General features: G+C 36.6%; 39 protein-coding genes and 1 tRNA gene (2 of these 40 only partly in view). 13 read left to right on the top strand and 27 right to left on the bottom strand.

Annotation, left to right across the window (positions count from 1 at the left end; all coding sequences use genetic code 11):
• From BHE19_RS21240 to gwsS, 4 genes are all read left to right on the top strand, one after another.
• Nucleotides 1-251, top strand: the 3' portion of a protein-coding gene (locus BHE19_RS21240; protein WP_070908759.1) for a hypothetical protein. It extends 16 nt beyond the left edge of the window; 251 of the gene's 267 nt are visible here — the last part of the coding sequence; its start codon lies beyond the left edge, outside the window; the stop codon is at nt 249-251.
• A 109-nt stretch (nt 252-360) separates the two neighbouring features.
• Nucleotides 361-2,106 carry a hypothetical protein gene (locus BHE19_RS21245; RefSeq protein ID WP_083342617.1) on the top strand — a complete coding sequence of 582 codons (1,746 nt, stop codon included), beginning with the start codon at nt 361-363 and terminating at the stop codon, nt 2,104-2,106.
• 7 nt (nt 2,107-2,113) lie between these two features.
• Entirely contained in the window at nt 2,114-3,040 is a 927-nt protein-coding gene (locus BHE19_RS21250; RefSeq protein ID WP_123923448.1) for an ATP-grasp domain-containing protein, read from the top strand.
• Nucleotides 3,041-3,198: 158 nt separating this feature from the next.
• Nucleotides 3,199-4,272, top strand: coding sequence for a grasp-with-spasm system SPASM domain peptide maturase (gene gwsS / locus BHE19_RS21255; RefSeq protein WP_070908762.1), 1,074 nt, complete (start codon nt 3,199-3,201; stop codon nt 4,270-4,272).
• An 88-nt stretch (nt 4,273-4,360) separates the two neighbouring features.
• Here gwsS and BHE19_RS21260 read toward each other — a convergent pair whose 3' ends face one another.
• The gene (locus tag BHE19_RS21260; protein WP_070908763.1) at nt 4,361-6,751 is read right to left on the bottom strand and encodes an outer membrane beta-barrel family protein; all 2,391 of its coding nucleotides are present in this window, start codon (nt 6,749-6,751) and stop codon (nt 4,361-4,363) included.
• A gap of 138 nt (nt 6,752-6,889) precedes the next feature.
• On the opposite strand from BHE19_RS21260, the gene BHE19_RS21265 reads away from it, so the two are divergent.
• The 6 genes from BHE19_RS21265 (at nt 6,890) to BHE19_RS21290 (ending at nt 16,047) form a co-directional block, all read left to right on the top strand.
• Nucleotides 6,890-7,912, top strand: coding sequence for a sensor histidine kinase (locus tag BHE19_RS21265; RefSeq protein ID WP_070908809.1), 1,023 nt, complete (start codon nt 6,890-6,892; stop codon nt 7,910-7,912).
• Nucleotides 7,909-8,598, top strand: a complete 690-nt coding sequence (locus tag BHE19_RS21270) for a LytR/AlgR family response regulator transcription factor (protein ID WP_017497840.1) — start codon at nt 7,909-7,911, stop codon at nt 8,596-8,598. Before BHE19_RS21265 ends, BHE19_RS21270 begins: the two co-directional genes overlap by 4 nt.
• 499 nt (nt 8,599-9,097) lie before the next feature.
• On the top strand, nt 9,098-12,187 hold the full coding sequence (locus tag BHE19_RS21275; protein ID WP_233431407.1) for a SusC/RagA family TonB-linked outer membrane protein: 3,090 nt from the start codon (nt 9,098-9,100) through the stop codon (nt 12,185-12,187).
• A gap of 98 nt (nt 12,188-12,285) precedes the next feature.
• The gene (locus tag BHE19_RS21280) at nt 12,286-13,686 is read left to right on the top strand and encodes a RagB/SusD family nutrient uptake outer membrane protein (protein WP_233431408.1); all 1,401 of its coding nucleotides are present in this window, start codon (nt 12,286-12,288) and stop codon (nt 13,684-13,686) included.
• A gap of 32 nt (nt 13,687-13,718) precedes the next feature.
• Entirely contained in the window at nt 13,719-14,960 is a 1,242-nt protein-coding gene (locus BHE19_RS21285) for an amidohydrolase family protein (protein ID WP_070908766.1), read from the top strand.
• A gap of 55 nt (nt 14,961-15,015) precedes the next feature.
• Entirely contained in the window at nt 15,016-16,047 is a 1,032-nt protein-coding gene (locus BHE19_RS21290; RefSeq protein WP_070908767.1) for a redoxin domain-containing protein, read from the top strand.
• Between the two features lie 27 nt (nt 16,048-16,074).
• Here the strand turns inward: BHE19_RS21290 and BHE19_RS21295 are convergent, their stop codons facing one another.
• The 22 genes from BHE19_RS21295 to BHE19_RS21395 all read right to left on the bottom strand — a co-directional run bounded on the left by BHE19_RS21295 (nt 16,075) and on the right by BHE19_RS21395 (nt 48,599).
• Nucleotides 16,075-17,379 (bottom strand): ATP-binding protein, encoded by a 1,305-nt coding sequence (locus BHE19_RS21295; protein ID WP_070908768.1) that lies wholly within the window; start codon nt 17,377-17,379, stop codon nt 16,075-16,077.
• A gap of 53 nt (nt 17,380-17,432) precedes the next feature.
• On the bottom strand, nt 17,433-18,659 hold the full coding sequence (locus BHE19_RS21300; protein ID WP_070908769.1) for a hypothetical protein: 1,227 nt from the start codon (nt 18,657-18,659) through the stop codon (nt 17,433-17,435).
• A 2-nt stretch (nt 18,660-18,661) separates the two neighbouring features.
• Entirely contained in the window at nt 18,662-22,882 is a 4,221-nt protein-coding gene (locus tag BHE19_RS23010; protein ID WP_070908770.1) for an eCIS core domain-containing protein, read from the bottom strand.
• A gap of 18 nt (nt 22,883-22,900) precedes the next feature.
• Nucleotides 22,901-24,067 (bottom strand): hypothetical protein, encoded by a 1,167-nt coding sequence (locus BHE19_RS21310; protein WP_123923446.1) that lies wholly within the window; start codon nt 24,065-24,067, stop codon nt 22,901-22,903.
• A 22-nt stretch (nt 24,068-24,089) separates the two neighbouring features.
• On the bottom strand, nt 24,090-26,336 hold the full coding sequence (locus BHE19_RS21315; protein ID WP_070908772.1) for an eCIS core domain-containing protein: 2,247 nt from the start codon (nt 26,334-26,336) through the stop codon (nt 24,090-24,092).
• A 25-nt stretch (nt 26,337-26,361) separates the two neighbouring features.
• A complete protein-coding gene (locus BHE19_RS21320) occupies nt 26,362-27,909 on the bottom strand; it encodes an eCIS core domain-containing protein (RefSeq protein WP_070908773.1) in 1,548 nt (515 codons plus the stop codon).
• Nucleotides 27,910-27,986: 77 nt separating this feature from the next.
• On the bottom strand, nt 27,987-28,862 hold the full coding sequence (locus tag BHE19_RS21325; RefSeq protein ID WP_070908774.1) for a DUF6734 family protein: 876 nt from the start codon (nt 28,860-28,862) through the stop codon (nt 27,987-27,989).
• The gene (locus BHE19_RS21330) at nt 28,844-29,431 is read right to left on the bottom strand and encodes a hypothetical protein (protein ID WP_017497857.1); all 588 of its coding nucleotides are present in this window, start codon (nt 29,429-29,431) and stop codon (nt 28,844-28,846) included. The genes BHE19_RS21325 and BHE19_RS21330 overlap by 19 nt, the downstream gene beginning before the upstream one ends.
• 13 nt (nt 29,432-29,444) lie before the next feature.
• Nucleotides 29,445-31,262 (bottom strand): contractile injection system tape measure protein, encoded by a 1,818-nt coding sequence (locus tag BHE19_RS21335; protein WP_070908775.1) that lies wholly within the window; start codon nt 31,260-31,262, stop codon nt 29,445-29,447.
• Nucleotides 31,263-34,721 carry a PKD domain-containing protein gene (locus tag BHE19_RS21340; protein ID WP_070908776.1) on the bottom strand — a complete coding sequence of 1,153 codons (3,459 nt, stop codon included), beginning with the start codon at nt 34,719-34,721 and terminating at the stop codon, nt 31,263-31,265. It abuts the gene before it with no gap.
• A 12-nt stretch (nt 34,722-34,733) separates the two neighbouring features.
• Entirely contained in the window at nt 34,734-37,436 is a 2,703-nt protein-coding gene (locus tag BHE19_RS21345; protein WP_070908777.1) for a hypothetical protein, read from the bottom strand.
• Nucleotides 37,424-40,762: a baseplate J/gp47 family protein gene (locus BHE19_RS21350; protein WP_070908778.1), complete on the bottom strand. Its 3,339-nt coding sequence runs from the start codon at nt 40,760-40,762 to the stop codon at nt 37,424-37,426. Before BHE19_RS21350 ends, BHE19_RS21345 begins: the two co-directional genes overlap by 13 nt.
• 72 nt (nt 40,763-40,834) lie before the next feature.
• The gene (locus BHE19_RS21355) at nt 40,835-41,245 is read right to left on the bottom strand and encodes a GPW/gp25 family protein (protein ID WP_070908779.1); all 411 of its coding nucleotides are present in this window, start codon (nt 41,243-41,245) and stop codon (nt 40,835-40,837) included.
• A 2-nt stretch (nt 41,246-41,247) separates the two neighbouring features.
• Nucleotides 41,248-41,538, bottom strand: coding sequence for a PAAR domain-containing protein (locus BHE19_RS21360; protein WP_017497863.1), 291 nt, complete (start codon nt 41,536-41,538; stop codon nt 41,248-41,250).
• A 4-nt stretch (nt 41,539-41,542) separates the two neighbouring features.
• Nucleotides 41,543-43,288: a type VI secretion system tip protein VgrG gene (gene vgrG / locus BHE19_RS21365; protein ID WP_070908780.1), complete on the bottom strand. Its 1,746-nt coding sequence runs from the start codon at nt 43,286-43,288 to the stop codon at nt 41,543-41,545.
• Nucleotides 43,288-43,971 (bottom strand): CIS tube protein, encoded by a 684-nt coding sequence (locus tag BHE19_RS21370; RefSeq protein WP_017497865.1) that lies wholly within the window; start codon nt 43,969-43,971, stop codon nt 43,288-43,290. Before BHE19_RS21370 ends, vgrG begins: the two co-directional genes overlap by 1 nt.
• A 2-nt stretch (nt 43,972-43,973) precedes the next feature.
• Nucleotides 43,974-44,132 (bottom strand): DUF5908 family protein, encoded by a 159-nt coding sequence (locus BHE19_RS22855; RefSeq protein ID WP_165607941.1) that lies wholly within the window; start codon nt 44,130-44,132, stop codon nt 43,974-43,976.
• Nucleotides 44,133-44,134: 2 nt separating this feature from the next.
• Complete coding sequence (locus tag BHE19_RS21375; protein WP_017497867.1) at nt 44,135-44,581, bottom strand: phage tail protein; 447 nt, start codon at nt 44,579-44,581, stop codon at nt 44,135-44,137.
• A 2-nt stretch (nt 44,582-44,583) separates the two neighbouring features.
• Complete coding sequence (locus BHE19_RS21380) at nt 44,584-45,012, bottom strand: phage tail protein (protein ID WP_017497868.1); 429 nt, start codon at nt 45,010-45,012, stop codon at nt 44,584-44,586.
• Nucleotides 45,013-45,041: 29 nt separating this feature from the next.
• On the bottom strand, nt 45,042-47,138 hold the full coding sequence (locus tag BHE19_RS21385) for a phage tail sheath C-terminal domain-containing protein (protein WP_070908781.1): 2,097 nt from the start codon (nt 47,136-47,138) through the stop codon (nt 45,042-45,044).
• Nucleotides 47,139-47,157: 19 nt separating this feature from the next.
• Nucleotides 47,158-48,000: a hypothetical protein gene (locus BHE19_RS21390; RefSeq protein WP_070908782.1), complete on the bottom strand. Its 843-nt coding sequence runs from the start codon at nt 47,998-48,000 to the stop codon at nt 47,158-47,160.
• Nucleotides 47,997-48,599: a DUF4255 domain-containing protein gene (locus tag BHE19_RS21395; RefSeq protein ID WP_026110130.1), complete on the bottom strand. Its 603-nt coding sequence runs from the start codon at nt 48,597-48,599 to the stop codon at nt 47,997-47,999. Before BHE19_RS21395 ends, BHE19_RS21390 begins: the two co-directional genes overlap by 4 nt.
• 748 nt (nt 48,600-49,347) lie before the next feature.
• Here BHE19_RS21395 and BHE19_RS21400 point away from each other — a divergent pair.
• Complete coding sequence (locus BHE19_RS21400; RefSeq protein ID WP_070908783.1) at nt 49,348-51,066, top strand: alpha-keto acid decarboxylase family protein; 1,719 nt, start codon at nt 49,348-49,350, stop codon at nt 51,064-51,066.
• A 43-nt stretch (nt 51,067-51,109) separates the two neighbouring features.
• Nucleotides 51,110-53,104, top strand: a complete 1,995-nt coding sequence (locus tag BHE19_RS21405; protein WP_070908784.1) for a flavin monoamine oxidase family protein — start codon at nt 51,110-51,112, stop codon at nt 53,102-53,104.
• A 329-nt stretch (nt 53,105-53,433) separates the two neighbouring features.
• On the opposite strand, the gene BHE19_RS21410 is transcribed toward BHE19_RS21405, so the two are convergent.
• The 4 genes from BHE19_RS21410 to BHE19_RS21425 all read right to left on the bottom strand — a co-directional run bounded on the left by BHE19_RS21410 (nt 53,434) and on the right by BHE19_RS21425 (nt 56,877).
• The gene (locus BHE19_RS21410) at nt 53,434-54,990 is read right to left on the bottom strand and encodes a S41 family peptidase (protein WP_070908785.1); all 1,557 of its coding nucleotides are present in this window, start codon (nt 54,988-54,990) and stop codon (nt 53,434-53,436) included.
• A gap of 154 nt (nt 54,991-55,144) precedes the next feature.
• A complete protein-coding gene (locus BHE19_RS21415; RefSeq protein WP_070908786.1) occupies nt 55,145-55,594 on the bottom strand; it encodes a hypothetical protein in 450 nt (149 codons plus the stop codon).
• A gap of 350 nt (nt 55,595-55,944) precedes the next feature.
• A tRNA-Glu gene (locus tag BHE19_RS21420) sits at nt 55,945-56,016 on the bottom strand.
• Between the two features lie 408 nt (nt 56,017-56,424).
• Nucleotides 56,425-56,877: an Lrp/AsnC family transcriptional regulator gene (locus BHE19_RS21425; protein ID WP_070908787.1), complete on the bottom strand. Its 453-nt coding sequence runs from the start codon at nt 56,875-56,877 to the stop codon at nt 56,425-56,427.
• A gap of 153 nt (nt 56,878-57,030) precedes the next feature.
• On the opposite strand from BHE19_RS21425, the gene BHE19_RS21430 reads away from it, so the two are divergent.
• Nucleotides 57,031-57,671, top strand: partial view of a histidine decarboxylase gene (locus BHE19_RS21430; RefSeq protein WP_070908788.1) — the 5' portion only. The gene runs 520 nt beyond the window's last position; 641 of the gene's 1,161 nt are visible here — the first part of the coding sequence; it begins with the start codon at nt 57,031-57,033; its stop codon lies beyond the right edge, outside the window.

Consider the following 57,671-nt stretch of genomic DNA (forward strand, 5'->3'; position numbering starts at 1 on the left):
TGAAATTAGACAAGTTTAAAGACTGTACTTTAAAAAGAGAACAGTTGTTTGTGTTAGATGGAGGAGGAATAAGAACAGATTCCGGGACTATCTGTGGTCCACACGCTGGTTATCAAAAGAAGAAATACGATTATGGTTATGATATTAATAGAGGAGGAGAAGGAAATATTACATTTCATGACAGAAGTAATGTACGTGAATGTGATGCTGCTCTTACAAAGAACGCAGAGGAGTTTTATGCATTGCCATGATTTTCTTTAGATAAAATGAATTCTGTATGTAATTGATTATAAGTTGTTAAAGTGCAATTCAGGCTTGTTTTGATACGTGCAAAATGGTTTAATTTACTAAAATATTATTTTGAGAAAAGTAGTTGTAACGTCCTTAATTATTTTGATAAATATTGTTTTTATCAATGCAACATTGGGACAAAATCAGATAAAGTATAAAACGTATAATCAAGATGATTTTGAAAAAAATAAAGTGTCTGATGAGATATATAATTTATGGATTGGTAAGAGTAATTGGTTTTCAGCCTTAAAGGATAGTATATCATATTTTGTTGACGATCGAAATTATAAAGGAATTATTAATTATGGGGTAAGCTTTCGAAGCAAGAATTATAGAAATTTTAATTTTGTGGAACATTTGTCCATGTGTTTCTTAAAGGTGGAGGTGACGAAGTGTGACTATAACCCAAAAGATAATGTATTGAGTATTGAAGGTTTTGTCAGTGGGAATAACAATTGGGGTTGGAATGTGTTCCTAAAAGGGAAAAAAGAAAAAAAGTATGTCGATATATTTCTTGGCGAAAAAACAGATACTTTAAGAAACTGTTATTTAGGAAAAATTGTAAACAAGGATTCTATAGAAGTAAAATTGAACAACAAAGAAACGAATGAATTTACAGTTCTGGACAAGTTTCCCGCTTTTTATTTTAAAAAATATTCACATTATCGAACGATTCTCGGAAGCAGACTTCCTTTTAAAATAAGTGGGGAAGTTACATCCAAGACACTGCTTGTTTTTGGTTCAGGTGAAACTTATTCTGAGATTTTTGATCTGGGAGCTATGATTTTTGATCCAAAAAAGAATGAGCGAAGAAAAGCAATCAAAAAGCAGGAACTGGATTGTAGACCTATACTTAGTGGCAATAAAAGGGTTGCAGATATTGAGAAAGAAAAAGCTCAAAAGCAAGAAATTAACTATTATACTTATACACAGAATGCCGAGAATTATATTCTGGCCAGACAGTACGGTAAAGCGAAGGAACAGTACAATTTACTCGCTCAAAAATATCCCATATTATTTGCAAGAGACATTCATAATGCTATTCGTTGCGCCATACTGTCAAGAGATTATAAAAATGCCTTTTGGTGGGGTGAAAAATTAGCCTTAAAAGGTATTGAATTGTCGTATTTTAATACTAAAATTTTTAACGGTCTGCGGAAAAATCCGGAATGGACAAGTTTTAGTGTCAAATACGATTCCGTTTCTAAAAATGCGCAGCATAAATGGAACTTAAATCTAAAAAAGGAATTAACAAATTTACTTAACGAAGATCAGGCGGAGTATGGACTAGAAAACCGAAAGAGTCCAAAAGTATTATATGAAACAACAGAAAAAGTTACCGGTAAACTGATCGATTTACTGAAAAAAGAAGGTTACCCCTCCGAAGAAAAAATAGGGAGTCTCGTAGTAAGGGATACTGTTTTGATACCTTTTCCTGGTTTTAATGCTTTAATTATTCATGCTACACAAAAAAAGCCTGAAAATCTGGCTGTTTTAAATGAAATACTGGATAAGAGTAGTAAGGCTTTAGAGTATGATGATAAACGAAATTTCAATAATGCTTTAGCATATAGCTCCTGTTTTCGTATTTATAAAGGCAATTTATACAGTTCGAAATCATGCGGGCGAAACGATTTAGAGGTTCGAAAAATAAGTTTTAAATTTAGTAACCCTAATAACTTTATTATGGATTACGGGAATTTTATAATTGAAGCACATGATACCAAGTACCCTAAAGAGGTAGATGATGATTACGAACAGAATTACAATTTAATCATGAAACTCACAGATGACTGGGAGTTTTATGAAAAATAATTTTTTTATGATTTTGATATACAGTAAAGATGTAGACGATTTTGTAAACAATGTGATGGATTGTTTGGATCAGGATTTTGTAAGAATAGGAGAATCTGATAAAGCTGTAATTGAAAGCATGAATTTTAGTAATGAAAAAAGTTCTTACACTTTAAAAACATCTTATTTAGAAAATATAGAATTAGAAGAGGTTCAAAGTATCTGGTTTAATGGTGGGGGCATTAATTCAGGGGAGAGCAATTACGAAAATAAATGTTATGAAGTTCTCAATGATGCTTTTGTGTTACAAAAGCCGGTGAGAAAAATTGGAAAAAGAATAGCTGATTTTGAAACCAATCGCCTTGATATGATGCTCGAAGCAAAAGCACAAGGGCTCAAAATCCCGCATACGTTAATTAGCGGAAGCAAAGAAAAACTAAAAGATTTTTATGCTGCATTTGATACTAAAAATGGTATAATTTCAAAAAGAATCCTGGATATACTTTATTATCAGGACGAAGAGTTTTTGTATAATTTTAATGTAACTTTTCAAATAACAGCTGAAATTCTGGACAAAACGCCTGATGAATTTGCGATCTCATTTTTTCAGGAAAGGATTATAGCCGATTTCGAAATTCGAGTTATTTACATAGATGGTAACTTTTATTCTACCGCAATTCACAATTTTGACCATGCCATAGACATCAGAACTAAATTTGTAGAAATGCATAATATTAGAATGGTTCCATTTAAATTGCCTGCCGACATTGAAGAAAAACTTGCAAAGGTTTTTGAAAAATTTAATCTAAATTATGGTTCGGCAGATCTGATGTATTGTATAGACGAATACTACTTTCTTGAAATAAACCCAACAGGCCAGATAAGTTTTATTAATAATGCCTGTAACTATTACTTAGAGAACAAACTAGCAGATATTTTGAAGAATGAAAAATAAAATGCCTATCAATATTTTTAACGGTTTAAAATCGAAAGTGGAGAGAGAAACTCAACCTCAAACGGGGTTTAAAAATAATCTGATTACTATTCAGGCTTACCAAAACTCCAAAAATATCTCTAAACCTTTCGTCAAACCTATCTCTAAAATAATCTAATTTGAAACCCACTAATTTTGTACTTTTTGCAGATTGTATTCCTGTCAAAGGAAGTAGCAGAAGCATTATTTGTGACACTAAGAATAATAATTTTTATTTTATTCCAAATGGTTTATATGATATTTTGGAAGCCTATAATGGTAAAACGATTGAAGAGATAAAAAACGATTTTAAACATCAATATGATGAAATAATTGACGACTATTTTGATTTTTTGATTGCTAACAAACTTATCTTTTTTAGCTCAAATCCGGACTTATTTCCTAAAATGAGTACCCATTGGGATTCTCCTTCTCTTATAACCAATATCATTATAGATTATGATGACATTATTCATGACTTTAATACTCTGGTTCCTCAATTTGAAACCTTAAAATGTTCTTATATTCAGCTGCGATTTTATAAACATGTGAGTCTTGCCTGTATAAAAAGTATCGTTGAAACCTTAAGGAAGGAAAAATCCCGAATTGTTTCAATTGACTTTATAGTACCCTATAGTGAAAGTTTTGATTTCGATGAAGTAAACAGAATACTTTTAGATAATAAAAGAATACATTCTATTATCATTTTTAATTCACCATATGACAAAAGTTACAATTCCCTGAATCAAAAAATGGGTTATTTAACGCTGGTAAAAAGAAATGTAATGAATGAAAAACATTGCGGAATAATAAATAACGAATATTTCTATTCAAACATTAAACTTTTTAGCGAATCACAGCACTATAACACCTGCTTAAACAAAAAACTCTCTATCGATAAAGAGGGCAATATAAAAAATTGTCCCTCAATGTCATTAAGTTTTGGTAATATAAAAGACACAACCTTGGAGAAGGTATTGCATCACAAAAACTTTAAAAAATACTGGAATATTACCAAAGACCAAATAGCGATTTGCAAAGATTGTGAGTTTAGACATATTTGTACAGATTGTCGTGCCTATATCGAAGAGCCTGATGATATGTACTCAAAACCTTTAAAGTGCGGTTATGATCCTTACAACAATAAATGGTCGGAGTGGAGTACTAATCCTTTAAAACAAAAAGGTATTGAATTTTATGGTATGAAAGTATAGTCTGTTAAGCGGAATATTTTTTTAGTTTAAAAACTAACATACAAAGCTTCAGAGAAATCTGAAGCTTTGTATTCAATTAGAATGACGATTAGTTTGCTCTACTTCTTTCTTCTTCATTACCGAAATCGCGTTGTTTTGATTTGATACTTTGGTTTCCGAATTTATAACTCAATGAAATTCTGAAACCTCTTGTGTCTGAATAGCTTTTTACATTGGTTTTAATCTGGTTGGAATCATAAGAAATCAATGGTTTTTGTGCGTTCAGTAAATCTTCGCCAATGATGGTAACCGAAAGATTTTTATTGAACGTTAACAGCTTAACAGAGATGTCAAGAATATTCAAAGTCGAGATATTAAAGATCTGATAACGGCCAGGCAGCTGTAAACCATAATTTAAGCCAAGAAATAAGGTTTTGTTGCTGTTGATGGTAAAATCATTATTGCTGTAAAGGTATCCGTTATAACCATCGATTGACTGAATAAAAGCGGTTTTTGATTTTACATTCTGATAGTTTAAATTGAATCCGGTAAAGCTGTTCCACCATGACCATTTGTTGAAATTATAAGAAGTCGAAAGTCCAATTTGGTAAGTATTAGCATAGTTTAAAGGTGTGTTTCTGGTAACATTTGTACTCGGATCGATGATCGATAATTCCTGTCCAAAATCGGAAACCTGAGAGAAATAAACGGAACTTACCCATTTTTGATTTCGGATAAACGAAAACTCAAAATTATCAATTAATGAAGGCTTTAAATATGGATTGCCTTCGGAGTAATAATACGGACTTGTTTTAATGACAAAAGGATTCAAATAATCAAAATCAGGTCTGCGGATTCTTCGGCTGTAGTTTAAGGAAAAAGAATTGTTTTCGTTTGGAACATAAGTCAGGTAAGCTGTTGGAAATAATTTGATGTAATTGTTAGTGTTCGTTTGATTCAAATTTTCAGAATACCCTTTGGTTTGAGTTGCTTCGATTCGTAAACCAATTTGAGTTTCCCATTTTGAATTTATTTTTTTACTTCCGGAGAAATACAAAGCCTGATTGTACTCTTTATAATTGAAAACATTGGACTGATTGGTGTTGAAAACCGGAGTTCCGGTTTCGTTATCGTATACGATCAGATTGTTGTTTGTATTGGTATGGAACGTTTTCGCGCCAAAACTAAGATTTGCCCAGTCGTACGGTAAAGAAACGTCAATATTGGCCGAATAATTTTTGATGGCATTGACATTTGAATTTGTCGAAGAAAAGAAACCTCCGGGGATATTATTTTGATTGCGGTCCAGTTCATTTCCTGAAAAGAAACGATGATCTTTTTTGTTGTAATCAAAATAATCCAAATCCATCGAAATGTTTTTTCCTAAACTGTCTAATGCAATCGAATTATGAAAGTTAACGGCATTCATTTTCGGATTATTTTTAGCATTGGCATTCGAAGCGATATAGGAATCCGTCATTCCGTTTGCATTATCATAAATAGTAGTAAAAGGATTGTTTGCATTTACTTTATCCGTAAAACTGCCCAGATATTTAAGTCCGGTACCCCATTTTTCGGTTACTTTATAATCAAGACCAAGGCCTAAACTTAAAACATCGGCTGTCGATTTGTTTTTAACTTCCTGTTTCCAAGTTTCGTCTTTGTAAAAAATAGTACTTTCAGAAGTTGTCAGTAATTTTTGTTTTCCTTTGCTTACCGAAGCCTGAGCAGAGAGTTTATCATGATTGTACGTAAACAACCCGTTCATATTACCACTTGCGTATGTTTTTTGGGTGTAAGAAGTTCCAAGATTAGCATTCCACGAATTGGCTTTTGCCGTTTTCAATTTGATATTAATAAGACCACTATTGCCTTCCGCATCATATTTTGCTGGCGGAGTTGTAATCACTTCAATACTTTTAATATTATCAGACGGAATTGATTTCAGAAATGCCGCCAGATCTTCCTGAGGCATTCTTTGCAAACGATCGTCAATCATTACTAAAATTTCTCCTTTACCCACAATCGAAACAACCTCGTTTTGAACCCTTACGGTAGGCGTCGCTTTTAAAGCATCTAAAGCGGTTCCTCCGGTAGCTGTTACAGAATTTTCGACGTTAAAAACAAGTCGGTCCACTTTTTGTTCGATTAGTTTTTTTCTTGATTTCAGCGTTACACCTTCCAGCTGTACTGATTCTTTAATTTCAATGATACCCAGGTCCGTATTGTGATCAATTGTAATTTCGCGATTCATATATTCTGTGCCAAATTGTTCCAATATCAAACGGTAATTTCCTTTTGGAACCTTCACAACAAAACTCCCCAAACTGTCGGTTGAGGCCTGAGCAGTTAAAGTTTTTTGAGGATTGAATAAACTGCCGATGATGAATTCAACAGCTGCTTTATTTTGATTGATCACTTTTCCCTTAAGTTCATATTGCTGAGCAAAAGAATACGTTTGAAATAAAAAGGCAAGTATTAAAAGACTACTATTTTTCATGGTTTTTAGATTAATTACGCTGCAAAACTGCGCTGAAAAAATGCCTAAAACTACTTTTATCGACAAACCCCCGCGATTAATCTACAAACCCTGTTTTGGACTTTTTTATGAATGCATATCTTTGAAAAAAACAAAAAGATGTATAAAGGAACATTGTCAAAAAAAGTAGAAGTATTCACTCACATCATATATTGGCTTTTGATGGGGTATTTCACCTTTGTTAAAAATCTAATCCAGGCCAAAAATTACACTCCGGATCTGTTCCTGTGTACGTATATGATTGTGTTTGTACTAACCTTTTATTTTCATTATTTCGTGGTGATGAGACTGGTTTTTAAATCCTTTCAATGGAAAAGATTTTTTGCCGGAGTATTGGTTTCGTACTTGTTTTTTACAGCCTTACGATGGCTGTTGGAGCAGGAGATAAGTCAAGTTTTATTTCATAGAATCAATTACATTAATCCAACTTTTTTTAATTATATGGAAGACAATCTGCATTACAGCAGCATGACTGTTATTCTTAGTTCATTGCTTTGGTTTGTAATTTATTTTATTCGTTTGCTGGAGTATAATCAGGTTATTCTGGAAGAAAGTAAAAACACCGAAATCAAATTTTTGAAAGCACAGATCAATCCGCATTTTATCTTTAATACCCTGAATAATATCTATTCGATGGTGTATTTTCAATCCGATAAATCGTTGATGGCAATCGAAAAATTAAGCCAGATCATGCGTTTTACCACCTATGAATCTCAAAAAGAAAAGATAAAACTGGCAGATGAAATAGATTATATAAAAGCCTATATCGAACTCGAACAATTAAGACATCAGGACAGTGCTTTTATTGATTTCAGAATTGAAACTCAAAATAGTTCCGAAGAAATTCCGCCTTATATCTTGTCGCCTTTAATTGAAAATGCTTTAAAACATGGCGTAACATCCAACGAAAAACCAATTTTAATCGAGTTACGCTTAGAAGATAAGAAGCTTAATTTTAAAGTAGTCAACGATATTGCTGTGCAAAAGAAAGACAAGTTAGGAGGTATTGGATTAAATAATTTGAGAAAGAGGCTGGAAATTCATTATCCGCAGAAACATCAAATAAAAGTAGTCAATCAAAACAACCAGTTTACAGCTGAACTTGAAATAGAATTAAAATGAAAAAAATAAATTGTATTATATTAGACGACGAACCTTTTGCAGTAAAACTAATGGCCGACTATGCTTCTAAGGTCCCGAGATTAAATGTTTTATATGCTGATTCAGATGTTTTTAAAGCCATTGAAATCTTAAATAATGAAGTTGTTGATCTGGTGTTTATCGACATTCAGATGCCACAATTAACCGGAATAGAATTGATGCAGATGTTCAATCAGAAGCACAATTTCATCATCACCTCTGCGTATCCGGATTATGCTTTAGATGTTTTTCAGTTTCATGTTATAGATTATTTACTCAAACCAATCGTTTTTAATCGTTTTTATCAGAGTGTTGAGAAATTTATCCGCTGGCAGGAAACCATGCAAAACCAGCAAACCGATGATTTTCTGTTTGTAAAAGCCGATAGAAAGCACCATAAAATAGCCACCGAAAATATTCTTTATATTGAAGGACTCAAAGACTACATCAGAATTCACACCAAAGGCGAAAAAATTATGGTTTTGGAAAACATGAAAGATATCCTTGAAAAACTTCCCCTAAATCAATTTGTTCGTATTCATCGATCGTACATTATTCCAAAAAGTAAAATAAAAGTAATCGAAGGCAATCAGATACAATTGACCAGTGGGGAACAGCTTCCTATTGGGGAAACTTATCGGAAACTGGTGAGTGACTGGCTGAGTTAATGGTCTGAAAACTACAATTGAGGCACTTTATATAAACGAACAACAATTAATCTTAAAACCTGTGAACCAAATTCACAGGTTTTTTTATGCTTTTATTTGTAAGAATACACCGATTGTTTCTTGGGAGATACCAGTTGTTTCTTTTGAAATTAATCTCGGGATTTTATCCTATACATTTGGCACAATTACGAAGAGAAAAAGTCATAAAAACAAAATTTTTGTACGCCATCAATTTTTTTTCTTTGTGAAGAATAGTAATTGTTGCCACAACACCCTGAAAATACCACTTTAGCAGGAAACTATACCCCAATTTTTTGTTGATACATTAGAAACCAAAATGCAATTTATTTACAGTATTTGTTCGAATTGTATAATGGCATTTGCTATTTAAATACCACAACTTTTGTTTTAAGATAATAAGAAGAAAGAACTTAAATGATTCTTTTATTCTTATACGATCAATTTCCCTGGCTAACCAAAACCATTAATTGTATATAGTATGAAGAAAATGACTATAATGAAAGCCCGAACGGCATCTCTATTTTATTTAAAACAAACTTTGAAGGTTAAACTAACCGCATTTTTAATTATTGCTTCAATATGCGATGCTCAATCCGGAAACTATGATCGGAATATTAAAATTTTAAAAAAGCTTCCCCTTTATGGCCTTATGGGAAAAAGTACAGACCAGAAGAAGGTTCAGGGTGTCGTAAAAGACAATAAAGGCATGCCTTTGACCGGAGTTACAGTTTCAGTAAATGGCAGTAAACAGGGAACAGTTACTAATTTTGATGGTAAATATGAAATTGCTGTAAATGAAGGTGATGTAGTAAGTTTTAGTTTTGTAGGTTTTGAAACTAAAACGATTAAGATTACCAATCAGGTTTTACTTAATGTTATTCTTGAACCCAGTACCAATAAACTGGATGAGCTTGTTCTGGTAGGTTATGGCAAGATGTCTCGCGACAAAATTACAGGAGCTGTAACAAAATTGGATACCAAAGTATTAAAGAATACGCAAAATGTATCTTTTGCAGATGCTCTTATTGGAGTCGTTCCGGGCTTGTTTGTTCAGGAGAGTTTTATGTCGCCGGATGCACCACCTTCGATTTTGCTAAGAGGTATTGGTTCGATAAGCGCCAGCACAGACCCTCTGATAGTTGTAGATGGTGTGCAGATGCCCAGATCAGGATTAGGTGCTTTTGCCTTAAATGCTGCAGATATACAGGAGATTAGTGTTTTAAAAGATGCGGCATCAACCTCTATTTACGGATCTAAAGGAACCAATGGAGTGATAATGATAACTACAAAAAGAGGAAATAGAAACAGCAAATTACAGGTGACTTTTAACACAAGACTTGGTATTAAAACAGCTGACCAATCCTTTACGAACAGTTTAATGAATGGATCCCAAAAATTAGATTTTGAAGAATCAATGGGTTATTACAAAGCAAATCCGGCATTACTTCAAAGCAGAAGAGCATTAGGTAATAACGTAAATTGGGCAGATTTACTTTTAAAGAATGAAATAAATAGGGAAAATGATATCTCTTTTTCCGGAGGTTCAGATAAAGCCAATTATTATACTTCTGTAACGTATAATAATGTCAATAATATTTTTGGCGGTCATTATAAGAGATATACCGCATCAACTCGTGTTGATCTTGATTTGGGAAAGAAATTAAAAGTAGGATTTTCAGGAAACTTTAGTAATGTAAATGAGCAGGACGGACGCACCGTTGGATCTCCTTTTTCAAATTCATTCTTACTAAATCCTTGGTTAACTGTCCGTGATGATAAAGGAAATCCGTTAAGACTTCTGGATATTGCCAGTTCTTCCGGAGTTTCATACAATCCATTATTTATCAGAGAGAATACAAATACAAATGCCATTCGAAAAAATATTGGAGGAAGCGTAAATTTAACTTATACACCTTTCAAATGGCTGATTCTGAATGGGGTTTTAGGGGCTAACTATAACAACTCAAAAAACAGTAATTATGAAAATGTAATTGTAAAAGGGGGAACATTAAGTATTACTAATGGTGATAATAATAATTATACGGGAACACTAACGGCTACTATAGCAAAGAAGTTTCTAAAACATAGTTTTGATTTGGTACTGGGCAATGAAGTTAATGAATACGAAACCAATAGTCTTAATATTTTGGCTAATACTTTTAACTCCGATGCCATACAAATAGTGAGTGCGGCAAAAAACGTCACTTCAGTTACACAACAAAAATCACAAGCGGGTTCGTTGTCCTATTTTTCACGACTAAATTATAACTTTGATAACACTTATAACCTGTCATTATCTTTTAGAAGAGATGGTTCTTCCCGTTTTGGAGCGAACAACAAATATGCAAATTTCTGGTCTTTAGGTACTTCATGGAATGCTCATAAAGATTTATTTCAAGATAATAAAACGATTAGTTCTTTAAAATTACGAGCCAGTATTGGTACTTCCGGAAATGACTTTATTGGAGATTTTGCTTCCCAATCCTTATATAGTTACTCTAGTCAAAACATTTATGCAGGTAGTACCGTGCCATATCTGTCACGGGGAGAAAATCCAAATTTAACTTGGGAAAAGAATTATAATAAGAACTTTGGTATCGATTACGGATTGTTTAATAATCGTATTTCCGGAACTGTTGATTATTATATCAGAGATACCAGAGATCTATTAAATAATAAGCCAATTCCGTTAACTTCAGGTTTTAAAGAGTTGATCTCTAATATCGGAAATTTTAGAAATGAAGGCGTTGAGATTAGTCTTCACACGGTAAATTTAAAAGGCAAAGATTTTAACTGGACTACTGATTTTAATATTGCATTGAACAAGGGAACCGTTTTGGCCTTGTCAGACAAAAAGGATATTCTTTCTAATTCGGGATCTACCGTATTCCAGGAAGGAAGTGCTATACGATCTTTTTATATTGCAGATTGGGCTGGTGTTAATCCGGTCACAGGTTTTAATCAGTACAGAACTCAGGATGGAACGCTAGTGGATTACAATACCAATAAAACAACAAGCAACCTAACAGCAATTACTACTATGAGACAGGTTAGCAACAAAACTGCTATGCCTAAATATTATGGAGGTCTAACCAATACGTTCAGATACAAACAACTTGACCTGTCGGTTTTGATCTCTTATGCAGGAGGTCATTATGTTTTGAATGAAGGAATCTATAACTTATATAACAATCCGGGGTATAATCAAAGTACAGCTGTGCTTAATGCATGGAAAAGCCCTGGTGATCAGTCAAATTTAGCTGTCAGACAGGTAAATACTGCCAACCCTAATGCATTACTGGAATCAGATTACAGATATTCTACTCAGTTTTTAGAGAATGCCAGTTATATTAAATTGAAAAACGTTGCTCTGGGATATACACTTCAGAAAAGTGTTTTAGAGAAAACGGGGATTGAAAATCTTAGAATTTATGTTCAGGGACAAAATCTTTTTACCAAAACGGCTGTAACCTATATTGATCCGGAATATGCCACTGCGGCTGGAGGCATTGGACTTTCTTCATCCATTGTGAGAGCATATTCTCTGGGACTTAATGCTAGTTTCTAATAAAAACAACACACAAAATATATTGTTATAAAAGCTTATCCGCTAACAATAATGATAAAAGAATATTTATTCAACAGAAAAAAAATGAAGAACAACATATGAAGACAAATATAAAATTATTTTTTTCGGCAGTGATAGTTACTTTTTTTAGCAGCTGCTCTAATGATATTATCAACAAAGAACCTCTGGATCAATTGGCTCCGGAAACACTTTTTCAGACAGAAGGCGGTTTCAGAAGTGCCTTAGACGGCGTTTACGCCGTTATGAAACAAGATTTCTACGGGTATTATTTTGGAATTTATACTATTCCGGAAGCTATTAGTGACGATCTTTTAGGTTCTTCAAATTCAAAAGACTTCAGTTTTGATAATAGTTCAGGGAACATCTATCCACTGGCATACAATAGTACAACCGGTAATGTGGAGGGATTTTGGAGAATTTCCTATCAGGCCATTAATAGTGTGAATACGATTATAAAAATGGCAAGAGCCAGTTCGCTACCTAATAAAAATGCTTTTTTGGGAGAAGCGTTAGGTATTAGAGCCCTATTGTATTACAATTTATACCGCTTTTATTCTCCTGCTTATTCTATTGATAAAAAGGCTTTGTCAGTACCTTATCGATTTGAAACAGATAAATTATTAGATGTAAAACCCAGAAACACTACAGCTGAAGTAATTCAGTTTATTCAGGCTGATCTGAATGAAGCAGCAGCTTTAGCTACCAATACAGTTAACTCCTATAGAATCTCTAAAACAGCTATTTATGCATTGTTGGCCCGTGTAAGTCACGAGACAGCCGATTACAAAAATGCAATCGTATATAGTAATTTGGCATTAGCAGATGCCAGATATAAATTGGATAACACGCTGGCTGCTTTGCAAAAGGAATGGGATAAGGATGATTCCGGTGAAATTATTTTCAGAATACGTTTTGAAAATACTGAAATGGGACAAAATGCGGCACTTTTTGCCATACCGGTTCTTTCAAGTTATCCCTATTTAGTATCGACCGATTTAATCAATCTTTACGACAAAACTAAAGATTTACGATTTACAGTATATTTTAAAAATCATCCTACTATTGCAAACAGTTATTATCCTAAAAAACAAGCTGGAACCCGAACAACAAATGCCTCGGCATCAGATCCCGGTAATATAGATTTAAAACTAATGAGAGTACCTGAACTATACTTAATATTGGCAGAATCGTACTTACGGGGCAGTGACAATGCATCAGCATTAAATAACCTCAATAAATTGAGAAATGCCAGAGGGTTAGGAGATTACTCTGGAGCCGATCTGGGTAAAGAAGTTCTAAATGAGAGAAGAAGAGAATTAGCCTTTGAAGGCTTTAGATTTACCGATCTTAAAAGACTTGGGTTAGGTTTTAAAAGAGCAGACGGTACCGGTTTATCAGTGAATGCTAATCGATTTGCATTGCCTATCCCACAGACTGAAATTGATCGTTCCGGCATTGCACAAAATCCGGGATACTAAATCTGTTTTCTAATATTATAAAACTCTCTTATATGAAAAAAAAATTGACCCTAATCTTTTTGTTTTCGTTATTTAACCTAATAACTGGATACTCACAAAAGAAGGTAGACATAAAAGTAACAATACTAAAGAACGGGTTTATTTTTGACGATAAATTTGACTTAAAGACAGGCAGTATCATCATTAAGGGGAATCAAATTGCTGATATCTTGTATACGGATAATTTTAGTGTATATCCGGAAGCAACAATAATTGACATCACCAGGAAATATGTTATGCCCGGATTAATAGATACACACGTTCATCTGGCAACAGCTCCTAATCTCACTAGAGAAAAGAGTAATAAATACATGGAGGATCAGCTTTCTAAAATGATTTATGCCGGTATAACAACGGTTAGGGATATGACAGGAAATGCAATTATTCTTGCCGATTACAAACAAGTGAGTACCCTGAATCAACTGCCGGCGCCTTCCATTTTTTATGCAGCTCAGTTTGCAGGACCAGATTATTTTAATTCGATGAGAAAGTATACTACAGAAAAAGATACCCCATGGCAACGTACTATTACTGATACCACAAATATTAAAATGGTCGTGGCAGAAGCAAAAGGGGCAGGTGTAACCGGAATAAAGATATATAATGATTTAAGTGCCCGCATGATTAGAAAGATTGTAAAAAAAGCAAAAAAACAGGGATTACAGAGTTGGAGCCATGCAGCAGTATTCCCTGCCACACCAACAGATGTTGCTGCTGCCAAAGTAAATTCGATGTCGCATGCCTTTGATATACCCTATGGATTTTCTTCAGGGAAAATGGATCACTCGAAAAAAATACCAGCCATCGATACTACAAAAATGGACAAGTTGTTACTCCTGATGAAAGCAAACAATGTGATACTGGATGCAACCAATTACATGGGAAACAACAATAAACTTTTTGATGGGATGAAAATAACTAAAAGAGCTCATGAACTTGGAGTTAAGGTTTCTACAGGAACAGATTGGCCTTATTTATTCGAAAAAGATAATATTGTTCCGTTATTCAAAGAGATAAAGATATTGACAGACAGCTGTGGTTTTACAAATAAAGATGTTCTGATAAGTGCTACTAAAATTGGAGCAGAGAGCATTGGGGTAGAAGACAGAGGTGTCATAGCTGTTGGTAAACGCGCAGATCTTTATATAACCAATTCTGATCCTGTACAAAATATTGAAAATCTAAAAGACGGTTTTATGACCGTGAAGTCCGGAATTATTTATAAGAAAGAATAATTTTCCGGAACTCCTTAAAAAAGAAATGTATAATAAAGTTTAAAAGAAAAATCTAATGAAGAAATGGTATTGTTTAAGAATTATAGTTCTTATTCTTAGTTTAAATTGTTTTGCACAGAAAAGCACAAAAGACTATGTGACTTTGTCCGGAAAAATTACAGATAAAAATTCAGATTCTTTACTTGTTTTTAAGAACAGAACTCCACTTAAAAAAATTAACGTTAAGAAAGACGGGACTTTTTCTGATACACTTAGCGTAAAAGAAGGTTACTATGGATTATTTGATGGTAAAGAACAAGGTTTCTTTTATCTTAAAAATGGTTACAATCTGAAAATTACTTTTGACACCAAACAATGGGATGAAACAATGACTTGCAAAGGGGAGGGAGCTATACCTAACAATTATTTATTTAAGAAAGCCCTGTATACTGAAAAAGCGACTGCTGATAAATCTATTTTTAAATTAGAGAAAGATGAATTTATCACCAAAATAGATGAAATTGTGGCGGGTTATCAAAAACTTATTGCGGAGACCAAAGGACTGGATGCTTCTTTCATTGCGTTTGAAAAAAAGGATTTTGAAGAATTCAGAAAAAGTTGTGTCGCCAGATATAACAAAACTACCAACCTAAAAAAACATCAGGAGGAAATTCTTCCAAAAGGAAAAGTTTCGCCAAAATTCTTCAATTATGAGAATTTTGACGGCTCCAAAACTTCTCTGGACGATTTTAAAGGTAAGTTTGTTTATATTGATCTATGGGCCACCTGGTGTGGGCCGTGTAAAAAAGAAATTCCTTTTCTTAAAACTGTTGAAAAAGAATTTCATAATCAGAATATTGTATTTGTCAGTATTTCTACCGATCGCGTAAAAGATCATGACAAATGGAAAAAAATGGTGGGAGATCTTCAATTAACGGGTGTACAATTGTTTGCTAATGGTGATACTTCTTTTGAGGCTGCCTATGAAGTAAGTGGTATCCCAAGATTCATCCTGATAGATCCGCAAGGCAATATTGTAGATCCAAATGCCCCAAGACCATCAGATGAAGGATTAAAAAAATGGTTAAAAGAAGCTGGTGTTCACTAGTTTATTTCGTAAGTAGAAAAGGTTAGCTTACATCATTTTGCCTTCTTTGACATATTCTTTTTTAATCCCTTGAAGAAGATGATGTAGATTAATATTTTCGTTTTGATCTTCTAATGTTCGCAGACAGGCATATTGAATAATGTTTACAATATTAGCACCGGTAATCTCGTATTTTTTTGAAATCTCACTAAGGTTTACATCTTCAGCAATTTTGATTCCTTTAGGCAGGTTGTTCTCCCAAAGTTGTAAACGTTCACGGGAAGAAGGTACCTCGAATTCGATTATGGATTGAAATCTTCGGGTAAAGGCTGTGTCAATATTGGTTTTAAAATTAGAAGCCAGAATAACTAAACCCGGATGATTCTCGATACGCTGCAGCAGGTACGACACTTCCTGATTGGCGTATTTATCATGAGCATCTCTTACATTAGTTCTTTTTCCGAAAACGGCATCGGCTTCGTCAAAAAAGAGAATCCAGTCTTTATCGGCTGCTTTGTCAAAAAGGGAGGACAGATTTTTTTCGGTTTCGCCAATGTATTTCGAAATCACCATAGACAAGTCAATTCGGTAGACATCTCTCTGTGTATATTTTCCAAGAAGTGAGGCCGTAAGGGTTTTCCCGGTTCCCGGTGCACCATAAAACATGACTCTGAAACCTGGTTTAATTGTGGCTTTCATGTTCCATTCGTGGAGCAGAATCTCATTAAATTTAAGCCAGGTTTCTATTTCTTTAATTTGATTTAAAGTCGAAGAATTGAGGACAAGATCATCCCAATCTAATGCGGTTTCAATTAGCTGAGCAGGGAAGATGCTGCTAAGCTGAGGTTTTAGGATTTTTCCGGTGATGAATTTTTCGATGTATTCGTCTTCAAGAATCAGTAAACCACTCAGTTTAGGTTCTCCATTTGGAACAGATTCTATTTTAATGATTCTTTTTTGATAAAGAAAGGATTGATTGTGCAGGTAATTATAGAAAGAAATTCGGGCGTCAAGATCATTTCCGGCTATTAGAAACTGAGCCGTCTCGCCTGTTGGTAAAATACCGCGGTGGTTTTTTGATTTTACACCTCCAAATTCGGGTAGTTCTCCTCCGTTGGGTAAATATTCCGCAATAATCGAACTTAAAAAGTCAGGTTTGATATGATGTACGAGAGCTAATCCCAATAAGAGTGTATCTGTTTGGGTGAGGTTATTTTCAATGATAAAATCGTTGATAAACCCGTTGGAATCCAGTTGAATTAAAACAGGTTTTCCGGTTGGGTTTTCGGCTTGAAAAAGTGTATCAAGCTGAAATTGAAATTGGGTTTTAAGAAACTGAAGTATAAGTTCCATGATCTTTTTGTTTTGACTATTGTTATTGAATTTATAATCGGGACTTTATTTTTTTAATTTTTAAGAAAATCTATTAGATTAAGAGCAGGAAAACAGTGTTCAATTCCCTTTAAAATATCTTTATACAAGGGATTTTTTTCAGTGTATTCATCAATAAACAGGTTTTGCCATCCGCTAATTCCTCCACAACTATATAGTTTTTCTATGAATGTCTCGAAAGAAAGGTTTATTTTTTGAGGCTCAAAAGAGGAAGAAATAATATAAAGACTAATTTTTTCATTTTCAATAGAAAAAACAGTATCTCCGGACTCTTCAATTATTAAAGGATAAAACTTGCTCAGTTTTTTTTCAAAACTTTTATCCGCATTAATGAACTTAAAGTAGTTATTATCCCAAATTCTTTCCTGAGCATGAAGAACTCCTCCAAAAATGGTTTCAATTGACAGCATTTGAAAATTGGCGAAGTAGATTTCTGATTTCCAGCTGATTTCCAGTCCATTTCTTCGATAATGATACAAAACAAAATTGGTGTTTAGTTTGCCTTTTATTGCGATTTCGGCTCTTCTAATTTCAATGTTGGAGCACCCAAGGTTTTCTTTATGTACCGTAATTTTATGATTTTCCGGTATTTTAAATTTAGCACCTCCAATAGAGGGAAATGATTTTGTTTTGGTGTCTGAATCACTAAAGAACGACTCAAGTATTTCAGGTTTCAACTTTGTGTTGACTAAGTAGTAAAAGAAATCGTTATTGTATTTGGTGAAGTGATTGAAAACCTCCTCTGAGATATAATTCTGCCAATGGTAAAGTCCACCTGTCTTAATTCCTAAATTCAAGTAAGATTCTAAAGTACAATTTAATGTAACTTCGTTAAAATCGGGGCTCATTCTTATGATTTCGTAATTTTCCTTTATTGGCTTTATGAAAGTTACAAATTTGTTAATGATGTCGACATCAAAAGGGATGTATCCTTTTTGTATGAAGGCTGAATATTCTTTAAGGTCTGTCTTCTCTACTTTTGTCAAATAATCTGACAATGTTTCTAATTTGGGAATATTAAGTTTACCAAAGCATAAAATATCAACATCAGAAAACCATGATATAAAAAGTCCATTTGTAGTTTTATAAAATGACAATAAAGAGTCGTTTAGATTTAATTCAGCAGTCAGTTTTTTTAATTTACTGCCGGCCACCGGAGGACTTAGTTTTACAGTATGAGAATGATCCTTCTTTAGCATTAAATCTGAAAGTTCTTTTATTTCAAGAAGTATATTTTCCATAGTTAGAATTTTAATACGTTAGCATTGACCATAATTGGGATGATGTTTTTTACTTCATTTAATCTGGTTATGGTTTCTGGTGTTCTGCGGCCTGACGGAGTTGATGGAGCACTTACTTCAGCTGTTATAGCATTTCTAAAATCAGTAACATTACTGTATGTTCTACTTCTTATGATATCCATTACGGTATCAGTTAGAATACTTTCAAATGATGAGCTAAGCTGTGAGTCAACTCTATATTTATCTCTTGGTTGAAGCGAGTTGTAGGCTCGTACAATTTCACTTCTGGTACCCACTCCAATTACAGGAGGATTAACCGAATTCCAGTCGGGCAAATCAATATCCAGACCGGCATCCACAAATTTATTTCCTAATTCCCAGCTTCTATTGACGTAATTGTACTCCCAGGCTTCAAATTTTATATGCTGAGCGTAGTTATCTCTTGTGACTCTGTTAGTAGGATCCTTGACGTCTAAAGGTCCTCCTAAGGGAGCACTAACATTAGCCGGGAAAGGTCCGCTGTAATAACTGTCTACTTCAGCAACAATTTTCACTACACCTTGTTTTGTTGGATCATTGGGGCGACTTCCAATTAAGTTTTTTACAGGATCATCAAACCTGTTATCATAAGAAGAATTGTTTGATGTTGTTCCCGGTGTTAGATTTTCAGGAACTCCAAATCCTCCAAAACCCTGATTGATAAGATGGAGTCTTTTCCAATGACCGGCACCTCTTGTCAGACCTCCGGTTTGAATGGCTTCCCAGCCTTGTACAAATGAACCTCCGGGCTCCGTACCACCCGATCTGTTTGCCGATAGTAAAGTTACCTCTGCCTTATGTGCTTTGTTGCCTTGTGGCTGATAATTATATACCGGATTTGCAGGTAAATATCGTCTGAGATTACCTCTGATATGACTCATCATCTCACTGAGTTCTCTCATTTTTGAGTTTAAATTAGGGATGACCCCGCTGGTATTTGCAGCATTATTAGCCATAGTTCTTATTTCTGTAGCCAACCTTATCGCATCTCTTACGGTACTATCGTTTTGGTCGACTTCATCGGAATGCAAATATTCAAAGATGTCTTTAGGATCACTATGAACCATAAGCTGAATCGCATTATGATTATCCCTGAAGCGTAAAGTATGTCTGTCTCCATCCGTCTCATCAAAAGGTCTTTCTATTTGTAGTATTTCACCTTTTACAGCATTAGTTTCTCCATTCACCTCTCCATTTTCTTCTTCACCAACTCCTCTTACTCCTTTTACTAAAATTGGAGTGTTGTGATTGTTGATATTTGGCATTTCCGCATCAATATTCCAATTTTCACCGTTTCTTCTTGCTGTTAAATGGGTGAAATGATGTCTGGTTCTGATTGGGTTTAATTCGGCTGTAACTTGAGCTTGTGTTAAAGGGTGGTTTTCGGATGTTGTAGCCAAGGCTCGTAATGCTTGTAATCCATCACCCCAATGTGCCAGAACTTCGGGTGTTGGTGGGTTTGGCGGAGCATCTGCACCTGGTGGTGTTCCGGTTGTCCCGGCATTAGGATTTCCGGTTGAGTCTGTGACCTGAGGAGTCGCACTTCCTTCTCCTCCGGTTGCTCCTTCCTGAAATTCTGCCGGGTGCTCTGCATCTGTAGATTGGGCAGGAGGGACATGGTCATTCATTAAATCGGTCATGAATTTATCTGAGTTAAAATCAACAGGCGCAAATTCAACTTCAGGTAATTCGTCAGAACCTAAAACGTAATCTACATCAGCACCAATACCAAATTCTCCCGGCAAAGGATATTCTAATTCACCTAAAGGCCAGGTCCATTTATCATCAGGTGCAGGAGACCACCACGGACTGTCTAGTTCAACAAACAAATCACCACCTAATGCTAAGAAAGGCTGTGCAGCCATTTCGGCATGCCCGTGTATGTAAAACTCTCCTTGTCTTCCGGCTTCAGGAGATGCAGTTTCTCTGTAACCTATCGTTGGGGTGGCATCAACATATCCTCTAATTCCGGCTAATGCATTAACACCAACACCTACTTTTATATCATGTCCCAGTAATTCAACACCTAATCCTCCTTCTGCTCGTAGTCGCAGTCCTGCAAACATTGACATATTGAAAGAGGCGGAAAGACTAAAATCATTAAATACTGCCGGATCTGTAGAATAAGTTCCCACTGCCCTGATGTTATAAATTTTCGCCGGACCTATTTTCGCCAGAGCTTCTAAGCCAATATTAGCAAATAAGAAAACGTTACCGACCAATGGAACTCCATACATGGTACGGACCTCAACAGTAAAAATTTCTCTTATATAATCTCGTTGAGCAAATAATTCTACTTCTGCAGGTGGCGTTATTTCTCCATGAATAGTGACATGGCCTTCATTATCAATAATAACCATCGCTCTGCCTGTCATCCATTCGGTAAAGCTAAAATCGACTTCACCCCAGCCTGCCATAGCTCTGGGGCCTGGCGTTGGTCCACTGTTTGCTTCAGGAATTCCATTTGTTTCCCTCGCACTTTCATCAATTTGAGTAGGATCGAGCTGGCTTAAAGCAGCATTTCTGGCTGTTGCAGTATCGGTCACCAACAAAGTTACCTGACCACTTATTTTTTCGGTTTGATAGCCTACAGTACCTCTGATGTCAAAAGTTCCATTTAAAAAAGCAGCATGAATGCTACCGTTAAAATTAGCCATATTGACAGCCAAATCAATTTCGCCGGTTATGTTTCCTTCGGCATTACGCTCAATTGTAATTTGAGTAGGACTTAGGTTAGGAACTTCAATACTTCCACTGGCTCTGAATGTGATAGCCTCACCCTGAATTCCAAAGTCAAGAGTTGCATTTACAAATCCTCCCAATTGAACAGGAATTCCATTTGCTGTTAAGGTCAGATTTCCGCCTTCAATGCTGTTTTGCACGTTTGGAACACTTGTAACGTCAATTCCAATCCAACCAAAAGTTTCGCTATTGTCTTTAATGGCATTAATAAGTCCGGCCGGATTTCCAACTAACCGATCTCCTGTTTTTACTGTAATATAACCATTTATATTATTGTTTTCTATTTGAATGGCTAAAACCGGGGTAATATTTATACTTGTAAGCGGACTTAAATAACTAATATTAAGATTTATGCTTTGTCTATTGTCTTTTGTATTGTAGGTCCCGTCTGTATTTTTTTTCATTTTGATTACACCTGATGCCCATTGACCAAAGGTCACATTAACCTCAGCGCCTCTGTTTCCAGCTGCCTCAATCTGAGTGGCAATTGCTTCCGGTGGCGTAAATGTTGGTGTCTGTAAAGAAATACGTTCACTACTGGCTGATGCTGTAGTAACAGGAGTTGCAGCAGTTGGCGTTTTCTGAATCATTTTAGGCTGGACGGCACTGGCGCCTTGCTGCAAGGTGTGTGTCAATTCGTGTGCTAAAAGATGCTTTCCGGCTGTTGAATTTGTATTGTATTTGCCTTCGTTAAAGTAAATGTCATTTCCGTTCGCAAATGCCTGTGATCCTAATTCTTTGTTCATTTGAACGGCATTTGAATCGTTGTGGACTTTTACTTTGCCGAAGTCAGCCCCGAAACCGGATTCCATCTCTGTTCTGGTGTTTCCAGAAAGTGGTGAACCACTGCCTTTACTACGATTTAAATTGTTTTCGAGATTAGAATCATCGGAAGGACTTGCATCGGTACCGGCGCTCATTTGAAGCTCTTTTTCGTCTTCTTTGGATTGAATTTCCTCTTCTTCTTTAGTTTGAACCTCTTCTTCGGCTTTCTTTTGCTGAACAATTGGTTTTGGAACAGAAATGGTTTCGGTGGTTTTAGCCGTTTCGTTTTGAGGAACTTCGGTTTTATGCTGAGGGGTTTCTTCGACAGTTGCTTTTTCAGGAACAACGGTTTCCTTTTCTTCTTTTTCTGATTTTAACTGAACAACGGGAGAGAGGTTTTCGGCTATTGATTTTTGAGGAGCGGTTTCCTCCTTTTTCTGTACTTCATCTGATTTATTTTGAACTATGGGTGATGGGCTGAAAAACGGTTCAGGATTATTTTTAGTCGTTTTAGAGACTATCTGATCTGCGGCTTTATCGGCTTCCGCTTCATATTTATCATTTGATTTGCCGATGCTGAGTTTTGCCTGTACACCAAAAAATGCATCATTACCTTTCTCATTTACTGAAGCAGCATGATTCTGGGAATGAGCAGATTTTTTAGTAAAAGCAGTCATAATTATTGAGATGTTTAACTATTTCAAAACAGCATTGTCAATTTCAATCAGAACAATTTCTTTGGGACCCGTTAAGGATACCCGCAATGTGTTGTAATCAGGAATGTTAAAATAACGGCTCTGCCCAATTTTCCATCGATAAGGCAATATGGTTTTTTCATAGACCTTTTCATCAATATGGTTTGTTTCTTGTGCCTTTTTATCTTTTTTACTGAATTCACCACAGCTGTTCAAATGATAACCGAAGTAGGAATCTCCTTTTTCGAAAACAATGGGAAGAATGTAACTTTTAGAATCTTCGGGAACCTCCCATTCTTTGGATATGGTATTGGTTTTTAAGTAGGTTTTTTTATTTTCGGTATAAGAAATAAATACTTCACCATTATTTAAAATACCGGCAGACTGAAGGGCTATTTTTCTTTTCAGAACGGCTTCTTCATACCATCTGAAAGTAGCACCTTCAAGGGTAATATATTTATTGCCCCAGAAGCCGGCGAGCTTTTCAAAGGGGCCGAAGTTTTGTACTGTTTTCTCATTGGTAATCATACCTTTTGTATCTAAAGAAACAATTGTGCTTTTAGAATTATCGATGCAATAGAGCGCATTTTGATAAGAAACGGTATGAATACCGCCGAACCATTCAAGGACTTTGACTTTTGTATAATCACCTTCAATCAGCCACGCATTACTGATCCCAATTACCCAAATGTCTTTGTTTTCTGAGAGGATGATTTTCATTCCTTTTAAAGGATGCTGAATTTTGACATTATCTTTTTTTACGATATACAGGAAGTCAGAAGTTAACTTTAGAAAATCTCCATTTGCAGTAATAGCTACATCAATAACATCAGAATCGGAATGGTAGTTAAAAGAATCATTGAGGACAGAGAAAAAATGATTATCCCGTGTACCATTCTCAGAAACATATCGACCAATTAATGCCTCTGAAGTTCCATACAATTCCATATATTTTCTGGGAAATGAAAGTTCAGGGTTTGGGATGTCTATACGAGAATATTCGTGTCCGTTTTTACCGATTGTAGGATATTTTGATAAAGCGGGTACGGAATCTATCAATTGTTTATAGACAATTTTAAAAGTAAGGTCATGTTTGTTTTCCGGATTCATTTTAGAAACGTTTTGACAATTGGTAAATACTAAAATTAATAATAAAGATAAAGCCATTTTCATAATTTGATTAAACAATTTACCAAGGTGGATTAGAAATTTGAATTACTCCTGAAAATACGGTAATGTCGACCCGTTGTATAAAATAATTATTATGAGGCTCTGACCATAAACTGATGACGTGGGTTCCATCGATTGCCATTGCCACGTGTCCCGGGTAAGGGTCGCCGGATGTAGTATAAAAAATTAACTGCCCGACAGTTGGCGTCGTACCCGGATAGGTAGGCAGACCACTGTTCCAACCTAATTGACTCCATATCAAAACATTTGGATCTCCGCCGGAACTAAATGCATTATTATAGAAGGTCTGAATCCAGGAAGCATTAATTCGGTTAGACAGATAAGCAGCATACATGATGCTTTCCCAACAGTTCATAGTGGCAGCAGCCGGAAGTGTTCCTGAACCGCCATTAGTCACAAAATAGGCAAAGAAATCATTATTAGGAGGGTTTCTCCAATACATTGAACCCAATAACAGATGAGAGAAAACGGCAACAGAAACCGGAGCTGTCAGTCTTGAATTGATTAAGCTTCTGATGCTGGTATCTGCCAATGCAGCCTGTCTGTCGCCGGGAGAGGCATTTAATATTTCATTTCTAATGACATCATAATCGGTACTGTGATTAAGAAGCCAGGTAAGTTTCGGAATGAAATCGGAACCTTCGAAGTTAATCCAGTCTAATTGTGTTACAATGTCAAAATTGAGATCGGTTACAGCTTCAACCATTGTGGTATTATCACAAACGGCGCTAAAAAAATCTTTCCAAAGAGGTGTTTTTAAAGCGTCTTTTTGTGCCTGATCTGTACTGGAATGTATGATCCATGGTTTTATAGTAGTATAATTGAGTTCGAATCTCGTTATGAACATTTCGGCGTTCAGCCAGGTCAGTTTGGTAACCAGGTCATATTGCAAATCGTTTAAGGCTTCAATCATAGTGACATTGTCGCAAACGTCTACAAAGAAATTCATACCCACATCGGTATGTGTTTTTAAGGCATCTCTTTCGGTTTGGTTAGTCGTGGTACTGGTGACCCAAGGTTTTATGTTTGAATAGTCGATGGACCAACTGGCTGAAAAGACCTCCGCTTTAAGCCATACTAATTTTGTTATTAAATCAAATTGTAAGTCATCGAGAGCTTCTATCATATTGGCATTAGTACAAACGCCAACAAAAAAGCTTTTCCAGACATCGGTTTTTAAAACATCTCTTTGCGGTTGATCGGCAGCGGTTACCATTCCTTTGATTTCACTGTAGTCCATAAAAAATGTTCCAAAGGTAGCGGCGGCATTTACCCATTCCAGTTTTGTATTCAGAGGAGCTCCTAAATTATTAACTGCTCTGATCATTTGGGCTACATCAAGTGCTGCAGCCATTCTGGTTTTGTAACTACTATTGCCTAATACAGTTGCTTTTTCGGTATCGTTAAGTTGAGAACACATTGTAATAACGTCATCTTCAGGAACATTGAAGCTGTCCAGCATTTCGTTTAGACTGTCTAAATTGCTTGGAGGATTCTGTTTTTGAATGTTGGGCTTATTGCCTTGCTGTATCGTGTGCGTAAGCTCGTGTGCTAACAGGTGCTTCCCTTCCTGAGAATCGGGGTTGTATTTTCCTTCGTTAAAATAAACATCGTTTCCGTTGGCAAAAGCCTGCGAGCCTAATTCCTTGTTCATTTGAACAGCATTTGAATCGTTGTGGATTCTCACCTTGCTGAAATTGGCTCCAAAGCCGGATTCCATTTGGTTTTGAGTGGTATCGGCCATGGGAGAACCACCGCCTTTACTGCTCTGAAGTTTGCTTTCCAGCGATGCCGTATTTGTTGGACTTGTTTCAGTTTCTGCACTTTTCTGAATTTCCTGTTCTTCTTCTTTGGGCTGAACTTCTTCTTCTGTTTTTTTCTGCTGAATCAGTGGTTTTGAAATCGGAGTTTTTTCGGCGGCTTTGGGAATTTCAGGGGTAACAGTTTCGGTTTTGCTTTGAAGTGTTTCTTCCTGTTCGGGTTTTAATTGCGTAACAGGTGTACATTGTTCTGCTAAGGATTTTTTTTGAACTAGAGGAGATGAACTAAAAAAAGTTTCCGGCTTCGTATTTTGTTTTTTGGAGACAATTTGATCGGCAGCTTTGTCGGCTTCAACTTCATATTTGTCATTCGATTTTCCGATACTGAGCTTGGTCTGTACGCCAAAAAAATCCTCACCCTGCCTTGAATTAAAGGCGGATGGTCCGGAAGGACTGGATTTTGATTTTTGGTTAAAAGCTCCCATGTGTCATTAACGGTACTTGATTTTATTAATGTCTGTGTTTTGATCCCACACCTTTAAAAGCATTCTCTCCACAGGAAGCAGGAGTTCCAATGATCATGCTGAACTTGCCTGCTGTTGGGGCGGTGAAATTAATCGGAACTGTACCGCCAATTTTGAACGAGGTTGGTTTCATTAAACTTTTCCCTGTGGAATCGATAATTTCGACGCTGTAACTCGAACAGGGGTTCTCATTTTTATTTCTTGTCGTTGTTAATGAGATAGAAAATGATTTACAATCACCATCTGTTTGTAATGTTTCAATATGAACCGGATCTGAGGAGAAGTGAAATATATTCGTTATATCGCAGGTCTTTTTGTCTTTTTTCTTTGGTGGTTTTTTCTTTTTGTCTTTGCCCGGGCCTGAGCCTTTTCCAACATAAATATCATCTAAACGGCCAATGGTTTGTACGCCAACAACTCCATCGTAGCTCAGTCCATTATCGGATTGAAATTGGAATACAGCTGCTCGTGTTTCACTGCCAAAATCACCATCAGCACCGAATTTAGGAAGCTGATAACCTAAATCCATTAAACCCGATTGTACTTTTTGTACAGGTTCTCCCTTACATCCGGTAGCGAGATAATCTAAATCATCGTGTGTTTGCTCTAACTTGTAATCTCCTTTAAACCGAGGAGATTCTAAATCTTCAGCTGCAGTTGCAGAAGGTTCGACGGATTTTTGTACAGCTCCGGTTTGCTGAATGGTATGGGTTAATTCATGTGCCAGCAAATGTTTTCCTTCCCGGGAATCGGGGTTGTATTTTCCTTTGTTAAAATAGACATCGTTACCATTGGTGAAAGCCTGAGCTCCCAATTCCTGACTCATTTGGACAGCATTAGTATCAGTGTGAATTTTTACATCACTGAAATCAGCTCCAAAACCGGATTCCATTTCTTTTTTAGTTTTTTTGTCTAAGTCGTTTCCACTGCCTTTTGAGTGGTCCAGTTTTCCTTCGAGTTCGTTATTCTCGATTTCGGCATCGGGATTTTGTTCTTTCTTTTGTACAGCCTTGTCTTCTTCTTTTTGCTCTTTAGACTGTACTTTTTCTTCGTTTTCACAATCGGCACATTTCTTTTGTACCGGTTTTTCTTCTTCCTTCTTGTCGGATTTCTTCTGTACCGGCTTTTCCTCTTCTTTTTTATCTGATTTTTTTTGTACCGGTTTTTCTTCTTCTTTTTTGTCGGATTTTTTCTGAACAGGTTTCTCTTCCTCTTTCTTATCGGATTTCTTTTGTACTGGTTTTTCTTCTTCTTTCTTATCGGATTTTTTCTGTACAGGTTCCTCTTGTTTGATTTCCTTACTCTGAACAGAAGAGATGGTCTCTGCAATTGGTTTTTGCTGTACGTTTTCTTTCGACTGCAGAAGACTTCCTCCGGACGAATTATTATTCACTACTTTATCGGCAACCCGGTCTGCCTCAACCTCAAACTGGTCACCGACTGTTCCGGTTTTCAGTTTTTTCTGGATTTTAGGTCCAAAAAAAGCAGAAGAGGAGGATTGAGCAATTGGCTTTTTATTTTCTAGCGTTCTCATCACTTCATTGTTTTGTTATTTGAAATAAAAAAATATTTCTTACCCTTTACGGGATCAATTTTCCGGAATAAAGGGTGCTACGATGCGAGCATCGTTGGAGAGCTGATTTCTTCTTTTGGTATGATCTGATGTTTTTCCAGTTCGATCTTTATTTGTGCGTACCAGTATGGAAATATTTTAAACAATCGATATTCAATTTCTTCTGTAATGTCTTTTTTGTACTTTTTAATACCAAAGAGGTGACTGTAGCTTATTTCACTGGCATATTTACTCTGTTCGGTTATATTTCTTCCTTTAAGAAGCAGGGTAGGCGTAATATTGTTATAGTCTAATACAGAAGCCAGATTGTATTGTTCTATAACAATACAAGGCTCAAAACCTTGTTGCTTTAATGGTTCAAATTCCTTACGGTTGGTGGTATAGATTTTTTCCAGATCATAATAGGCACTTATAAATTTATCGCGCAGTGTAAGGTCATTAAATCCCAGTATGCCACAGCTGTAGGAAAGTCCTAAATCAGGATGCCAGTAAGGTAAATTTTGTGTGTATTGGTTAAAAAAATCGATTTGCTTTTTATAGTGCGCTTCATAACCGCATTCTCTGCGTTCGAGAATAATGGAGTCGAAATTGAAATTGATTTTCTTTTTTATAAATACATCCGTATCGAGGTGAACAAACGGTTTGGTTTGCTTTTCGATGGCATGAATTTTTGATTTCATCCACAATTCTTTATTGTGTTCCTTATCCATTTTTGTGATTCTGCAGGGCAGCATATACAAAAAATTATAGGCAGTTTCGTCTGCATAAAGCTCAATGTCCTTGTACCAAAGATGACTGTACAAAATACTCAGAGCAGTCATGTAAACGGTTTCTTTAAGTTTATTGCCCATTTGCCAACGATTATTGATCAGAGGAAAAGCGTTCAGGCTGTATATTATTCTTGGTTCTTCCATAAAATATCGCTTAAGGTTTGCAGCTGTTGTTTTTCATCCAGATAGCAGACGTTGTTGTATAACGAAGCTTTTTTACTGTGTTTATAGAGTCTTTTCCATTCGTATTTTTCACCCGTTGCTTCTGAGGTCAATTTCGGAATCTGGTCATTATGAAATGTTTTCATTTCATCAAAGGTGGCATGCCATACCATTTCGCCTAATAAATAGGACTGTGTCAAGCCTATTTTAGAGAAATCTCTTTTGTAATAATCCGTATGGACATTTTTATCGTTGATCTGGTATTCTGAAACCAAAACTTCTCCCTGCAGATCATAAAAGCGGTTGAAAAAACGGGTGATCACTTCACTTTCTTTAATGAGTGATAAATCGTCTTCATTTTCATAAATAATATCAATATCATTTATGGGCATATCATAATAAGCACGGAGGTTAATGTAATCCGCAATTCCGCCTACAAAGGCAATCTTTGTAATATCGAGGTTTTTGAAAATATTTTTGAGAGCTTGTTTTTGCTCGTAGAAAATATTTTGTTCATCCTCTTTTAGAAATGTGTTTTTTTCGGTTTCCATGTTTTATATCGTATTACCAGTCCACAAAAATGATCTTATCTTTCCATGCGAGTTTTACAATTCCCAGATTCCAGTTAATTTTATCTAACAAAATGTCCTGTGTTTTTCTTTCGACAATGACTTTGGGGTTGTCTTCGCTAAGAATTATTTTGCCGGGTCTTTGTAAATACTCATTTTGTAATAGGGCTATAGAAGAATTTTTCATAATCGGCCAGTTGTCTAAAACGGCTTGCAGCATTTCTTTGCCTTGATCTTTTAACTCTTCCGATAGTATAATGTTTCGGTTTATAGGTCGGTTTATGGGGATGTTGCACAACACTTTTTCAAACAGCATTTGAGATTCATAATCCTGCTCCCGGTCTGTTGCAATATAGTGTAGCAGATGGGCGGCAGTTTCGGGATCGCTTATCGTATTGTCTTTACGGAGTAAACCGCAATTTCCGAAAAGATGTTTCAAAAAAGGATGCACCAGTATTAGTCCCGCATTGTTTACATAGTGTGAAGAAGGAACATCCGAAGTTGCTCCGTCAGCAGGGAATAATGCCGAATGCCAGTCTTCCAGATCTTTGGTTTTTTCATTTTTACCTTCGATTTCCTTGTTACGATTCAAAAGAGCATTGATCTCTGCCGTTTCTTTAGCATCGGTTTCCGGGGATTTTGAAGAAGGATTTCGATTTTCTTCGGTTTTCTTCTTTTTATCAGGATCACCAACTTTATGAATTTTTTCCTTTTCCTTATTTCCAGATTCTAAATCTCGAGCTTCCCTATTTTGAGCTTCCATTTTAGTATCAGGTTGAGGTTCGTTAGCAACTTCAGGAGATCTGTCAGTTTCTGAAAATTTTAATTTTAAGAATTCTTCTTTATCGCTTTCCGGAAGAACGTCTGAAGCGATTTGTTCAGAAAGAGCTTTTATATTGGCTATTTCGGGAGCAAGATTGCTTAGTACGGAGAGTACTGATTTATCGGATACATTTTGCCTGATTTGTTCCAATATGATTTTCAGGTTTTCCTGAGTTATAGAAACAAAAGAAGCAATTAGCTGCACTAATTTTTCTTTTGTCAGAGCCTCATCATGCTGTAATAATTCCGAAAATACTATTTCCCAAATTAAATTGCGCTGATTTAAGCCCTGTTTCGATTTCGAAACAAGTTTGCGCATATTGCGATGGATCTTCTCAATTATTTTGGTAGCTGTTTCTTTATCATCGGCGGCTAAAAGAAGTGTTTTTTTAAGGATATCATAAATCTGTGCGTCTGATAATTGTTTGATGAAACGGGTTCTGATTTGGGAGTTTTTCAATGCATTTCGCAATTTTGAACCAAAAGTTTTGTCTCCAATATTTTTTTGCAATTGAGGGTCCTCTTCCGGACCAAGGGGAGTATTACCCTTAACATTGCTCTTACCATTGCCGTTACCATAGTTATTGTCACTGGTAATCACCCACCAGGGACTGGTTCCCGTTTCCAGAAAAATGAAGAATTCATCACTATTTTTTTCTTCGCGGTTCATTAATTTGTAACGCTCTGTATCGGGAAAACCTTTTTGAATCTGATCGTCAATTTGTTTTTGAATCTGATTTAAAATTTCCAGCTTTAGGGCATTAAAATTAAGTTCAGGAGCGAGAGAAAGGTTTAGGTCTAATTTTTCGATCTGAATACTGTACAGCGGTATTTGGGTATGGAGCGTATCAAAATAGGCTTCTAAAAGAGGAAGGAGTTCTTCTTTTAGAAACGTATCCAGATGATCTTTGAGGTAATACGCCTTCTCTTTAGATTGGGTATTGACCTCCAGAAACAGCTTGTTGATGATATGGCTTCCAAGGTGCTGCACTTAGTTTAAACTTTTTAGTTGTGATTCGATGGCTTCCAGAATAAATTTGATGTCCTTAAACGGAATCTTCTGATCGGTTAAGAAAGCTTTTAAGGTTCCTTTAGGATCGGTCTTATACTGATTTTTTACAAAACCTTGTAACAAGCTGTCTATACGTGCCGTAATGGTTGTAAATGGTTTTTCGAATTTGTTTATGAGTTCTGCGGGCTGACATTTTATGATTGTATAGAAAAGCGAGATATGACTTTCGGTAAGGAAACTCAGTACCGTTTTTTCCTCTTCCATTCTTGCATTTCTTGCGGCCAGTAATAAATTGTGGTATACAAGCTCATTATACATCTCGGGTAATGCAGTATTAAAATCTCCATTGATATAAGCACTGGTTTCTTTTTCAACACTTGCAAATTGTTTCTGAATTTCAGTAATCAGCGAAAGAGTCTCTTTACTGAATTTTTGTAATTCAGGCTGTTGGTTGATTTTTTCAAAAGTCAGGTTCGTTTTTTTGACGAATTCTACTGCATTAGTCAGACAGGGGTTTTCAGTCGGTTTTTCACGAATTCGGATATCTCTCGGACCGTCTATTGATTCGCCGCATCTTTTATTCAATGCTGTAAGAGATACTTTGATCACGTCGTTTTTGTATAGCGAAGTTGGTCGTATGATGGCTTCTGTAGCATCGGTTTCGATTACCTCTTCTTCGATGTTCCAGATGTATTTTAGAGCATCTGTAGATTTGTTGCTAAAGGCAATCTGATTATTTCTGATTGCATAGCTAAACAAAGCTACAGGCGGATTCTGCATTATAATAGTAAGGTTCGAAGGCTTACCGTTTATTAGTATAACCACCTGATCTACATCTTTAGGAACATTATTGCCGATAAAAATGTATTGACCGGCATCATTCTGGGAAACTCCGGGGCCTGATAAGACCGTTTTTTTGCTATTTGGTTCAATAGTTAAAACATGTGGTTTAAGATCATTTCTGCAGATGTTTCTGGTGTCGATACCTACAACTACAGGCACTTCAAAAGTCACCGGATGCTGTGCCTGAGCATTACAGTTTCCGTTTTCACCTGTAACTTTTACCTGAAAACTATAGCTTTCTTTGGCGGGTACGTCATAGACATAAATATGTTGAATTTTTGCTTCAGTAGTGGCAACAGGCTCACTGCCATCGCCAAAATCCCAAACATATTTCATGTCTTTCTGATTCTCACCGCTAATACTAAAATCAACCACAACTCCATCTTTATTAAGCGATTTCGGGAAGACAAAAGTGAAATCAAATTTTGGTTTTCTGAAAATGGTTATTTGGCAGTTGGTTTCAAAATTATTCACTGTAAAAGTTATCGGTTTTCCAATGAGTTCTTCACTGACCAATTTTGGATCAAAAACAAATTCTCCATACTGATTTTTGGTCACTCCGCCATTCAAATCTTCGTCTACATCGGCTTTTACAAAACCTCCGGTCGGCGTTACGTGAAACGGAAAGTAAGGGGTTGTTTCATCAAAGCAGATATGGTTCATAGGTAAGGACAGCGTAATAAAATTATCATCGCAGCATAAATACGGCAAGGTAAAATCGGCTATTACCGGATTTAACACGATAGATTCTCCGGGTTCTTTTTTATCGCCTTCTTTTTCAAAATCACCTGCGAGAGAATTTCCACGTGGATATTCGTACGGATAACCATAGCCGTAATAATAAGGATATTGACTGTACTCTCCTTCAATATAAATCATGACAAATGTGCCGCCCGGTGCTACACCGGATTTGTGCTCGTATCCGTGATTTTTGTTCAGATAGTAGGAGGTATAATTTTCAACTATTTTTTTGGCTTCAGAGGCTTTTACTCCAAGTACAACAACATTGAATCCTAAACCGTACTGACGTCTGATGGCCTGAATCGTTTTTAGTGCTTTTTTGTAGTCTGTACCCTGATGTCCTTCGATTCTGTAGAAGTTGTGATCTGAGACCATTTCGTTAGGCCATTTTGTATTCAATAAGTTATCGTGATAACTTCTGTTATTGCGTTGTTGTCCGATAGTGGTTTTTTCGTAATCCCAAAGTTCAATAAGATGATCGCCCACATTATTGTAAAATGGAATTGCTTTTTTACCAAGCGAACCCAATTCAAAACTAGGAGTGATTTTGATATAAGTATAGTTTACATTGTAATTCGCTAATAATTGTACGCAGCGTTTTATCAGACTGTACAATTGTTGTAAATCTGTATTTTTTCCATAACAGATTGTAATTTCTTTACCTTCTAAATCAACAATAAATTCGTTAATGGTGTCTTTCTTGCCAGGTTCGTTAAGCGTGTCAAAAGGCAGACAATCGTTACAGGTACTAAGGTTCTGTCCCGTGAGCAGCGGTGATTTGTAAAAAGAATGTCGGTATTCAAAACAAGGACCGCTTTTTTGCACTTCTCCCAGCATTAAGTGTTTGGGGAATGATTTGATGTCGGGAAAGCAAAAATCATAGTCCATATTGGACAATAAAAGTCTGATCTCATTGTAACTATCAATTAAATCGTTGAGCAGATCGTATCGATACTGAAAATCAGGCGGGACATTTTTTTCATCAAAACTGTACAGAGAAGCCAGATTCTTTTTTATAGAATCCAGTATAGTTGGCATTTTTAATGGGGTCAATAGTATTTCAAAACCGTCTTGCAGTCTGGCCACTACATTGTTTCGGAACAGACCATTGGTGAATTTTCTTTTGATTTCATAATAACTGCTAAAATCTTCGGGTTGTAATACAATGCGGTTAGAGACTAGTTCCGGAAGTTTGTAATACAGGTTAGAGAATTTGATTTTGCTAATGATCTTATCATGAGTGTTTATCTGCGCCGCAACGGTTTTGCTTACCAATAAGGCTTTGTGATTGCCGATGATTTCCAGTCCCTGATTGTCGCAGGAGAGACTGACACAGAGATCGGAATCTTTTTCATAAGATTCGATATACAAAAGAACGACAGCATCGGTTACCTCTAATCCGGTATTTTTTTTAAGATAATGTATCGGATAAGTATTGGCACTTTCGGTAAGCTGCTGTTCGGCAGTTAAAAGTTCGAAGATCTCAAGCTGTTTTGAACCGTCGTAAAAATAAGGTTTGTAAGCCGCTTTTTTATTGTCGTATACTTTATAATGCGTGTATTGTTTACTTTCAAAATCAATAATTTTTCCGCCGTTTGGAGTAGACTTGTACAACTGTATAAGATCGCCGTCGGTTGTGATACCGCTGCCTTGTGTTATGGTAATGTCTTTTGAAACGGGGCTGTATGAAACTTTAAATCCGCAAATGATGCCGACACCACTAAGACCAATTCTGGAAATACGATCCTGATCATCAAAATAATCTACAATCTCGTTAAGATGTCCTTCTGTTAGTACCTGATTTTTAGTGAATCTTCGGTACAGCGTTGTTATGGTTGAAAGTTTTACTAACATTTTGAATGGTATTTATAGTGATCCTAAATTTGTTTTTCCCAGTATTATTTTCTCGAATTGATTTTCGTTTTCGTCGTTGCAGTCAAATAATCTTCCTGTAGGATATAAATTGCTGAGGTTCGATAGAGATGTGATAAGCTTTATCAGGTCTGTTTCCGGCTGATTCTGATTCAATAAGGTTTTGGCAAATAAATAATCCTTGTAAGAGTTCTCAAACCGCAAAAGTTCGTTTTCTGCCGGATTTTGAATTTCATTTTTCCGATGCCCGATCCAGCAGATTTTTGCCAGCACATGCGCCGGTAATTCCTCCTTAATTACTTTTTCGATATAATTTCTGAAATCGATGTTGGCAAAACGCAAAGTATATCCGGGCAGAATAATACTTACGCGATAGGAGTAAGGGTCCAGAGGCTCACAGCTCTTGCACTCATCAGTACAGATCGGTAAAAATGTTGTCGAATCCACAATAGTCTGGTTCACATCCGGGCGAAGCATCATGTGTTCGACAATAAATAAACCTTCCTCTGTAAACACTTCTTTCATAAAATGAATCAAATCAAGAATAGACTGCTTCACTTTAGCCAAAGAACTGTAGTAAGTGTACCTTTTGGCAATGATACGGTCCTTATTGTTCACATCCGTAATTAACGGATTAATGATGTCATACGAATACTTTCCGGAAGGAGACCGGTGTATCTGGATGTTATCGATGACCTGTGGATCTGTGATGCCTTTTTTAAAGGCTTCTTCGACATTGTATTCTCGGGTTTGAATGATTTGTAAAATAGCAAAGTACATTTCCCGATTGGCAATAGAGGTGTCGTAATACTCTGTTGTGGCAGAGAGCACGATTTTGTTTTTATCATCCCTGATTCTCCATCGGTATACCAGCTGATTGTCGGAATCAATAAAATGGTAGAGATCAACAAATGAATCCGAAAGATGTCTTCTGTTGTAGTTTTTAATCCCCAAAAGCCTTGCAATTCTCTTTTTTACCCCAGAGACATTATCAGTATCCCACAGATTGCTGTTGGGCTGTCGGTAATAGTTAAAAGAACTGCCGCGGTTTTTGCTGACGATTTTATAATCTTTCAAAAAGTCTTCTTTGTTTTTCAGCACCACTTCATCCGTAGCACTGCCGTAGATACTTTTGTTAATGAAAACATACTCAGAGAAACGTTCTGCAAAGCGCCCTAAAAGATGATCCAGAATAGAATTTCGTCTTTCAATATTGTTGTCCAGTTCCTTAAAAAGAATTTCGGTCAGATAATCATCATTGTTTTCAGGATAGTCCTCTACCAGTTCGCTAAAGCCTTTAATGTCTTTTACCGCCTGGGTAAAAAATGTTTTAGTGAGATTGCCGCTTACCGAAAGTATCTCGTTGACTTTTCCCAAATGTTTAAAATAACTGGCCAGAATTTGGTCGAAGAATAAAAGATAGGCTTTAAGCTGTTTGGCCTGCGATTGTCGGGCGACTGTGGCTCCTGACGGTAAACCAACTTCTCCGATTCCGTACGTATCCGGAAAATCGTTTTGTATGGTGGTATAACTGTTTGGGTTTAAATAAGTGCCTTTTGGTATTTTCAGTTCTTTGTGTTTGCTGGAATAATCGGTAGCTTTATCTTTTACGTCATTAATTTCCTTTAAATAAAGATCCACCTGAGTTTTATTGATGTTCAGAGGTAGTACGCCTTTATTGTAGTTGAAAACACTTTTATTACAGATTACCGGTTTTTGGTATTCTTTAAGGCAAAGCAGCCACTGATTGGCCACCGCTTCATCATCGCCGCAATTTCCAAGAGAAATATCTTTGATGGTCAGCACTCCGGGCACATTCATGATCAGTTTGATAATATCCGATAATCGCACCTCACTGGTCAGTTCGGCTTCGATTAATTCTTTAGTATCAATAAAACCATGTTCCAAAACTGGCCCGTCAAAAATTTCTAAGGAGGTGTATCCCTTATCGAGCATTTGCTTAACCGAATAAAAATTAACGGTGGTCGATAAATAACCATCCAATGCGGTTAACACCAGGGCATGAACCATTTCTTCGTCGGCCTGAGTATCAATCTCAATACTGGCGCATATTTTTATAGGATATTCATCGACTTTTATAATGTTAATCAGGTCTTCGCACAGATTTCTGTTGGCATGGAATTTTTTTCTGATGAGGTCTTTGACGTTATTAATGTCAGAAAGTTTATTGCTCTCAAAATCGACATAAAGATCGTATAAACCTTTGAGCTGAAATTGCTTTTTAAGGCGGCTTGGGAGTTCGTTAAAATCCTGATAATTATAAGATAATTGCTCGTCTTTACAATTCACGTAAACGGTTTTGTAGTGTTTGGCCGGCCAGCAGTTTTTAACGCCGTCAATATCGATAAACAGTTTTCTGTAATCCAGTGCAGTTACGGGACTTGTAGTCAATACTTCCGAAGCCTTAAAAAACTGGTTGGGAATATCTTTTTCTTTTACGTCAGAAGCAAGGAGGTTTTCGATTGGCAAATCGGTTCTCATACCGAGATCGGTTATAGCATAACAAAGCATTTCCAGCATCGTGATACCGGGATCATGCGAATTAAAATCAGTCCATAATTTGCCACCCAGCTGTTCGATATACTCAATGCCTTTTTTTCTGAGATAGAAAAAATCCAGGTCATCTTCGGTCGCAACCTTTTTAGGAATTGTATTATGTGGATTTAGTATTGACATGACTCTTCGGATTGGAAATTAGGTTCTTTACAACTGTTGATTTTTGTAGAAATGATATGATTTTTTACCGACACCAGTATGCGTTTTGGATTAGACGGTGACAGTACCGGCAAGAAATCCAGTGTTGCCTGATAAGTAATATCGTTCGGATTTTCTGATTCGGTATTGTCTTTGAGTTTCGCCATTTCTAACTCTGCTAAATAATCGACATAGTATAATTTTTCGATATAGTCAATGATGGTGCTTCTGTGTAATTCAATCCCAAAAAGGATGTCCTGAGTGGTATCAAATGCCCACGGCGACAAGAATTTGGTGATATCTTCATTGAGCTGTTTTTTATAAAAGTTTTCATCGTATTGGGCATAAAACCGCACATTGAGTTTGATGATCACTTTCTCGTATTCCGGATTAATTACAGCGACTTCGACATGCATACTGTTGAGATTGCTGATGTAATTTCGAATTTTATTTAAGGTAGCCGTATTTACTCTCGGCTCATAAAGATCAAATACATTTTTGTTTATAATATCCGGGACCACTATAAGAGTAATATCTCCGGGTGAAAGAAAGGATTCCTTTTCATTATTGGTATGGTTCAGGCATTTTACTCTGAAAACTTCCGGAAACTCCTGAAGGATAAGATGCTCATAATCCCATAGCGTTATTGCTCTGTTTTTGTGACGAAGACGTTCACTTACCCGTTTGTAATAGGTCTCGTCTGATTCCTGTGCTTTTCCGTTAAAAGAATTAAAAGGCTGTGCCACACTTTTCACCTGTGTGATGCGGGTAATGAGCTTAGAAATCGTTTCAGCAGGCAATCCTTTTTCTAAATGAGACAATTCGTTATTGTGGTTGTAAAATTCGGCTGTAACCACTTGTGTTTTAATATCGATTACTTTGCAGACGGCATCATAAGCTTTATGCATTTTTCCTCTTACCCAGATGAGGTTGTCCGGAAATAAAGTATTTGTTTTGGTAGCTTGTTTTGGAATCGCAAATTTCAGAATCCCCGACTTTAAAAAATTATCGGTAGAATTGGCTAAAATTTCATTCTCGATATTTTTCCATTGATTGTCACAAAGAATAAACCATTCTATTTTTTGTCTCCCAACGAAAGAGTCCACCTGTGGATTTTCGCTTCCTTCAAGTATCTGAACCAATAAAGCAACCTGCTGTAAAGTTTCGGCTTCCTCAAGACCGATGTAAAATTCGCCTCCTTTGCAATAATCAGGAACGAGACGGCTTGTAAGAGCGCTATTAGCATCCAAAACTCCTTTTTGTCTGGCAACATTTTTCAAATAAGAATGTTCTTCACTCTGTCCAAATGGAGCTTCATGAAACAATCGGATTCGTTCTGCCTGGTATTCGACTTCGTTCTGATGGGTAAAATTGACCGTTTCCTCCGCCGTGTAATTTAAACTAATAGTTTCGACAAATGGCGTATAAGCTTCATTCGGAATCAGGGTATCCGCAATTTTACTCATAATGGCGAGCGTATATATTTTTGGGTACAAAGAGTGCAGCAAAGATTGGTTTAGCGTCAATCGGATCGGGCCGCTCTTGTCAATGTCGTAACCGTCTCCTACTAAAGGAAATTCGGTTACATAAACCCCGTCTTTTAGCGTAAACAAAGTAGTGTCTGTAATTTTGGTTTCCCAGTTTTCTTTATTTAAGAGGGACACATTTCCTTTAAAATAAGCATCGGAGTCTACAATAAGATCGGTGTCGACTGTGTTAAGAATTAATTTGCTTTTTTCCGGAATATTTATGGCAACAGCATCTGTTTTGGGCTGAGGGTCTTCGGGCTGATTTACGGCTTTGTCTTTTATAATTTCTTTCAGAAACATTCCATTAAAGAAAAGAGTCTGGCTTATCGTCGTATCCTGATATTTCTTTTTGTAGGCCTGATAATGCGTTTTAAAAGATTTGGGGGTGTTTTTCCATTTTATAGAGACGTTGATATTCTTCCATTTTTTTGAAAACATTTCCGGATAATCAATAAGAAATGACGAACCGCTGGTAGGCTGCGTGGTAAAAGGATAGAAAGGTTTTTCGGCATTTAGTAAACCCGTGTCGCTTTCCAGTACTAGTGATTTTACATCTTTTACGTCTACCTTAACACCGATGCTGCTGATGGTTTTGGTCACCAGATTTCTAAATAAATAATGTCCTTTTTTGTCTTCTGTACGAATTAAGAATCGGATAACAGGTTCTGTTGTAGAGAAATGTTCTCCTAATTTCTTTTGATTATAGTTTACAATAGAGGGGGTATCTTTTGAAATTTGAAACACCAATCGCAATTGCTTTTCCACAATACCGGAAGTGGCAGCTGTTCCTATAAGTTTAAAAGGACCAAGCCATTCTTTTTCACCACTGCAGAAAATGCTGATATTATCAACAAGATCATTGACGGTAATGGGTTCCTTAAATGGTTCGGTATCAAAAGTAAAAGCTTCATTGAAAGTAATAGTAATATCAATATTTCTTTCGCCTTCTTTTAATTGCAATAAGGGTGAAGCTATGGTAAAGCCAAGTCTGGCAGCTTCCAGTTCAGTATATTTTTCTTCATTAGAAGTATATCCAAATGGCAGCCAGTACTTTGATCCTTCCTTAAGACTTTCTCCCTTTCCATCAAGAGAGTTGGCCACCTGACTGCATTTTATCTCCCCTAGGGTAGTATCATTATAAACACTCTTAAGCGCTGTAATTTGAGCTTTGTTGGCAACTAATTCTTCGGTTGTTTTATAGATAAGTTTGTTGCCTAAAGCATCTTTTCCGGCATCCAATTGTGTTTGCGCTTCGATTCGTTCTTCGGTACTTTTTTTAGCCAGCTCGAAAATAACATGCACCTGATCCGGTTTTGCAGCCAGTTTTTCGATTTGTAAAATATCCTTATAAAAGAAATCGAGATGTTTTTTGGTAATTTTATTAAAGCGCTCTTTAGACAGTTCCAATAATTTCAGGAAACAGATAAAAAGGGTCATGTGAGGCGTTAACGTGCCTTCGAATTCAATATCCTGAAGTGTTTCCGAAATACTTTGTTTCAGAAGCGTATAATCTTTGTCTTTTCTGTTTGGAATGTCTTTTTTCGAATAGCCAAAATGATCAAAAATTTCCTGCCAGTTTCCGGAAGCTTTTTTGCTGTTGGTGGTGTCAAAAAAGTTAACCTGTTTGGCAAAATTATAGGTAAAAAGAAACCAGTCTTCCTTATCAAAGTCATGGAGTTCCAAATTGTGGGGATCGAGAATACTATTCACGCGGTCGCCCTGATCGGTGCCATTTCTTTTAAATAAGGTATCGTTGGTATGGTCGCTGTTGTTACACATAATGCTTTTTATATCAATTTTACTTATCTTTTAGTCCAATGCAATTGGACTATATTGAATATACAATCGGTATTAAATATTAGTTCCTTCTTGTTTGTAGAAAGGATATACCATATTAGTTCTGGAATTGGTCGCTCTTATTCTGTAATCTAAAGCCACTAACAATTCCCCATTTAAATCATCTCCCTGACTGATGTCGATTTTCTCCACATCAATTCGCGGTTCATGGTATAAAATGGCGGTTCTGATGAGTTCAGACACATACGTTTTTAAGGTTGTGGTTAACGGTTCAAAAAGAAGTTCGTCTACATTACAGCCGTATTTAGGGACCATAATACGTTCTCCTATTTTGGTTGACAATAGAATCTCCAGACTGCTTTTAATGTCTTCTTCATCAGAAATCATTACAGTAGCTCTGGTTGTTTTCTTAAATTCGGGAGGAAAACTCCATCCGGTTCCTAAAAAAGCTTGATCTGTTTCCATAATTAACCAATTAAAACGGTTGCTAATCCGGCTACTATTGTGCCTCCATGTGCGGTGGAATCCCCCATACGTGCTGCGGGTTTTCCTCCAATTAAAACGGTTGCCGAACCTGCGGCGATGGTATCAGGAGGTCCCGTGCAGGTAGCCATATCTCCAACACATGCGGCTGGAACTCCGCCAATTAATACGGTTGGCGAACCGGCAGGTAAAATTGGCCCTCCCACATGCGGAACGGTTCCGGTAACCATTGGGCAAACATGCATATCTGTAATTCTGGCGGCTGGTGCTCCCATAATTTTAATTTATTTGTACGATACTTCCTTTTACAATAGCCACTGCGCTTGAGGACATTTCAGCTCCCGCACTTCCTTCAGCTTTAAACTGCGCTTTGGCTTTTAAGGAAACGTTGGTTCCTTCAATTTTAACGTCACCTGATGCGACTATCTCAATGTTTCCGGCGCTTTCCATTTTTATACCATTACTGTCTATGGTAATGACATTCGAATTTTCATCTTCAATAACAATTACCCCCTGGTCTTCGTCGAGTGTTATTTTTTTGCCCGCCGGAGTTTCAATTCCTATCGATTTTTTCTCGTCATCAAACATGACCTTCATTTCACTTCGGGTTACGATCCCTTTTTGGTGATTATCGTCTGAAGCTGTAATCGGAGAAGGCTTTCCACTGCTGTGAAGCATGCCCAAAACGATGGCGTTGTTTGGATCTTCGTTGACAAAACCAATAATCACTTCATCTTCTATTTCAGGTCTGAAAAAAATACCTCTGTTTTCTCCTGCATCGGGTGAAGCTACGCGGCACCAAATACCCTGTTCTTCATTGTTGATGATCGGAATTTTGACCAGAATTCGGTCTTCACCATTGGGGTCGCCTTCCAGTTGTGTTACGATTCCGGCATGAAGTCCTTTTATGGCCGGCATGATTCCGGAACCTGTTGGTGTGTGAATGTCATAGGTTTCAGAGAACCACTCAGGATTTAATCCAAATTGAGCATCGATGGTCCAGTTTCCTTCTGTTAGTTCGTGAAAAACTCCCGTGATGTAAGCACTTCCGTTGAATCGGTCGCCAACGCCTTCCAGTGTAATGATGGTGTTGGGCTTTACGGCAGGAATTCCTTGAAATTTCACTCTTCCGCGAACTTTGGATAATTGCTGAAACAGTAATTTGGCGTCGGCCCAATCCTGCAATTCTGTTTCGGTAATGGCACCACCGTGACGCAGTTCCAAATTTTCTAGTTCGATAGTTTCGGACAAATCAGAAGCAGATAAATTTCCATTGAGACTTACTCCGGGATCACTGGCTTCAATTTCCACTAATTCCTGATTGGTATAATCCCAGCTGTACGAAGACACTTTGGCAAATTGATTTCGGGCATCAATTTCGGCATCAAAATCAAGTAAAGTTGCTCCGAAAGTAATGGTTTCGACAGCTGCTGAACTCAGATCAGGTTTGCTGATGGTGATTTTTCCGTTCTCTACAAAACAAAGTTTTCCGTTAGCCTGTGCTCTTGAAACGATAAAATCCCAGTCGGAAGTATTGTACTGAACCAGTTCTTTATGACTAAAATTAGTAGTTTCAACGTCTTTTTCCAGTCCGTATGTGCCTATAATTTCTTCAAAAGCATCACTGTCTTTTACATCATAAAAATACTTGCTCTTTCTGCCGATCGTTAGTTTTACCGCTTCATCTTTACATTCAATAATCAGCAAAGAAGCACCGCTTTTTATTTTAATTGAATGCTTGATGATGATTCCTTTGTAAATGGCCTCCTCATCATTGTGATAACCGGCATTGATTTCAAGTTTTTTCCCCGGAATCAATAAATCCTCATTACTCAGTTTAAAATCTCTTTCAGAAGCTTCTCCGTCTGTGAGAACAATTTGAGCCATAGGAATCCGGTTCACCTCATTTTGCACTACAATACTTTTTACCTGATAGGTTTTAGACAATTCTTCCCCTTCAATTAAAATTTTGTACGTTACTAAATCGGCACTTTGACTGGTTTGTATGACTCCGCTGTTGTTCATCAGGATTGTTTTTGTAAGGGTGGGAAAAATAGTTTTTGCCCTGTTTTTAATTTTCTGAAATTGATAATGTTATTGACTTTTGCAACTTCAAGATAATACTTAGAATCACCGTAAATATGATAGGTCATCAAGGGTAAAGTATCGCCTTCTTTTACAATTCTGTAATGCGTTAAATCCGGCGATTTATTATTTTCTCTGGCTGCTCTGAGGTTGTCTTCCACAAAACCCTGAAATTTCGCTTTTGCGATAGCTCTGATCGGAGTTCCGTCCGGATTAAAGAGTTTGAATTCTATTTCCATTTCGGTTAGAGCCCCTTTAAAAAGCAAGGTTCCCCATGAAATCATGAGATAGTTGGGTTTGTGTTCGTCACCGTTGTAATCCAGAATGACCTTTTTAAACTTCTCAATGTCGTCTATAATGCCATTACTCGAACTTTTGTAGCCGCTAATCACTCCCGATCGGTCGAAAACAAAATCAAGTTCCAGATTCTCCGGTAGTTTTTTGTTGAACTTGGGAGATACCGTACTCGTTCCTGAGGCCTGAGTGTCATCAGTCTCAATTTTATAGTGATAGGTATATTTCTCCGGATTCATAAGCGTAGAAAACTTACCGTCGGCAATTTTGTTATTAAACTGCGGGTCACTATAAGCTACGATTTTTAGTTTTTCTAATTCTCCAGCCATGATTAACGTTCTTTTTTACGTTCGATAATTTTCATTACCTGATCTACGCATTCGGCAACGGGCTCTTCTCCTTTACTTTTCGGAGAATTTGGAGAAGCAGCCGGTTTCGATCCTTCGCTCACATTTATTTTAATGTGAAGCTCTTTTATTTCTATTGGCATAACTAACTTTTCATTAGGGTGAAATAATTATAAGTAAGCTCAATGTTTTCGACAACGAGCTTGCTTTCTTCGGCATTAAAGTCTTCAACCGACCATTTTACAGGGTAGGCGTGAACCACATTCCAGGAAACCAAAGGCTGATGCTCCTGGTTGAGTAGTTTGACAGTCAGGTTTACGGGTTCAAAAGAAAAATTTTCAATAGCTTTTCTGCACCAGTCAATAACATCAGAATCAATCAATATTCCTCTCTTTAAAGTCAGGTTTGGATATTTTGTCTTTACCGGGAGTTTGTGTTTGAATCTGTTTTCTCCACCCTCGGCAATTTCTTCTGTCTCGATATCAACAGACAAGCCGGAAACCGATTGGAACTGATGGTCTTTTTCTTTCGTACCAAGACCTTGAAATTCTACTAAAAAGTGAAAACCGACAGGTGGATAATAATTAGCCATGATTAGTCATTTTGGATCGATAAACCTTCGTGAACCAATTCCATAGATTCGATAGCGACTTCGTTTCCGTCGGCTTTTAAATCAGTAGATTGAATTTTGGTAGGCCATGCATTTTTTACTTTCCAGATGGCCACAGGATTGTGTTCTTCGTCCAGTAACTTGATGGTAATATCTCTTCTTTCTATGGTGTTTAGTTTTACCGTATTCCACCAGGCATAATACTCATTATCACTTTTAAAGGTTCCTCTTTTCAGTGTGATGTTGGAGAATTTCTGCATGCCCGGCATTTTGATCTTACTGTATTCAGGACTTGCTCCGTGACGGTATTCAATAACCTCAGTTTCGACATCTAATCCCGAAACTTCTGTAAATCCTATTTTTGTTCCACCCCAGTCAACTGAGAAATGAAACTTTGATAGCGGATAGCTCATGATCTGTATTTTTTAATGTTAGTGTTTAGTTAAGATTCCTGCATTTTGTGAGAGAAGCGAAGTATGATAAATTCCGCCGGACGAACTACCGCCATTCCAATTTCGACAATTAAGCGGCCTTCGAGAATGTCTATAGCCGACATGGTTTGCCCCAATCCGATTCTGACATAAAAAGCCTGTTCCGGTTTAGCTCCGGCCAATGCTCCGGCTCTCCATTGCAGAATCAGGAAATTTTCTATCATGGCTCGCACGCGTATCCAGGTATTGGCATCGTTAGGTTCAAATACAAATTGTTCGGTGGCTTTTTTGATGGATTCTTCGGCCATATTAAAGAAACGTCTCACCGGTACATAACGCCATTCGTTATCGTTTCCGGCTAATGTTCGGGAGCCCCAAACCAAAGTTCCTTTGCCGGTGAAACTTCTAATGGCATTGATCGATTTACCGGCCACAGTATCAACATTTAAACCGTCCTGAATGTTGTTGGTAATTTTTACAGTAGGTTTTATGACATAGTTCAGACTTACATTGGCCGGCGCTTTCCAAACCCCTCTGTCTTTGTCAACTCTGGCGTAGATTCCTGCAATAGCAGAGCTTGGCGGAAGTGTTATAGGAAGGTTGTAAATTTCGGTAAGGATTTTATTGTAAGTAGCGTTGTCAATTGCTTCCAGAGCACTTAATTTTCTTCCGTTTAATTCTCCATTATTTAAATCTTTTCCGTTTACTGATTTAATAGCGGTTATAAGCGCAGTAAGGGCAGCGGCAATACCTGAAAAATTATTCACCAATCCGGTAATTCCCGTTTGAGCATTCAGTGGAGTATAGGTTACCAGTTTTTTTAATTCTGTGTCAAAATTTAAAGTATCGGTTAGTAGAATTTTTTTCAGTTTAGGATCTGTGTTTTCGTCCTGTATTTTTTTCTTTAACGCTTTTAAATTTTTATAGACAGCATCGATTTTACCCGGAGCCGTAAATATTAAATTGAAAGTATTCAGGTTTGACGTGATGGTGTTTGCAATTCCCGGATCTTCGTCTGAGATGGTACTGATGGCAGCATTGGCTTCATCGTTTAACGAACTCTTTAATATAGATAAAGCTTCCAAAGTAGTCAGTAAAGGGTTCAGTTTATTTAAGAAAGCCGTTTTTTTGGCAGGGCTGCTCGCAAAAGTTCCGCCTAAATCAAAACCGGTGGGATTGGCACTGTACATCTGTAACAACAGATCACTAATTTGTCCGGCAATATCGCCAGCTACTGGTTCACTTACCAATTTGGTTACCGTAGCCGTAATTCCGGTAGCAGGATCTTCAATTGGTACTAATCCCGCAGCTATTTGATCATAGGCTTTTGCCGTATAAGAATAGTGTTTTAAGACAATTTTACTCGCATCAAAAGCATAATCAAGTATGGTTTCTAAATGTGGATAATAAGCTGCTCCGTATTTAATCGTATCTTTTTCAGAACTTACTTTATTTCTTAAATCGTCTATATTTGTATCTGTAGGGCTCGATTCATCATAATTCAGCGTATCGATCAGCGTAAATCTGTCCTGAAGATTTTGGCATTGGGTCAGCGCATCGTTATACAATCCATAGTAATCCGTAATCGTGATTCCTGATACTTTTGTGGCGTCCGGAAACAATAACAAAGTTGGTTCATCTACTTTTTCGATTTCTGCTAATCCGCTTTTTAGTGCATTACTGTTGTTGATTGCAGTAACAGCAGAATCTGCATCGTCTAAATCATTGCCATAACGGCCTACTGAAACAATGTAGCAAGGACCTCCGCCATTTGCAAAAAACAATTGCAGCGAATAATACATCAAAAAGGGCTGCTTTGAAGTAGGCTGATCTACAATAATAGATCTAACATCACCATTATCAGTAGAAACATCATTGATGGTAACACTAATGGTTGTTTCCGGTTTTGCAAAGCCGAAAAAACGTTCGTACTCTAAGAGAGAGGTTATTCGGGTTGGCTTTAATTTCAAATCTCCATTAATCTTGTTTGTAGCTTTTTCAGTATAGCCAATAAAAGCGGGAATTGCTGTTTCTACCTGGGCAACAGAAGGAGGGAATTTTACGATTTCCTCCACATATACCCCGGGTGTTTTGTAAGTTGTTGCCATGATTAATTGTTTTTAATTATTAAATAAATATTTCAGAATAGTAATCACCATTGTCTTTTGTTATTGATTTTACAGATGGATTAGGATAACTGCTGCTCACCGGCTGCGGTACGTCAAAATCGGTTAGCGGGTCAATCTCAACAAAGCCGGAACGTGTTAAGGGTTTTGTTGTATTGGTTTCAATTTCGGTATCAGCTTTCCGGTTGATGTATTTCCAAAGCGTTTTTCGATTGTCAAAATGAATTTTGAAGTTTGGACTGTTTATTTTACCATCATCGTCTATACTGTTTTCAGAACTATTATCGCCTTGCATCGTCAGTGAAATAATGCCAAATATGTCTTGTGTTTCTGAGGAATGTAGTGTTGAAATTAGATCAGTTGTAGTTTCTTCAGATACTAAATACGCACTTGATACTAACTTGTTGTCATTAATTTTAGGCAGGTATTTGAAGGTAACCGGTTCTTTAGGAGGTTTCACATTACCGAACAGAAGGACCCGGTTAGGCGTAAATTCTAAATTGGTATAATTTTCAAATTGATAGTCATGGATAGTGATTAGAAAGTTTAGGTTCAAATCGGCAGGAACTTTGATAAACGGATCTGTTTCGTCAGCTTCTTTGACTTTAATGTAAATCTTGAAACCTGTTTTACTTTCTTTGAACACCATTTTATAGTTTTGGAGTATTGTATGGGTCTCCAGAGTTGGTGTGATCGTGGTGAAAACAGCAGTATTGAACTTTTGAAGCATCTTTTCTTTATCGTCATTCGACATACTTGCAAAGGTTTCTTCCCCATTATTCAGGAAATAATTATGCAAAATGGTTACCTCCAATAACAATCCGTATGTGATACTATAACTCATGATTGTTTTCTTGTTTTCGTTATACCCTTAATTCTGCTGATAAGTGGTCCTTCGCTTTGAGCAATATTGCGTTCAATTTGTATCATGCTCACCTTGTACAAAGCCGATGGAAGCTGTTTGCCGCCCAGAGTTCCCCAGATATAGTTTAATTCTTCAAAAGTGGGGGTGTAAAGCTCAATGGTAAATCTGAAGTTGTCGATATTGGCCATGGCCACATTATTTCGGTTGTAAATAGTATCAGATTGCGTAAAAAGTTTTTTCCCCTGAAAAAAAGTAATGATTTTCGAAATATCATTTAAAGAGTTGATGTATATGGTTCTGTTGGCGCTAAAGAGCAGGTACAAATTCAAGTTGATGACACTGTTTTTATAGATCGTTTTATTGCCCTGAACAATGTGATTGGGAAAGTTTTTCAAAGTCGCCTCTTCATCCAGATTGATAAGAGTAAGTGCCACCTTATCTTCCAGATTTCCGGATACCGTTTCATTCTGCGACTCCAGAAAAGCAATGTTTTCAGGCACAACCGTTTTTTCTAACCCAATTTCATCGAGGTAGTTGTTGACTTGTTCTGTAATTATCTGAATAACTTCAAAAATCATCTGGTGAAAAGTTTTAATATTCTGATATTCTTTAAGAAAAGGCAATTCAAATCTCTGCCTTTTTTAAAGCAGTGGGTGTATTTTAGGCTTGTTTTTTGTGATATTCCGCTTGTAGCAATACGATGTAAATAGGCTAAAAAGAAGTAGCTCTAAGGCGCAGATTCAAAAATAAAAAGAAGTATTTCCAGGCTTAAATTTGGATTTGTAATAAAAACTGGGGCTTATAGAATATCTAAATTAGAAAAACTTAGGGATATCAGGACAGCGTAAAAATACCCTTTTTTAAATAATCTTTTAGTTTGTAAATTATTAATTTTCAGTTACTTAAGTGTTAATTGGTGTTTTTGCTTTATATTTTTAGAAAAAAATAACGTCAGAATTTCCGCATAACATCAAAATTCTAATACGGAAAAGCGTAAAATGGTTGTTTTTTTAGGTCTATTTAATTGTTATACAGGTCAGTATGTTTTTGTTCGTCGATTGTGGAGTCATTTTTAACCTTAAAAAAAGAAAAGGACGATAATAAAGAGACCAACCTTTGTTCTAAATGTGAAAACTGACCTCATGCTGTTATTTGGGTTTCTTATGGATAAAAATTCGGCACTCATGCCTTTTTTTTAATTTGTGTTTTGGCAGACTGGTAATTTTATAATGAAATACAAATCAGGAGATCACTTTAAAAGAATACCTGCTGAAGAGATCTGCTGTCCAAAAACAAACAACACTCCTAATTTAGAACCGCCAAACAATGAAACCTACAAAAGAATTTACAGTTGCAGATTATCTGCTCACCCGACTCAAACAATTAAATGTTACCGAAGTCTTTCAGATCCCGGGCGATTATGTAAAACATTTTACACAAGCTCTCGAAGACTTTAACGGCATTAAAACCATTGGAACATCAAATGAATTAGATGCTTCGTATGCAGCAGACGCTTATGCCCGTACCCGAGGTTTAGGAGCGGTATCGTTGCAATATGGGGTAAGTACTTACAGCGCATTGAATGCCATTGCCGGTGCTTATGTAGAACGCAGTCCTGTGGTTGTAATTAGTGCTACACCCGGAGCTGACGCAAGGCAAATTGGAAATATGTACAATGTACTTTATCACCATTCTACAGGCAATCTCAATGCAGATCAGGAAATTTTTGAAAGAGTAACTGTTGCGGCCGAAACCCTAAGCAGTTCTGTAGATGCTCCTGAAAAAATCGATAACTTAATTATTGCGGCACTTACACATCAGCGTCCGGTTTATATAGCCTGTTACAAAGAGGTATGGGGTGAACCTTGTCCTAAACCTTCCAATAAAAAATTAGAACCTCAGATCATAAAAAGCGAAGCAGCGGAATTGGAGAATGCAGTTTCACAAGCCTGGACACAAATCAGTCAGTCAAAAAAACCGTTGATTTTCGCAGGAGTAGAGCTTTTACGACACAATTTATCAAAGCAGTTAGAAGAGCTTATTAAAGTAAGTGGAATGCTGTACACTACAACGTCACTCGGTAAAACCGTTCTGGATGAAAAAGGAGAGAAGTTTATAGGAACTTATTCTGATCAGGCTTCGATACCCGAAGTGATTAAAATAGTGGAAGCTTCAGACTGCATTTTGTCTTTAGGAACGATTATTACCGATGATTATTTATGGCTGGTAGAGAATAAATTTTCAGCTATGATTCAGGCAACCACGCAGGAAATGCGGGTAGGTTATTTTACTTATGTAAATGTAACCTTAAAAGATTTCATCGAAGCTTTAACCGAACGTTTCAAAAAAGCTTCAGGATATCCTTTAAAAGCAGTAGCTCCGGCTCAGCCAAAATTTCCCGAACCATGGCGATCCAATTCCGATCCGAAATATGATAAACTTCCCGAAATAATAACCTTTAACCGCTTTTTTGAGAGAGCCAGTTATTTTCTGGAAAAACAAAAAATGCTGGACGATATTGTGTTCACTTTTGGTGTGAGTTCGTCTATGTACGTAGCCACCAATATGTACGGATTATCTAAGAATGCCTTTATTTCTTCCGCTGCCTGGCAGTGTATCGGTTTTGAAACCGGTGCTGCTTCCGGAGCTCAGTTAGGAAGTGGTAAACAAGCCTGGACTATCGCAGGTGACGGTGGTTTTATGATGGTAACACAAGCGCTTTCGACCCTGGTAAAATACAACATCAACTCTGTAATTTTCGTGATGAGCAATGGGGTATATGCCATCGAACAGGTATATGTAGACATGGACTCCTTTAAAGCAGGTCCGTCTCATAAGTTTGATGAATTTGATATTCTGCCAAAATGGGACTATCAGGCACTTGCCAAAGCATTTGGAGCAAAGAGCTACCGTGCTGAAACCGTCAAAGAATTAGACGAAGTACTTCTTAAACTAAAAGAAAAAACAGATCTGCCCACTCTGGTAGAAATTATAATCCCTCAAAAAGACCTGGCACAGCAGATGGAAAGACTGGGGAATGAATAAAACAACTACTAAAAAGCAATAAAAAAATTAAAATCATAAAATCATGAGCAAGAAAACATACTCTATTTTTGGAGCCGGTGCGGCCGGACTCTATACAGCGTGGAGACTACTTGATGGAAAATCCAAACGCGACAAAAATGAAAAAATGCTGGTTAAAGGCGATGTATTAGAACTCTACGACTGGGGGAAATATGATTTTTCTAAAAAAAATCCGGGAACCAGAGAAGCGGGAGCACGCGTTTGTACGTGGCATTATAAAGACAACAAAGACAATTCATATCTGGAATTGGGCGGTATGCGATATTCATATTGGGACGGCACTCCACAAGGAGCAGGACATCGTGTAGTCACAAAAACGATAGAGAAACTGGATTTAAAGAAAGATTCAGTTGAATTTAACGAATCTGCGGATCCTTTAATGTCTTTACGTACCAAGAACATGTATGTCTCCGATGTTAATTCGAATCAGCCGGCTCCTTATTTTACGAATAATTATGGTGAAGATGCTCCGCCGGATGATGGATTCACCACCATACAATCTGTGGCAATCACAGCAACATCAGGTCCTGTTACCCGTAGAGAATGGTGTAAGTTTTATGAAGAAGGAAAAATCAATATTGATATGCCGGAAAGTTCGATCTTTCAAAAAGGAGATTTACTAAAAGATATTGGATATTGGAATCTTGCCTATGATAGACTTGGACAAGAAGGATTTGGCTATCTGGCAGATGGTAATGGCTATAGTTCCAATGTAGTAAACAGTCATAGTGCTCAGTCGTTTAATGTTAATGACGAGTTTACGCCGGGAACAGAATATAAAACATTGGTAAAAGGATATTCCAGCTTATTTGTTGCCTTATTCGATGAAGTTGAAAAACTAGCCAAACAAAAAGGAATTACGCTGAATTATTTTCCGAATACCCGATTGCGTTCGATTCTGTATACTAAGGCAGGGATTCGTTTTACTACCGCAAAACGCGCAACTCCGGATAAACTTGCCGAAAGTAAAATATGTGATGCTGCATTTTTGGCCATGCCTCGCGCATCCATTGAACTGGTAGCTCAGGCAACACGTTATACAGATGATGAAGGTCAGGACATCTTAAACCACGAAGAAGTACAGCTCTATCTGGAATCTGTAATTATGGAACCTTCCTATAAAATTGGGATGTTTTTCACTACACCATGGTGGAGAACAACCGAAGCCGGAAGCCCAACTTATCCTGCCAAACTAACCAGTTATTTTTTAACGCAGGAAGGAATTGCTAAACTGAAAAAAGAAAAATTTCCTTCTAATTATCTGAAAGCAATAGAATCAGCAAAAAATCCGGTTATTATCGCGACATCGTTTAACGATAAGGCCAGTTTTATTGCTGCAGTAGAAAACGCGATTCAGGAACGCCTGACTTTTAAAGAAGAAAAGCAAATCTCAGCTATAGCCGAATTAGATACCATTGGTCCAAGTATTACCGATATGCCAATCCGACAAGTGGTTTATTTTGGGGATAACGCCCTCAATCAAAAAGGGGAAAAAGTGTATGGTATTTTGGCCAGTTATGACGACATTCAATACACCACATTTTGGAAAGCTTTAGAACTCGGTCCTCATGGAACACGTGAAATTCCAGAATCCAGAGATTGCCAGACGCTCGAAGGACCACGTGTAGCCACTCCGGTAATGGTCAAAATGCTTCGCTCGCAACTGGCTGCATTACATTTTGGACCACAGACTGATTATTCGGCCGTACCTGAACCTTTAGAAACGAGATATATGGACTGGTCATTGCCTCCTTTTAATGCAGGATATCATGCCTATAAATCGCACTATAATTTAGGTGATGTACAACGAAAAATTAGAAAACCTTCACAACTCGTTCCAAAAGCAGACTGTGATATTTTTATCGTTGGAGAAACCTATTCAAACGATCAGGCCTGGGTAGAAGGCGCCTTCTGTACTGCCGAATCGGTTCTGAATGATTTCTTCGGAATTGAACCTATTATAGACGAAAAATATTATCCGTTTATCAGTCCGGAGTAATAGTTTTTGTGCTGTTTTTTAACCGCGAAGATCGCAAAGGTTTACGCAAAGTAGGCAGGAATCGTAACCGGAAGGCTGCATAGAAATCTGCTCAATCAATGTGTTAAAGAGGGTACAATTAAGATAAACAACAAAACAGGCGATTGTATTGGAGTGACAAACTCCAATACAATCGCCTGTTTACTTATCCGAATAAATCAGCAGTTTTAAAGATAGGGATTAAAATTATACGTCTTTTTTTTACGCAATGACTTGAAAAAAATCTGCGTTAATCCGCGTCTTCGCCTTGGCGAAGCTGTATTAATCCGCGTATAATACCACGCTTCTATTTATTTTGCAATCAACTTAAGAACAAATTCCATTTGCGTGTCCTTTTGCTGAAAAAAATCATCTAAAGTAGGCCATACTTCATAGTCAGGCATAATACCGTGACCTTCCGGCTGGTTCGCTTTTTTTGGAGCATCCTGTACGACATTTACAATTGAAAATTGTGTTTTTACTTTTGAGTTAGGAAGTTCGTAAACCAATGGAGAATGTCCATTATGAACGTAGTAACCTCCAACGGTTTCCAAGCCTACTATGGTAACATTATCTACATATGCTTTTACCAGAGAAGCAAAATGGGAAGCAGCTGATGCCACATTTTCATTAATCAAAAGATAAAGCTTGCCTTTAAAGAGCGGCGATTTAGGATGATAAACCGGATTGTATTTCTGATCCTGAATACTGATGTTGTTTTGGAATACCGGATACAGTGATTTTAGGTATTCTTTTCCCGCTTTTAGAGCAGTACTATCCATTCGTTCTGAAGTTGAGGTACCCCAAAAATACTTTTCGAGAGGTAAAACATTAGGGTCGAATAGGATGACAGCCTTTTCATTTTCCTTGAAGGGTTTGTCGGTAAGGTACATTACAGGCTGTTCGAAGTTAGGATCACTTCCTCCAGGATTATTTCTAACATCAATGATCAGATTAGCAACCTTGTTTTTGTCCAGTTGGGTAAAGATGCTATCCAAAAATCGAACATACGGTTTAAACTTAGGATCGTCTGATCCATAGGCCATACCAAAAAATCTTAGATTCAATAAACCTGTAGCGGGGTTAATCATACGAAAGCTATACGGAGACTGTTTTTTATAATCCAGTAAATCAGTAACCGGAGCACTAAACCTGTTTTTAAGGTTGGCTGTTCTTTCCTTTAGTGTTACTGCACGAAGCACAGTTTTTTGAAGAGCCTCCGATTTTGGTGCGCTGTATTCTACAATAAATTCATCACAAAGACCATATTCGAGCAGGTAGTTTAGTCCAAACGATTTATTGACACTGGCCGATAATTTTTGGGTAACATGATGACCATCTGTTGTATAATATTTGTAGAAAGAGCGCATTAATGCTACGTCATTTATTCCGTTTATACTTTTTATTCTTGATCCGGGAGGAATATCCGATGATTGGCCGTCAAAAATAATTTGTCCGTTAATATAGACCAGAGGAAAAGGGAAAAAAGACTTTTGTCTGTTCAGAAAATTGATTAGATCGAGATCAGGGATGGTGTAATTGTGTAAACTTCCTTCATAATCCGAAAGACGAAGCATTATTTTGTAAAAGTCGATAACCCTCATCGGTTTTTGAATGCTCTTAAAAGCACTGTTGTAAATACTGTCTACCTGTTTTTTTGAATGATATTGGTACAAACCCGAATTCGCTTTATCATTTATTGTACGGAGTATTTTAAGATCCTCCTGTAGCTCTTTTTTCGAAAGCATTTTGTTATAAAGCGCCAAACTATCCTTCATGGTTTTTTGAAGGTTTTGCGCCTGAATTGTAGTAGAAAAAAGAATCAGGGATAAGAACGTAAAGATCGATGACAGGGTTTTGTTATTCATAAATTGGTTGGTTATGGGTTGATAAAAGCAGAAATACAGGGAATTAATAGAGGTGTAATGAGTGCTTCTGTTACTTTTAAACGATTAACGGTTTATGATGCTAGTATTACGAGGACATTATTCAAAACACTATTTTGCAATTAAATCGTTGTTTTTAAGACAGTTGTTGTTTGTTGTTTTTACGACTTAGAAAAAAGAGTACTTGGTCTACTTTTTTAGAGTTTTGTCCAAAGTCCGTCAAATTGTTAAAATCTATTTTTAAAAACTCATCGTTGTTAAAGTATAGTTTTAACCTGTCGGCTCCACGACCATTAAAAAACTTCCAACTTTTAATCTCGGATAAAAAGATGACCTGATTTTCAATTTTAGTATAGATTGGTTTTTTATCCCATTCTAATGTAAGCGTGTCTTTGTCGCCGTTGCAATCAATAATTAATGTACCGGTGAATAAGTATATTAAAAAAATGAAGAAAATAAAATGAGAAAATAAGAGGATAAGATAGTGTGCTTTAACTCCTATAATTGCCCAGAAAAATGCCTGAAGTGGGATAGAAATTAAATATGCGATTACCATAAAGGTAACATTTAAGGTTTTAATTTTCATAATGTAAAATGGGATGATTTTGCCGATGTCAGTCTTAAAAAAAATCTTTAATTTTTATTTTTCGAATATAGTAATATATCACAGAAATTCCTTTCAAATAGGATGTTTTTCTCAAACTTAGCAGATGCGTTTGTTTTGGGCGGTAATAATTATCTTTGCAATAGTTATTTACAGACTTCTTGCTTTTGTGAAAGACACAATGTTGAGGGGGTAAAGGTGCCGGGCGTAATTTAAATTAGAGAATAACTATTCAAATTTGTTTTTAGGGCCTGCACATTTTAGGGTATAGTTTTATTTCTTTAAAACAGTTATAAACAAAAAAGCTTCAGATTTCTCTGAAGCTTTTTTAGTAGTCCGTGGGGGAATCGAACCCCCCTTACCAGGATGAAAACCTGGCGTCCTAACCGATAGACGAACGGACCTGCTTTGTTGTTGCGGGTGCAAAAATACAACTGTTTTTAGAATACACAATAGCTTTTTTGATTTTTTTTTTCAGGCTTCTTTTGACAATAACGCCTTTAGAAATAACCAATCACAAAGGAATTAAAGTTAGTGTAATTGTACTTAATTGATTCAGAATTGGTTGTTTTTGTTGTAGAAAATATAAAATAAGATTTTTCTTTTGTTTTATTGAAATGATGCCTTTCAAAAAAAATGAAAATTATTTTTGGAATTATTTGTTTTGAGAGAAAATTCAAACGGTTTTTTCCTGTTTTGATCGCTCTTTTTTCAAGTCTTCGAAGAGTTTTTTGAAAAACGGTATAAATTTTCCGTGTTTAATAAGCTTCTCTTCCCGTAAATGATATGGTTATTGGTATAAAAATCCAATTTTATAAATTAAAGGCAAAATCATTTTTTATTTCCTCCATCACAAAAGAACTTTGCACATTTGAAATTCCTTTGATAACCGATAATTTATCGATAACAAACTTTTGGTATTCGTTCATATCGTTGACAGCCACTTTCAGCAGAAAATCATAATTTCCGGACACGTGAAAACAGCCTGTTATTTCGGGTAATACCAGAATATGCTGTTTAAAGTCATCAATCAATTCGCGTGAGTGCACCGCCAAAGTAACCTGACAATACACACTGATTGATTTCCCAATTTTTTCGGCATCCAGCAAAGCAACATAATTCTTGATGTACTGCTTTTGCTCCAGTTTCTTGATTCTCTCAAAAGTGGGAGAGACCGATAAACCTATTTTTTCGGCAATTTCTTTGGTATTTTGCTTCGCATCTTGCTGTAAAAGCATCAATATTTTTTTGTCTATGGCATCCATCTCAGAATAATTATATGGTTTCAGAAAAAAGAAACATGAATTTCAATATTAAAAAACTTTAATATGACTCAAATTTAGAATTATATTTTGAGTTTTGTTGTTAATAAAGGATATTAAACTATAAAAAGTACATTTACAGAAAAAATAAATGTTATGAGACCTATTTCAGAATCGCTATCCATAGAAGACAATCAACGCTTATTCGATTTGAATCAATACATCGAAAATGCCAGAGATAATTTCTTGGGCTATCCTGTATCTAAAGATTTTGATTATTCGGAAATCAATCATTTTTTAAAATATCCGATCAATAATCTTGGTGATCCTTTTGAAGATTGTACCTACAAAGTGCAAACACACGAACTGGAAAGAGAAGTGGTTGGTTTTTTTGCCAAGCTATTCCGCGCCAATCCAAAAGATTATTGGGGTTATGTGACCAACGGTGGTTCCGAAAGTAATTTATACGGACTGTATCTCGCAAGAGAATTATACCCAAAAGCAATGGTGTATTATTCGGAATCAACCCATTACAGTGTGCGTAAAAACATTCATTTGCTCAACATTCCGAGTATCGTTATTCGTTCGCAGGAAAATGGTGAAATCGATTATGAAGATTTTGAAAATACATTAAAACTGAATCGCCATAAACCGGCAATCGTACTGACTACTTTTGGTACCACTATGAAAGAAGCCAAAGATGACGTATCAAAAATTAAGAGTATTCTAAAAACATTGGCCATACAGGATAGCTACATCCACTGTGATGCTGCCTTATCCGGAAGTTATGGTGCTTT

The organism is Flavobacterium tructae, assembly GCF_001853485.1.
GTDB lineage: Bacteria > Bacteroidota > Bacteroidia > Flavobacteriales > Flavobacteriaceae > Flavobacterium > Flavobacterium tructae.

What these genes read in the sequence shown, in the direction of transcription:
- BHE19_RS21290 (WP_070908767.1), top strand. Translation starts at nt 15,016, where the DNA reads ATGAAGAAATGGTATTGTTTAAGAATTATAGTTCTTATTCTTAGTTTA.
- vgrG (WP_070908780.1), bottom strand. Translation starts at nt 43,288, where the DNA reads ATGAACAACAGCGGAGTCATACAAACCAGTCAAAGTGCCGATTTAGTA.
- BHE19_RS21325 (WP_070908774.1), bottom strand. Translation starts at nt 28,862, where the DNA reads ATGGAAGAACCAAGAATAATATACAGCCTGAACGCTTTTCCTCTGATC.
- BHE19_RS21265 (WP_070908809.1), top strand. Translation starts at nt 6,890, where the DNA reads ATGTATAAAGGAACATTGTCAAAAAAAGTAGAAGTATTCACTCACATC.
- BHE19_RS21340 (WP_070908776.1), bottom strand. Translation starts at nt 34,721, where the DNA reads ATGTTAGTAAAACTTTCAACCATAACAACGCTGTACCGAAGATTCACT.
- BHE19_RS21285 (WP_070908766.1), top strand. Translation starts at nt 13,719, where the DNA reads ATGAAAAAAAAATTGACCCTAATCTTTTTGTTTTCGTTATTTAACCTA.
- BHE19_RS21375 (WP_017497867.1), bottom strand. Translation starts at nt 44,581, where the DNA reads ATGGCTAATTATTATCCACCTGTCGGTTTTCACTTTTTAGTAGAATTT.
- BHE19_RS21395 (WP_026110130.1), bottom strand. Translation starts at nt 48,599, where the DNA reads ATGATTTTTGAAGTTATTCAGATAATTACAGAACAAGTCAACAACTAC.
- BHE19_RS21350 (WP_070908778.1), bottom strand. Translation starts at nt 40,762, where the DNA reads ATGTGTAACAACAGCGACCATACCAACGATACCTTATTTAAAAGAAAT.
- BHE19_RS21345 (WP_070908777.1), bottom strand. Translation starts at nt 37,436, where the DNA reads ATGTCAATACTAAATCCACATAATACAATTCCTAAAAAGGTTGCGACC.
- BHE19_RS21380 (WP_017497868.1), bottom strand. Translation starts at nt 45,012, where the DNA reads ATGAGCTATCCGCTATCAAAGTTTCATTTCTCAGTTGACTGGGGTGGA.
- BHE19_RS21410 (WP_070908785.1), bottom strand. Translation starts at nt 54,990, where the DNA reads ATGAATAACAAAACCCTGTCATCGATCTTTACGTTCTTATCCCTGATT.
- BHE19_RS21370 (WP_017497865.1), bottom strand. Translation starts at nt 43,971, where the DNA reads ATGGCTGGAGAATTAGAAAAACTAAAAATCGTAGCTTATAGTGACCCG.
- BHE19_RS21310 (WP_123923446.1), bottom strand. Translation starts at nt 24,067, where the DNA reads ATGGCTTTATCTTTATTATTAATTTTAGTATTTACCAATTGTCAAAAC.
- BHE19_RS21250 (WP_123923448.1), top strand. Translation starts at nt 2,114, where the DNA reads ATGATTTTGATATACAGTAAAGATGTAGACGATTTTGTAAACAATGTG.
- BHE19_RS21415 (WP_070908786.1), bottom strand. Translation starts at nt 55,594, where the DNA reads ATGAAAATTAAAACCTTAAATGTTACCTTTATGGTAATCGCATATTTA.
- BHE19_RS21315 (WP_070908772.1), bottom strand. Translation starts at nt 26,336, where the DNA reads ATGGGAGCTTTTAACCAAAAATCAAAATCCAGTCCTTCCGGACCATCC.
- BHE19_RS21355 (WP_070908779.1), bottom strand. Translation starts at nt 41,245, where the DNA reads ATGGAAACAGATCAAGCTTTTTTAGGAACCGGATGGAGTTTTCCTCCC.
- BHE19_RS21295 (WP_070908768.1), bottom strand. Translation starts at nt 17,379, where the DNA reads ATGGAACTTATACTTCAGTTTCTTAAAACCCAATTTCAATTTCAGCTT.
- BHE19_RS22855 (WP_165607941.1), bottom strand. Translation starts at nt 44,132, where the DNA reads ATGCCAATAGAAATAAAAGAGCTTCACATTAAAATAAATGTGAGCGAA.
- BHE19_RS21425 (WP_070908787.1), bottom strand. Translation starts at nt 56,877, where the DNA reads ATGGATGCCATAGACAAAAAAATATTGATGCTTTTACAGCAAGATGCG.
- BHE19_RS21405 (WP_070908784.1), top strand. Translation starts at nt 51,110, where the DNA reads ATGAGCAAGAAAACATACTCTATTTTTGGAGCCGGTGCGGCCGGACTC.
- BHE19_RS21390 (WP_070908782.1), bottom strand. Translation starts at nt 48,000, where the DNA reads ATGAGTTATAGTATCACATACGGATTGTTATTGGAGGTAACCATTTTG.
- BHE19_RS21260 (WP_070908763.1), bottom strand. Translation starts at nt 6,751, where the DNA reads ATGAAAAATAGTAGTCTTTTAATACTTGCCTTTTTATTTCAAACGTAT.
- BHE19_RS21275 (WP_233431407.1), top strand. Translation starts at nt 9,098, where the DNA reads ATGAAGAAAATGACTATAATGAAAGCCCGAACGGCATCTCTATTTTAT.
- BHE19_RS21280 (WP_233431408.1), top strand. Translation starts at nt 12,286, where the DNA reads ATGAAGACAAATATAAAATTATTTTTTTCGGCAGTGATAGTTACTTTT.
- BHE19_RS21270 (WP_017497840.1), top strand. Translation starts at nt 7,909, where the DNA reads ATGAAAAAAATAAATTGTATTATATTAGACGACGAACCTTTTGCAGTA.
- BHE19_RS23010 (WP_070908770.1), bottom strand. Translation starts at nt 22,882, where the DNA reads ATGACTGCTTTTACTAAAAAATCTGCTCATTCCCAGAATCATGCTGCT.
- BHE19_RS21330 (WP_017497857.1), bottom strand. Translation starts at nt 29,431, where the DNA reads ATGGAAACCGAAAAAAACACATTTCTAAAAGAGGATGAACAAAATATT.
- BHE19_RS21385 (WP_070908781.1), bottom strand. Translation starts at nt 47,138, where the DNA reads ATGGCAACAACTTACAAAACACCCGGGGTATATGTGGAGGAAATCGTA.
- BHE19_RS21360 (WP_017497863.1), bottom strand. Translation starts at nt 41,538, where the DNA reads ATGGGAGCACCAGCCGCCAGAATTACAGATATGCATGTTTGCCCAATG.
- BHE19_RS21320 (WP_070908773.1), bottom strand. Translation starts at nt 27,909, where the DNA reads ATGAGAACGCTAGAAAATAAAAAGCCAATTGCTCAATCCTCCTCTTCT.
- BHE19_RS21300 (WP_070908769.1), bottom strand. Translation starts at nt 18,659, where the DNA reads ATGGAAAATATACTTCTTGAAATAAAAGAACTTTCAGATTTAATGCTA.
- BHE19_RS21400 (WP_070908783.1), top strand. Translation starts at nt 49,348, where the DNA reads ATGAAACCTACAAAAGAATTTACAGTTGCAGATTATCTGCTCACCCGA.